This is a genomic window from Sulfitobacter aestuarii, assembly GCF_042685005.1.
Classification (GTDB): domain Bacteria; phylum Pseudomonadota; class Alphaproteobacteria; order Rhodobacterales; family Rhodobacteraceae; genus Sulfitobacter; species Sulfitobacter aestuarii.
This window is the reverse complement of sequence record NZ_JBHUMP010000007.1, coordinates 110,716-164,645: the sequence shown is the minus strand read 5'-3', so window position 1 is coordinate 164,645 and position 53,930 is coordinate 110,716. Positions and strand designations below refer to the sequence as shown.

The following is a 53,930-nucleotide window of genomic DNA, read 5'->3' as shown; positions in this document are numbered from 1 at the left end:
GATCGATCTGATCCGCAAGGGGCATTTCAGGAAGGATGAGCGCGTGGTGTTCCTGCATACCGGCGGCTCGGCGGCGCTGTTTGGCTATACCAAGGCTTTCGACTTCGCCGATCGCTGGACCGATCGCGCCTGATCCCATGGCCCCGGCCTGCCACGATGATCGCGGCGGGCCGGGGGATGATCCCTTCACGGGGTCGCGGCGCAGGGGCCGGTCCGGCGCGAACAGTGGAGCACGATGCCCCGCTGCCGGGCCCGGCGCGGCGCTAGGACGGGGTCTGCCGGAGGGGTTCGGCCCCGGCTGAAACGACGCAACCGGCGGTCCTGGTCGCGGGCAGGCCATGGGCCGTCACCTCGGCGCCTACATGTTCGAAGAATGCGCGCAGGATGGCGGATTGGGCGGCAACCTGCTTGGTGGCAAGGCCCAGCGTGACCGGGGCCACCGCCTCGCGTATCGGGCGAATGGCCAGCGGCTGCCCGTCGGGGGCAAAGGCGATGTCGGTGCCGATGTTGAGCAGGCTGTAGCCGAAGCCGTTCGCCACCAGACTGCGCACCTCGGAAAGGTCATGGGCCCGATCGGCGATGGTGGGCGTGACGCCGAGGCTGCGGAAGGTCGACAGGAAATACTCGCGGCTCAGCGGCAGGTCGAGCAGCACGAGCGGCTCCCCGGCGATCTCGCGCAGGGACACGTCATCCTGCCGCGCCATCGGATGCTCCGGATGCAGCATCACCCAAGGGGGGAGCGACACGAGCCCCTCGAAATGGATATCCTGTGCAATCTCCATGTCATAGGTGATCGCGACATCGATCTCGGCGCGGGCCAGCTTCTGGAACAGCGCGACCTGATTGCCGGAGAACAGCGTCACGTCCGCCATCGGATAGCTTTTCTCGAAGGATCTGCGAAACCGGGCGCTGAGCAGGGGCGCGATCGTCGACAGGGCGCCGACGGCCAGCGGGCCCCCGGGGCGCGTCGCGACGTCCTCGGAAATTGTGCTCAGCGCGGCCGCGTCGCCCATGATGCGCTTGGCTTCGTTGAAAACACGCCGTCCCCCGGGGGTGAGCGAAAGCCCCTGCGCGTGATGCCGCACGAACAGCTGGATGCCGAGCTGGGTCTCAAGCTGGGCGATCGCGGTAGAGATCGACGGGGACGAGACATTCAGCTGATGCGCGGCCTGCGCAATGGTTCCGGCATCGCCGACCGCGACGAGGTATTCCAGCTGGCGAAAGGTGAAACGTAGAGCCATGGAGTTCCATCGCCCGCCTTTGCGTCCAGATCAAGCCGTTCCATGCGCCTCGGCGTCCTGCCTTGCCAGCCAGATCAGAAAATCGCGGACTGTGCCTTCATAGTCATCCTCGGCCAGCGGCCCGCCCGTCGCATGGACGGACCCCAAGGCCGTCTGCATCGCTTCCAGCTTCTCGCGATCCTCTAGATTCACGCTTTCCCACAGGGCGATGCGTTGATCGATCGTGTCCCCGTCGAGGCTGCCGGGATAGGCCGACATGGTCCAGCGCACCTCAATGGAGGTAGCCGTCAGCGGCCGGATGCTCAGCGAGACCAGAAGCGAGGCCGCGACGCTGACCACCTGGCAGGGGAAGGCGGCAAAGAGCGTCGAGCGGTGCCGGGCCTCGGCATCGAGCCCCGGCGCACCCTCGCCGCGAGGCGGGATATTGTCGGGGTAATTGGCGAAATAGCTGGTGAAGCCCGCGCCATTCGGTCCTTTGCGGCTCAGACCCGTCGGCGTGTAGCCGTGCAGGGTCTGCGGATGGACGACGGAAAGGTGATACCCTTCCATGAAATTCTCGACCAGCGCCTTCCAGTTGCACTGCCATATCTCGCTGGCGCTGTGCACGATGTGATATTCTTCGGGCTCGTATCTGTCGATGACGTCTTTGAGTCCCGCCAGTTCCACGTCGATATCCGGCGCGTCCTGCGACAGGGAGACATAGACGAAGCCGAACCGCTGGACGCAGGGGAAGGTGGCGAGCCTGCAGTTCTTGGGATCGAAACCCTGGTTCTTCATGCGCGGCGCGCGCAGCAATGCCCCGTCCGTGCCATAGGTCCAGGCGTGATAGCGGCAGACGAAGCGTTTCGCATTGCCGTGCCCCGCCGCGAGCGGCATGCCGCGGTGACGGCATACGTTGGACAGGGCCTTTATCCCGTCGCCATCGCGGACCACGATCAACGGTTCACCCAGCAGGTTCAGCGTCAGGTAATCGCCCGGTTCGGCAAATTCATCGACGCGCCCGACGCAATGCCAGCCCCGGTGCAGGACGGTGTTGCTTTCATGCTCAAAAAAGGCCGGATCATTGTAGAAATGCCCCGGCAAACCGCGCGGCGCTTCGGCAGGAGCCGCGGCGCAATCCTCCAGGGCTTCGCGCATTTCGTCGACACGCGCAGCTTTGAAATGGGTCCGTGTAACCTGCTCGTTCATCTCTCGGAACTCCGTGCAATGGTGCTGCCTCGCGCCTTCTACGCGTGATGCACCGGGGCTTCAGGATGGGGTCTGTGGACGGATCCGGTGGCGTTACTCGCCGCCAGTCGAATTTCGTGCCGGTCGCACCGGATCGGCCCTGAGCAGGCGAACTTGCGGTGCCGGGATTGAGCCATGTCGCTCTCCTAGCCGTCGGGATTCTGAATGCGCCCGTTTATGTAATGGGCAAAATCGTAATTCGGCCGTTCCAGATGCGACAAATGTCCGGGTGTCGCGCCGTCGGAGGACAATCCCTTGTAGACCTTTTCGGTGCAGCCCCTGTCCTCGACATTCACGTCATCGAGCAAGGCCTTGAGCTCTTCGAAATTGGCCTGCGCATCCGGGTCACCGGCATAATCATCCGACATGCCGCCGCCAAATCCGATCTGCACATGATCGACCCCGTCAGGATGCAGCGTAAGGTACCAGAAATATCCTGGCGTGAGGGTGATCAGCAGGCTGGGGTAGATCGCCAGCAGATAGGTGGTGCGCCGCCGTTCGCCTTGCATCCGCGTATTGGACGGGTGGGCCATGGCGATGCGCAGGGATTCATCCTTCAGAATCGTGTGGTAGTTGAAGGCATCTTCGCCGGGCGGACAGATCATCTCGTTCAGTTTCGAAAGCCCGCCGATGGTGCCCGCATGACAGACCGGCAGATGATAGCTTTCCATGAAATTCTCGGCCAATACCTTCCAATTGGTGTTCCAGCGGTGGGTCTCGAAGAAGGTCTGGGTATAGGCGGACATGTTGTAATCGCCGACCAGCTCTTCGACCTTGGCCAATTGCACCGCGACATCGGGTGCCTGGGCGTTCAGCGTGACAAATACCCAGCCGAGCCATTCCTGGCAGCGGATGTCAGGCAATTGATAATCGGATTTGCAGAAACCGGCGTTGCGGGTCATCGCAGGTGCGCCGCGCAGGGAGCCGTCGAGGTTATAGGTCCAGGCATGATAGGGGCAGACGATGCTGCGCGTGTTGCCGCTGCCTTCCAGCAGGGTGGACATCCGGTGGCGGCAGACGTTGGACATCGCCTTGAGAGCACCGGCAGCATCCCGCAACACGATGATCGGCTGCCCGGCAAGCTCCAGCGTGACGTAATCGCCGGGCGCGGCCAGCGCACTCGCCCGCCCGACGCAAAACCAGTCCTTTGCGAAGATATTGTCCAGCTCGCGCCGGAGAAAATCCTCGGATGTATAGACGGAGGGCGGCATCGCGCGGGCCCGTTCAAAGGCCACTGCGACATTCTCCCTGAGTTCTGTTGCGGCGTCCTTCATGTTTGGGTTCCTTTCGGCTCATCTCGCGCAACCGAACTCTGTGGTCGATTCCCGATTGGGTAAAGTTCAGACTTCGGAAGGCATGATTTGATAGGGCCTAATCAGCGGGGCAGATGGCGTGGCCTTCGGCCCCAACGCCGACATCGACGCAATATGGCCACTGACGAAATGCGCGCCGGAAGCAGGCGCCTGAACGGATATTGGCTGAAGAGATGGTGCCCCCACACGGCGTCTAAGCCCTATATCTTGTTGTGCCAATGTGCCCCTTAACTTAGATAAAATACTGATTTTTATTGAAGTAGCCGTTCCACCGTACTTCACAACGCGCCATGGCATACCATATGTCGAGGGGGATAGAGAGGGGGATCGAAGTGAGCCGCGCGATAAACCGATTGAGTGCGTCCGCAGTGAAAAGCGCCAGCGTCGGCAAGTACGCGGATGGCGGTGGCCTTTGGCTGGTCAAGAGAGAAGATGGCGGCGCGCAATGGGTGCTGCGAATTACAACGCATGGCAGGCGGCGCGAGATGGGGCTTGGAGCTTATCCTGATCGAACCTTGAAAGAAGCGCGAGAGGTAGCGGACCATTGGCGGGCCGTGGCGCGACAGGGGTTGGACCCAATCAAAGAGCGTGAACGTCAGCGCCGGGAAGCTGCGCGCAACGTTCATATACTGGTAGACGTGGCGCAGGATGCGTTCGAAAGTCGCAAGGCGGAACTGAAGGGCGATGGAAAGGCGGGGCGCTGGTTCTCACCGCTTGAAATTCATATCCTACCTAAGCTCGGCAAAGTGCCGGTAGCCGAGATTGACCAAAAGGATATTCGCGACACCTTAGCCCCTATTTGGCACGACAAGGCGGATACTGCGCGCAAGGCAATCAACCGTCTGGGTATTGTGATGCGTCACGCGGCAGCGCTGGGTTTAGAGGTCGATTTACAGGCGACGGAGAAGGCCAAGGCGCTGTTGGGCAAGCAACGCCATACCGTTAGGAACGTGCCCGCGATGAACTGGCGCGATGTGCCTGCATTCTATCAATCGCTGGACAGCGGCAGCTTGACGGAATTGGCGCTGAGGCTGCTGATACTGACGGCGGTGCGGTCCTATCCCCTTAGGTTCATGCATCTCAACCAGATCGACGGCGACGTCTGGACCATTCCCGCAGCGGCGATGAAGGGCCGTTTGGGCGCGACCAGCGATTTCCGAGTGCCTCTATCGGCGGAGGCGCAAAACGTGATAGCAGAGGCGCGCAAATTTGCCCGTGACGGTTACCTGTTCCCCGGTGCAAAGCGTGGCGTGATTTCCGATATGACAATGACGGCATTCATGAACCGGCGCGGATTGTCCGAACGGCCGCACGGGTTTCGGTCCTCATTCCGCGACTGGACCGCAGAAGCAACAAACACGCCGCATGATGTAGCCGAAACCTGCCTAGGGCATACGACCGGCAGCGGCGTGGAGCGGGCGTATAGGCGGACCGATTTTTTGGAGCAAAGGAAGGTGGTAATGGACCGATGGGCCTCGCTATGTTTAAGGGACGCCAGAAATTTGGCTATCTTAAATGCCCAGTGAATTATCCGAACCGTTATCCGTAGACGATTGGAACGCACTCTATGAAGGGATTAGAACTTGTGGCCATGAACCAAGTTTCAAGCAAATTTGTAGACTAGCCGAAACCTCGCCTGCGCTCAGATTGGCGTTCTCGGAGGGAGAGCTTTGGGGTTTCGACGAGAAAGGCATGAAACAAGCCGAAACCTCGCCTGCGCTCAGATTGGCGTTCTCGGAGGGAGAGCTTTGGGGTTTCGACGAGAAAGGCATGAAACATGTGGTGGCGTTAGAGATTGAGCTCAGTCACGGTCTGAAACTACATTATCTCGAGAAAGATAAAATTGAGCGCCTCGACACCTATCGGGTAGTAAAAAGTGCCATTACCGCGGCTGAAGAATCGCTTATTTATTTCGACGCGCTGGTGATTGCTTGCGGCCGTATTCTCGACGCAGGCGTGCAGCTCCACCCTCAGCTCCAAAGTTGGTTGGTGAATTATCTACTAGGGCGGACCACTCCCCCACCACCCAAACGAGGCCCAGACCCCTATCCGAAATTGGAGAGGAACTTCCTGATTAATCATTTTCTATCCCATATGGAGATGCTGAACTACCCGATTACTGAAAACGAAGCTACGTTCAAAGACGCCAGCGCATGCCATGCGATACATGTCGCACTGGGTGCCGCCCTCGATATCCCATCAGTCAAGCGTCTCATGAATATCTGGTCCGAACGGCGTTCCCAAAGATAGTCGTGCCATCTTGGGTTCGCCCGTTCTGGAAAGGCGTGTGACAAGTGTCCCATGAAGCAGAATGAATCGTCGTTTTGCAGAATGGAGTATCAATATGCGTTATCTTTCCTTCCCTGACCTGCAAACGAAGATTGGCGGTCGCAGCCGGTCTTCCGTTTACCGCGATATCGAATCAGGCCGCCTGCCTCAGCCTATCAAATTCGGCGCTCGCCTTTACTGGATCGAATCCGATATTGACGCGGCTCTTGCTGAGGCCCGGAACTGAAAACACCCCCGCACTTGCGGATACGCAGGCGCTGGGGGTGCCGTCTTCAGTCTACGCAACTCAGACATACGCCCAGCGCCTTTCCTTTTCAACTGAAAGGCACGACCCTATGACCCAAAGCAAATTCTATTCCAGCGATAGTCAGGTGTTCTGGACCTGCAAAGCGCTGCTGAACGGGCGCACGATTAGCCACAAGACCGAGATTCGCGAGGTGCGCGGCTGGCGTTTGGGCGCAATCGTCCATCGCCTGCGCCACGATTACGGCTGGCCTATCCATACCGAATATCGAGGCCCGCAGAACGTTGCTCACTACTCCCTGAAAGCAGGCATTGACCGGGCCGCGTTGCGGTTTCCCAGATCGGCAAGTGCGCTGGGCAAGAGGGAGGGCGCGCAATGACTAACGCGCGTGTTCGTCGCTTGCGCCGTTTGTTCGGCCTTACCGAAACACAAGCCCGTCTGGTTGAGGCTTTGCATTATGGAGCTGCTCATGACTAAAGGCATTACCCGCGTTTCCCATACTAACGGCAGGTGGCAAATCATGGTCCGCAGAAGGGCGGAGGGGGCCGCAGACTCGGTGTGGTTATCCCTTGGCGGATGCCCCTGCCAGACCACTGCCATTCGCGTCTGGCTGGCCTGTCTGACGTTGGATAAGCGCTGATGGTTGGCAAGATATACAAACGGAAAAAAAGGGGGGCTGGGCGGTTCGTCCAGCTTCCCGAATGGGTGCAGGCGTCCGAGGCATGGGCGACTTTGCCCCCTGGCCCCCGTGCGCTGTACATCGAACTGAAACGCCGGTTTAACGGATCGAACAACGGTGCCATCTATCTCAGCCATAGGGACGCGGCTGCGGCAATGAACGTGCATCGCAATACCGTCGGTCCATGGTTCAGCAAACTTGAAGAGCGCGGCTTCATCTTCCTGACGCAGGCTCCGCATTTGGGGCCGTCGGGTATCGGACGCGCATCTGTATGGGGTTTGGCTGAGGAGGCGACACCGGACGGGCGACCTGCTCGAAAAACATTCATGAAATTCAAAATCCCCGCACAAATACTGTGCAAAGGTGACACAAAAAAGCGGACAGTTGCTGAAGATGGTTGAAGTGAGATGTGCTTGCCGTCCTGATTTCTGTGACGCCAAGGGAGGCTTCGAGCTTTCCCGCGTCACAGAAAGGAGGACATATCTACATCTAGCCATAGGCAGGGAGACCAAAGGGAGGGGGAGGCTCAAGGTCTGGGCCATGCTCTTTCCGGACCGATATGGGCAGAAGCATTCACCTATCCAAAATTCAGGGCTTCTGGGTCGAACTGCATCAGCGGTGCCGTTCTGGGCCTTGGCATGGATGACTGGCCGCAGAGAGGTTGGATCGAGCCGGGGGAGGTTCAATGTCTGAGCTGCTTCAGCACGGACCGGCGCGTTCAAGCGAATTTGGCTTCGTGCAGAACGGAGGCAATAAACCTAGGGTCGAATTGCTAAAAGTTCGCCATCTCAGTCGGAAACTTGCCTTATGATTTGGGTTAAAAGGAGTTGAGCCTTGGGCGGCATTGGCAGCGGTAGGCACTGGCGGCTAGGTACCCGCGCAACCGTCGAAGACATGATGGACCTGCGTATCGGTAAGCTTGCGCGTGATGGCTGGCTGCACTCTGGGCAAGTTTGTAGTTACCGTTGGACGCGGGTAGGGCGGTGTGTTGCCGAGATTCGAATAACCGCAGCGGCTGGTTATGTCAGCCTTAGCTACCGCTACCGTGAGGCTGAAGGCTGGCAGAACCGGAACTATCCTGTTCGGATCGACTGGACGCCATGTCACTTTGGCGGCGCGCGGGCGTGGTTTAAATGTCCCGTGCGAGGATGCGGAAAGCGCGTGGCCGTTCTTTACGGCGGACCGGTGTTCGCCTGCCGTAAATGTCACGGTCTGGCTTATCCATCTGAAAACGAAAATAGGCGCGATAGGGCTGTGCGTCGATTGGAGAGCCTTCGTCAGCGTTTGCGATGGCCTGAGAGTATACTTGAAGGCGCTGGCTGGGGCAGACCCAAACATATGCATGACGCAACATACCAGCGACTTGTCTCGGACTACGAGCACCGCGAAAGCAATGCGCTGTGCGCGCTGATGGAATGGAATAACCAGCTTGGCGAGAGCAAGTGCGACGGCTAATGAGGCGTCATGTCTGAAGCATCCGAACCTCTTCTTTTTTCACGGGGCGTAACAAGCGTTCAAGTCCGGTGCTGGTCGTGCGGTCATACAGTTGAATTGACTCCCGATAAGCTGCCAAGCGGCATCACGCAGCGTGATTTTGAGCGCAAGGCCAAGTGCAAGTGTGGCGTGGGATGGCCGCAGGTGAAGCAGTTGCCAAAGCTTCTAAGCCGCTGGTAGGGCAAGAGGACTTTCCCTTTCTCGCCCTGTTAGGGTCACCTTGACGTCGAAAAGTCCAGACATAGAATTGTGTCGTATTTTAGGCAGAAATTTTCAACAGAAGCGGCCCGCTGCGAAGTATGCAGCGGGCCTATTTCACATTCAAATTTAGCTACATTCTGAACCCAGACTAGATTGAGGCACCGATTAGCGGTCAGCGGGCGGACTAAATCTATGTGCCCGATATGTGGATACTTTGGCAGGTGCGTTCTGTACCGTCGCAATGCTAAGATGAAGCAGGCCGCACCGCAGCCCGAGAGGTGGATGGAGAGGGGGATTGAAGCCCAGGCAGTCCATCTAATAGTCTGATAAATCAGCGTAATATGGATCTTAGTGGTGCCCCCACACGGACTCGAACCGCGGACCTACTGATTACAAATCAGTTGCTCTACCAGCTGAGCTATAGGGGCACTTGGCGGTCATTTAAGCGATTGGCCGGGGCCGTGCAAGGGGGGAAATCGCCGTGGCTTTGCAGTTTTACACGACCTTCGCGAGAGGCTATTCATCGGCGGATCGATCTTGCGGAATGGGGTGACATGCAGCTGGTTTTGCACACGGGCGTTCATTACACCGAAGGGGAGCGGTTGGTCAGGAGCCTGCTGGCCAACAGCGAGGCGCTGCGCGAGCGCGGGGTGGTGATGTCGCGGCCCGGGACCTATCGCAGCCTGTTTCGCGACACGCTGAATGCCATGCACAAGACCCCGGCCTCTCCCGAGGCGCGCGAGGTGCTGCTTGATGCGGTGCTTGGCGAGACGCGGCCCGAGCGCGCGATCCTGTCGGATGCGAATTTCTTCCGCACCCCGGCGACGGCGGTGCGCGAAGGTGTGTTCTATCCGGCCGCAGGTGTGCGGATGGCACGGATGGCGCAGCTCTTTCCCGATGACGAACTGGAGATCTACATCTCGATCCGCAATCCCGCGACCTTGTTGCCGATCCTGCACAGGGTGGCGGGCGATCAGAGCGACGAGGGGTTCTGGGGCGACAGGACGCCACGCGACATGCGCTGGTCGCAGACCATCGCCACCCTGCGCGAGAAGGCGCCGGAGATCCCGATCACGCTCTGGTGCAACGAGGATTCGCCGCTGCTCTGGGAGCGGCTGCTGCGCGAGATGACCGGTGTCGGGCCGGATGTCCCCCTGGAGGGCACCTATGATCTTTTGGAAGCGATCATGTCGCCGGAGGGGATGGCGCGGTTTCGCAGCTATATCGCCGGGCGTCCCGGTCTTTCCGAAACGCAGCGCTGCCGGGTGATCGGCGCCTTTCTCGACAAGTTCGGACTCGAGGAGGAGATCGAGGAAGAGCTCGACATGCCGGGCTGGGACGAGGCGCTGGTGCAGGAGATGAGCGAAGCCTATGACGCCGACCTGCTGCTGATCGAGCAGATCCCCCGGGTGCGGCTGATCACGCCCTGAACCCGAGCGCGGATCACCCGCCGGTGGCAAGGCGCCGGGCCTGTTTCAGACCTTCGAGCAGCATCCGGTCATGATCGGCCAGAATGGCGGGAACGCCCTGACTCTCGAGCGCGGCGCGATAGGGCGCGCTGGCCTCGGAACTGCCGAGGATCGCAATATTCTGACCCAGCCAATAGGGTTTCGCCGCCGCCAGCTCGGCACCGATCAGGAGGCCGGAGAGCCGCGCCCGGGCGCGGGTCGGGTTGATCCCGTCGAGCTGTGCCTCGGCCTCGATCGACGCGAGCCCGGCGGCCAGTTTCTCGGGGCGTGACAGAATCTGCGCGAGGGCATCATCGAAGACAGATTGCTCCCAATCCCCGCCCTGCAGGGCTGCGCGCAGTCCGGGGCTCTGGGCGAGCAGGGCGATCATTTCGCCGGTCAGGAAGGATTGGAACGAGATTATCTCCCCGGCCGAGACCTGCACCCAGCGTGAACGCGCCCCGGGCAGGCAGATCACCCCGTCCCAATCGCCGTTGAGCGACAGGAAGCCGGCGATGGCGATCTCCGCGCCGCCGAGCAGGTCCGGCGGCTGCGTCTGACTGACGCCGGGGATCACGCGCAGCGCGCTGAACCGGCTGTGCGGGAGGGGTACCGGCACGGCGTCGAGCGGCTTGCAGGGCACGTTGCGCCGACCCGCCTCAAAAACCCCGCAGCCGAGGATCGGTGTCTCGGGCGGCAGGTTCCATGTGTCCAAGAGCGACCCCAGCGCGCTGTCGAAAGCCTGGGTTTCCCAGGGCGGTGGCGGGCTTGTACAGGCCACGACGGTATCAGGGCGTCCGTCCTTCATCGGCCAGATGCGCAGGGTTTCAGTGCCCAGGTGCAGGGCGATCCAGTCGGGAGCGGTAAAATCATTCATGGCCGATTGCTACAGGATCGGCGCGACGGGAGCCATATGCACGAGCGCCATGCGCCAGGAAAACTCGCCCCATACGGAAGATGCTTTAAGCTTAAAATATTTTCTTGATCGATATTTCAAATGCCCCTAGGCTTTCTGCAACGACATGGGAGGAAGAGAATGCGCGCGATCTGTCTGGGCGGCGGGCCTGCCGGGCTCTATTTTGCGATTTCCCTGAAGTTGCGGCAGCCAGACGCCGAGGTCACCGTGCTGGAGCGCAACCGGGCCGATGACACCTTCGGCTGGGGCGTGGTGCTGTCGGACGAGACGCTCGACAATCTGGAGGCCAATGACCCGGTATCGGCACGCGAGATCCGCAGTCACTTCGCCTATTGGGACGATATCGCGCTGCATCACAAAGGCCACACGATCCTCTCGACCGGCCACGGGTTTTGCGGCATCGGGCGCAAGAAACTACTGCTGATCCTGCAGGAGCGGGCGCGCGAGCTTGGCGTCTATCTGCAATTCGAGACCGAGGTGAAGGCCGCGTCGGATTACATGGGCGATTACGATCTGGTCGTGGCCGCCGACGGGTTGAACTCCAAGACGCGGCTGGAATTCGAGGATAGTTTCAAGCCTGACATCGACGTTCGCCGCTGTCCCTTCGTCTGGCTCGGCACGCATCAGAAATTCGACGATGCCTTCACCTTCATCTTCGAAAAGACCGACAAGGGCTGGGTCTGGGCCCATGCTTATCAGTTCGACAAGGACACCGCGACCTTCATCGTGGAATGTTCGCAGGACACTTTCGATGCCTACGGTTTCGGCGAGATGAGCCAGCAGGAGAGCATTGCGATCTGCGAGGAGATCTTCCGCGATCACCTCGATGGGCACGCCCTGATGAGCAATGCCAGCCACATCCGCGGCTCGGCCTGGATCAAGTTCCCCCGGGTGCTTTGTGAAAAATGGAGCCACGAGAACGTGGTGCTGCTCGGCGATGCTTCGGCCACCGCGCATTTCTCGATCGGGTCGGGAACCAAGCTGGCGCTGGAATCGGCGATCTCGCTGGCGCGGCATGTCAGCGAGGATCGCGATCTCGCCAGCGCTTTCGAGAAATACGAGGACGCCCGGCGGCTCGAGGTGCTGCGCCTGCAATCCGCGGCGCGCAACTCGGTGGAATGGTTCGAGGATGTGGAGCGCTATCTCGATCTCGACCCGGTGCAGCTCAACTACTCGATGCTCACGCGCAGCCAGCGGATCAGCCACGAGAACCTGCGCGAACGCGATGCGACATGGCTGGAGGGCGCGGAAAAGTGGTTCATGGAACAGGCGGGAGCCGGGTCCAACGGCCCGGTGCGCGCGCCGATGTTCGCACCCTTCAGGCTGCGCGAGATGGATCTGATCAACCGCATCGTCGTCTCGCCGATGGCGCAATACAAGGCGGTGGATGGCTGTCCGACCGACTGGCATTTCGTGCATTACGCCGAACGCGCCAAGGGCGGGGCCGGGCTGGTCTATACCGAGATGACCTGTGTGTCCCCCGAGGGGCGGATCACGCCGGGCTGTCCGGGGCTTTATGCGCCGGAACACCTTGCGGCCTGGACCCGGCTTACCGATTTCGTTCATGCCGAAACGCAGGCGAAGATCTGTTGCCAGATCGGTCATTCGGGGCGCAAGGGTTCGACACAGGTCGGCTGGGAAGAGATGGATGCGCCGCTGAATTCGGGCAATTGGCCAACCATTTCGGCCTCGGCGATTCCCTGGTCGGCGCAGAACGCGGTACCCCGGGAAATGGACCGCGCCGACATGGATGCGGTCCGCGATCAATTTGTCGCGGCGGCAGAGATGGCGGAGGCGGCACATTTCGACATGATCGAACTGCATGCGGCCCATGGGTATCTGATCTCGTCGTTCATCTCGCCGCTGTCGAATATCCGCCGCGATGAATATGGCGGCAGCCTGGAAAACCGGATGCGCTATCCGCTTGAGGTCTTCGCCGCGATGCGGGCGGTCTGGCCGGCGCACAAGCCGATGTCGGTGCGGATCTCGGCCAGCGACTGGGTCGAGGAAGACGGCGTGACGCCCGAGGAAGCGGTGGAAATCGCGCGGATGTTCAGCGCCGCGGGCGCCGATATCATCGACGTCTCGGCGGGGCAGACCTCGACCGAGGCCAAGCCGGTCTACGGCCGGATGTTCCAGACCCCGTTTTCGGACCGGATTCGCAACGACGGCGGAATCAAGACCATGGCGGTGGGCAATATCTATGAGGCCGATCACGTCAATTCGATCCTGATGGCCGGGCGGGCCGATCTGGTCTGTCTGGCGCGGCCGCATCTGGCCGACCCCTATTGGACGCTGCACCAGGGGGCGGCGATCGGCGACCGTCATGCCAATTGGCCGCTGCCCTATCAGGCCGGGCGCGATCAGGCCTGGCGGCTGGCCGACCGGGCGGCGGAGGTGGAAAAGGTATGAGCCATGTGATCGTGACAGGCGGCGGGAGCGGGGTCGGGGCCGAGATCGCCAGGGCGGTGGCTGCCTCCGGGGCCGCGGTGACGATCATGGGGCGGCGCGAGACGCCCTTACAGGAACAGGATCTGCCCTATCAACTCTGCGACGTGACCGATGCGGAAGCGGTGGCGGAGGCTTTCGCCGCTGCCCGCGCGGCACAGGGGCCGATCACCGGCGTGATCGCCAATGCCGGGGCGGCCCATTCCGCCCCCTTCGAGAAGATCAGCGCCGAGGAGATGGCGGCGATGCTCGCGGTCAATGTCACCGGCGTGTTCAACGTCTGGCAGCAGGGGCTGGCCGATATGAAGGCGGCCGGGACCGGGCGGCTGATCGTCGTGGCCTCCACCGCCGGGCTCAAGGGCTACCCTTACGTGGCGGGCTATGTCGCGGCGAAACATGGGGTTGTCGGGCTGACCCGGGCGCTGGCGCTGGAAGTGGCCCGCAGCGGCATCACGGTCAACGCGATCTGCCCCGGGTTCATCGACACGCCATTGCTCACACGCAGCGTGAAGAACATCACGCAAACTACCGGAAAGACGGAAGAAGAATCGCGTGAGATCCTGAAGCGCGCGAGCCCGCAGAACCGGTTTGTGACGGTAAACGAGGTCGCGCAGGCGGCGCTTTACCTGCTCTCGGACGGTGCCGCCTCGGTCAATGGCCATGCCTTGAGCCTGTCGGGGGGCGAGATATGAGCGATCACGCACCCGCCAAGGAGAGGCTGCGGCTCTGGCTGCAATTGCTGAAACTGACACGGCAGGTCGATGCGCATCTGCGCGAGCGGCTGCGGGCGCAATTCGCCACCACGCTGCCGCGTTTCGACCTGATGGCGGCATTGTCGCGCCATCCCGAGGGGCTGAAGATGAGCCAGCTCAGCGGCGTGCTGCGGGTCTCCAACGGCAATGTCACCGGCATCGCCGACCGGCTCGCCGAGGAGGGGCTGGTGGTGCGGGTGCCGGTGCCGGGCGACCGCCGGGCGATGACGCTGCGCCTGACTCCGGCGGGAGAGACGGAATTCCTGCGCCAGGCGGGAGAGCACGAGGCCTGGATCGACGAGATGCTGGCCGGGGTGAACGCTGCCGACGCCAGGCTGATGGCGGAGAAATTATCGGCCATCGCGGCCGCTGCTGAACAGAAGGAAGATTATCATGCGCAGTGACGTGCAGCATTTCATCTGCGAGATCGACGGGCGCATCGCGCGGCTGCGGCTCGACCGGCCGGAGCGCAAGAACCCGCTGACCTTCGACAGCTATGCCGAGCTGCGCGACTGGTTCCGCGATCTGGTCTATGCCGATGACATCGACGCAGTGGTCTTCGCCTCCAACGGTGGCAATTTCAGCTCCGGGGGCGATGTGCATGACATCATCGGGCCGCTGACCCGGATGAGCATGAAGGAGCTGCTGCGTTTCACGCGTATGACCGGCGATCTGGTCAAGGCGATCGTCAATTGCGGCAAGCCGGTGATCGCGGCGGTGGACGGGATCTGCGTCGGAGCCGGGGCGATCATCGCCATGGCGTCGGATCTGCGGCTGGCAACCCCGGAGGCCCGGACCGCCTTCCTGTTCACCCGGGTCGGGCTGGCGGGCTGCGACATGGGCGCCTGCGCGATCCTGCCGCGGATCATCGGCCAGAGCCGCGCCGCCGAGCTGCTCTACACCGGGCGCTCGATGTCGGCCGAGGAGGGCGAGCGTTGGGGGTTTTACAGCCGCCTCGTCGAAGCGGAGGCGCTGGAGGGCGAGGCGATGGGGCTGGCCCAGCAGATCGCGCGGGGGCCGAACTTTGCCCATATGATGACCAAGACGATGCTGGCGCAGGAATGGGCGATGTCGATCGAGCAGGCGATCGAGGCCGAGGCCCAGGCCCAGGCGATCTGCATGCAGACCGGCGATTTCGAGCGCGCCTATAACGCCTTCGTCGCGAAAGAGCGGCCTGTGTTCGAGGGGGATTGATGATGGCGACGGGCGTGCAGGCGGGGACAGGACCGGGGGCCGGCCCCCGGACCCCCGAGGTATTTTCAGTCCGGAGAAACGAGAGGCTGGCGCATGGCTGATCTCTCCTTTCTGGACTGGCCGTTTTTTGAAGAGCGGCATCGCGAGCTGGCCGGGGCGCTGGAGGAATGGGCCGCAACGACGCTGCCGGGGCTTGATCATTCCGATGTCGATGCGGCCTGTCGCGCGCTGGTTGCGCAGCTTGGTGAGGGGGGCTGGCTGCGCCATTCCGGTGCGCCTGCGGGGGAGCGGCTCGATGTGCGCGCGCTCTGCCTGATCCGCGAGACGTTGGCGCGGCATGACGGGCTGGCGGATTTCGCCTTTGCGATGCAGGGTCTGGGAACCGGGGCGATTTCGCTCTTCGGCTCCGAGGCGCAACAGGCGAAATACCTGCCGCTCAGCCGGTCGGGGAAGGCGATCGCCGCCTTCGCGCTGACCGAGCCGCAATCGGGGTCGGATGTGGCGGCGTCAACGATGACGGCGGAGCCTGATGGCGATCACTACATTCTGAACGGCGAGAAGACCTGGATTTCCAATGGCGGGATCGCCGATTTCTACACGTTATTCGCCCGCACCGGGGAGGCGCCGGGGGCGCGGGGCCTGTCGGCCTTCGTGATCGATGCCGGTTCGCCGGGGTTCGAGGTGGTGGAGCGGTTGCAGGTCATGGCACCGCATCCACTGGCGCGGCTGCGGTTCAGCGATTGCCGCGTGCCGCGCTCGGCGCTGATCGGGAGGCCGGGCAAGGGTTTCGGCATCGCCATGTCGGTGCTCGACGTGTTCCGTGCCACGGTGGCGGCGGCGGCATTGGGCTTTGCCCGGCGCGCCCTTGACGAGGCACTGACCCGGGTCGGTGCGCGCCGGGTGCAGGGGGCGCCGTTGAGTGTTTTGCAGATGGTGCAGGGGCATATTGCCGACATGGCGCTCGATGTGGATGCCAGCGCGCTGCTGGTCTATCGCGCCGCCTGGACCAAGGACAGCGGCGCGGCGCGGGTGACGCGGGAGGCGGCGATGGCCAAGCTCTTTGCCACCGACCAGGCGCAGAAGGTGATCGACGGGGCGGTGCAGCTGCATGGCGGCGACGGGGTGCGCAGCGGCGAGACGGTCGAGCGGCTTTATCGCGAGATCCGGGCGCTGCGGATTTACGAGGGAGCGTCGGATGTGCAGCGCGTGGTGATCGCGCGACAGGTGCTGGGCGCGCATGAGGGAGGGCTGTGATGCTGTCACGATCGGGACATGAGGATACGTTTTCACGGGACAATCTGCCCGATCAGGGCCTCTGGCCGGACCTGCTGCTGGACGGTTTCGATTATCCCGAGCGGTTCAATGTCGGGGTCGAGCTGACCGATGCGATGGTCGCCAAAGGGTTTGGCGATCACACCGCGCTGATCGGCAACGGGCGGCGGCGCACCTACAAGGAGCTGGCGGACTGGACCAACCGGCTGGCCGCCGCGATGGTCGAGGACCTCGGTTTGCGGCCCGGCAACCGGGTGCTGATCCGCTCGGCCAACAATCCGGCGATGGTGGCCTGCTGGCTGGCGGCGACCAAGGCCGGGGCGGTGGTGGTCAATACCATGCCGATGCTGCGCGCCAAGGAGCTGGCGGCGGTGGTCGACAAGGCCGAGATCAGCCATGCGCTCTGCGACACGCGGCTGATGGACGAGATGGCGATCTGTGCCAAGGGGTCGAAATTTCTCAAGGCCGTTGTGGGGTTTGACGGCACTTCCAACCACGATGCCGAGCTTGACCGGCTGGCGCTGGAAAAACCGGTGCTTTTCGACGCGGTGGACACGGCGCAGGATGATGTGGCGCTGCTCGGCTTCACCTCCGGGACAACCGGCAGTCCCAAGGCCACCATGCATTTCCACCGCGATCTGCTGATCATCGCCGATGGCTATGCGCGCGAGGTTCTGGGCGTGACGCCGGATGATGTCTTCGTCGGCTCTCCGCCGCTGGCCTTTACCTTCGGGCTCGGCGGGCTGGCGGTGTTTCCGCTGCGTTTCGGTGCTGCCGCGACGCTGCTGGAGACCGCGAGCCCGCCTAACATGATCGAGATCATCGAGAAATACAAAGCCACCGTCTGTTTCACCGCGCCGACCGCCTATCGCGCCATGTTGCAGGCGATGGAGGAGGGCGCGGATCTGAGCAGCCTGCGCGCCGCCGTCTCGGCCGGAGAGACTTTGCCCGCGCCGGTCTATCACGATTGGCAGAAGAAGACCGGCAAGCCGATGCTCGACGGGATCGGCGCGACGGAGATGCTGCATATCTTCATCTCCAACCGTTTCGACGATCACCGCGCGGCCTGTACCGGCAAGCCGGTGGGTGGCTATGAGGCCAGGGTGATCGGCGAGGATGGCGCGGAGCTGCCGCGTGGCGAGGTCGGGCGGCTGGCGGTGCGCGGGCCGACCGGGTGTCGCTATCTCGCGGATGACCGGCAGAAGGCTTACGTGCAGGACGGCTGGAACATCACCGGCGACAGTTTCACCATGGATCCGGACGGCTATCTGCATTTCGCCGCGCGCAACGATGATATGATCATCTCCTCGGGCTACAACATCGCCGGGCCGGAGGTCGAGGCGGCGCTGCTCAGCCATCCCTTGGTCAGCGAATGTGCGGTGGTGGGCAAGCCCGACGACGGGCGTGGCGAGATTGTGCAGGCACATGTGGTCCTCATCGAGGGAACGGCGCAGGATGCCAGCTTGATCAAAGACTTGCAGGATCATGTTAAGGCAGAAATCGCGCCCTACAAATATCCGCGCGAGATCCGTTTCGTCGCTGCCCTGCCGAAGACGGCAACCGGGAAGATCCAGCGTTTCGCCCTGCGGGAGGGATCATGAGCGATTTTGGCAAGGCCTCGGAAGGGGCGAAGATGAGCTTCGCGGATGCGATGTCCTATGGCGATTATCTCGGGCTCGACGCGATCCTGACGGCGCAGCATCCGCTGTCGCAGGCGCATGACGAGATGTTGTTCATCATCCAGCATCAGACCAGCGAATTATGGATGCGCCTCGCGATCCATGAATTGCAGGCGGCGCGGGAGGTGATGCTGACCGACAATCTGCAACCGGCCTTCAAGATGCTGTCCCGGGTGGCACGGATCTTCGAGCAGCTCAACAATGCCTGGGACGTGCTGCGCACCATGACGCCGAGCGAATATACCGCGTTTCGGCCCTCCCTGGGCAGCTCCTCGGGGTTCCAGTCGCATCAATACCGGCTGATCGAATATCTGCTTGGCAACCGCAACAAAGCGCTGTTGCAGCTGCATGAGCACAAGAGCGAGGCCCATGGAGCGCTCAGCGACGAGCTGGCGCGCGCCAGTCTTTATCAGGTGGCGATCGATCTGCTGTGCCGGCGGCTTGGCACGGCGGAGCTTGCCGGAGAGCCGGGGCAGGAGGCCTGGGCGGCGCGGCCCGAGGTGCAGGACCTGTGGCAGCGGGTCTACGAGGCGCCGGGTGCGCATTGGGAGCTTTACGAGCTTGCCGAAAAGCTGGTCGATCTGGAGGATTACTTCCGGCGCTGGCGCTTCAATCACGTGACGACCGTGGAGCGGATCATCGGTTTCAAACGCGGCACCGGCGGCACGAATGGCGTTGCCTATCTGCGCAAGATGCTTGAAGTGGAGCTGTTTCCGGAATTGTGGCATGTCAGGGGGGCCTTGTAAGTGGCTGGGATATTGAGAAAAGACGCGTTCAGCCTGCCCGAGGGGATGATCTATCTCGACGGCAATTCGCTGGGTCCGCTGCCGAAGGCAGTCGGCCCGCGATTGCAGGAGATGATCGCCGATGAATGGGGCGAAATGCTGATCACCGGCTGGAACAGGGCCGGGTGGATGGAGCAGCCCGCGCGGGTCGGCAACATGGTGGCACGGATCGTCGGCGCGCCCGAGGGTTCGGTGGTGATGGGCGACACGCTGTCGATCAAGGTGTTTCAGGCGCTGGCGGCGGCGCTGAAGATGCGCCCGGAACGCCGGGTGATCCTGTCGGACAACGGCAATTTCCCGTCCGATCTCTACATGGCCGAAGGGCTGGTGGGGCTGCTCGAGCAGGGTTATGAACTGCGCACCAAATCGCCCGAAGACGTGGCCGAAGCGATCACCGAGGATGTCGCGGTGGTGATGCTCACGCAGGTCGATTACCGCAGCGGCAGGCTGCATGACATGCAGGCGATCACCGAGAAGGCCCATGCGGCGGGCGCGGTGATGCTCTGGGATCTGGCCCATTCCGCCGGGGCGCTGCCGGTCGATCTGGCAGGCTGCAAATGTGAATTCGCGGTTGGCTGCACCTATAAATACCTCAATGGCGGGCCGGGCGCGCCGGGGTTCATCTATGTCCGGCCCGATCTGGCCGATGAAGCGGAACCTGCGCTGAGCGGCTGGCTGGGGCATCGTCAGCCGTTTGAGTTCGATCTAAACTACACGCCCGGCAAGGGGATCGAGCGGATGCGCGTCGGCACACCGCCGGTCATCGCGCTGACCGCGCTTGAAGCGGCGATGGAGCTTTGGACGGACGTTGACATGCAGGCGCTGCGCCGTGCCTCTATCGCGCTGCAGGAGCAGTTCATCGAGGAGGTCGAGCGCGACGTGCCGCAGCTCACGCTGGCCAGCCCGCGCGATCCGCAGGAGCGGGGCTCGCAGGTTTCGTTCCGGTTCGAGGAAGGGTACGCGGCGATGCAGGCGCTGATCGCGCGCGGGGTGATCGGCGATTTCCGCGCGCCCGACATCATGCGCTTCGGCTTCACGCCGCTCTATATCGCCAGCGCTGACGTGAGCGCGGCGGTGCGTATCCTGCGCGAGGTCATGGGCCAGCGGCTCTGGGATGACGAGAAATACCGCATCCGCGCCCGCGTGACCTGATGCAAGTGCTTGACGGGGCAGGGGATCCTGCCCCTGATGGGAATGGTCGAATGGGCCCGATGAAAGAGGCCCGCCATATCAAGGGAGAGAGTATATGAAATTGAGATCCATGCTTCTGGCGGCTTCGGTCGCGGCACTTGGCGCGCAGGGCGCGCTGGCCGAGGGCAAGGTCAAGGTCGGGATGATCACAACGCTGTCGGGCGGCGGTGCCGGGCTCGGCATCGACGTGCGCGACGGGTTCATGCTGGCCACCAAGATGGCGGGCAACGCCGATCTGGAGCTGGTGGTCGAGGATGACCAGCGCAAGCCCGACATCGCCGTGCAGCTTGCCGACAAGATGATCCAGTCCGAAAAGGTCGATGTGCTGACCGGGATCATCTGGTCGAACCTCGCCATGGCGGTGGTGCCGGCCGCGACCGCGCAGGGCAAATTCTACCTCAGCCCCAATGCCGGTCCGTCGGCGCTGGCGGGCAAGGGCTGCAACAAGCTCTATTTCAACATCGCCTGGCAGAACGACAACCTGCACGAGGCCGCCGGGGCCTATGCCAATGACGCGGGCTACAGGAACAGCTTCATCCTCGCGCCCAATTACCCTGCGGGCAAGGACGCGCTGACCGGCTACAAGCGCATGTATGAGGGCGAGCTGGCCGGTGAGGTCTATACCGAGCTCGGCCAGACCGATTACGCCGCCGAGATCGCGCAGATCCGTGCTTCCGGGGCTGACAGCGTGTTCTTCTTCCTGCCCGGCGGCATGGGGATCTCCTTCCTCAAGCAATATGCCAATTCCGGCGTCGAGCTCCCGGTCGTCGGCCCGGCCTTCAGCTTCGATCAGGGCATCCTGCAGGCAGTGGGCGAGGCCGCGCTCGGCATCAAGAACACCAGCCAGTGGAGCAAGGATATCGACAACGAGGCCAACCAGACCTTTGTCGAGGAATTCCAGGCCGAATACGGCCGTCTGCCCTCGCTCTACGCCAGCCAGGGCTATGACACCGCCAACCTGCTGCTGAGCGCGATGGAAAAGGCCGACGTGAGCGATCAGGAGGCCTTTCAGAAGGCGCTGGAAGCGGCCGAGTTCGACAGTGTGCGCGGCAAGTTCAAGTTCGGCGCCAACCATCATCCGGTGCAGGATTACTACGTCCGTGAAGTGGTCAAGGAGGGCGATGTCTTCACCAACAAGATCGTCGCCACCTCGCTGACCGACCATGCCGACGCCTATGTCTCCGAGTGCAAGATGTAAACGCAGACACCCCGCGCCCCGGCCCGCAGCCGGGGTGCGATCCATCCCAGATGAAAGCGACTGAATGACCCCGATCCTGCTCATAGAACAGGTGCTCAATGGCCTGCAATCCGGCGTCATGCTGTTTCTGATGGCGGCCGGTCTGACGCTGATCTTCGGTGTCATGGGGCTGATCAATCTCGCGCATGGCTCGCTCTACATGGTCGGCGCCTTCGCTGCGGCGGCGGTGTCGGCGGTGACCGGGTCGTTCCTGCTGGCGCTGATCGCCGCGCTGGCGGCGGCGGCGGCGGCGGGGGCCGTGATCGAGGTGGCGGTGATCCGCAGGCTCTATGACCGCGACCATCTCGATCAGGTGCTGGCGACCTTTGCGCTGATCCTGATTTTTTCGGAAGGCACGCGTTACCTCTTCGGCTCCTTCCCGCTGTTTCTCGACATTCCCAAGGCGCTGGCCGGTCCGGTCAGCCTGCCCGGCGGCATTCAATATCCGCTCTACCGGCTGGTGATCATCCTTGCCGGGCTGCTGATCGCGCTCGGGCTGTTTGCGCTGATCGCGCGCACCCGCATCGGCATCCAGATCCGCGCCGGGGCGGCGGACCGGGAGATGATCGCGGCGCTCGGTATCGACATCAGCCGCCTCTATACGCTGATCTTCGCGCTCGGCGCGGCGCTGGCCGGGGTGGCCGGGGCGCTGGTCGGGGCGATCCAGTCGGTGCAGGTCGGCATGGGCGAGCCGGTGCTGATCCTCGCCTTCGTGGTGATCGTGATCGGCGGCATCGGCTCGATCAAAGGGGCCTTCGTCGGGGCGCTGCTGGTCGGGCTCACCGACACACTCGGCTCGGTTTTGTTGCCGATGTTCTTTGCCGGGTTCATGGAGCCTGCGGCGGCGACCTCGGTAGGGGCTTCGCTGTCCTCGATGTTGATCTATATTCTGATGGCGGGGGTCTTGCTGTTCAAGCCCACCGGCCTCTTCGGGGAGGCCTGACATGCGCCGCGAAACCCTGCTCAATATCGCGCTCTTCGCGCTGCTGCCGGTCACGGCACTGGCGGCGCTGCTGCTCGACGAGCCCTTCATCATCACGCTGGCGACCAAGGCGGCGATCCTGGCGCTGGCCGGGGTTGGCCTCAACATCGCGCTCGGCCTCGGCGGGCTGGTGAGCCTTGGCCATGCGGCGTTCTTCGGACTCGGCGGCTATGCCATGGGCATCCTCGCCGCCCATGCCCAGAGCTACACGCCGCTCCTGGAAAGCCCCTTTCTCATTGAGGGAACCAAATCCATGCCGGTGATCTGGCTGGTGGCGATCATCGTCTCTGCCCTGGCGGCGCTGGCGATCGGCGCGCTCTCGCTGCGCACCTCGGGCGTCTATTTCATCATGATCACCCTCGCATTCGGGCAGATGCTGTTCTATTTCGCGATCTCCTGGCCCGCCTATGGCGGCGAGGACGGGTTGTCGATCTATGTGCGCAACGGCTTTCCCGGTCTCAACACGCTCGATCCGATCCAGTTCTTCGCCATTGCCTTCGCGGTGCTGGCGCTGGCGCTGTTCCTCGCCGGGCGGCTGGCGAAATCGCCCTTCGGCCTGGCGCTGTCGGCGGCGCGCCAGAACCCCGAGCGGGTCGAGACGGTGGGCCTCGCGCCCTACCGGCTGCGGCTGGTGGCCTTCGTGATCTCCGGCGCGGTGACCGGGCTCGCCGGGGCGCTCTTTGCCGATCTCAACCGTTTCGTCAGCCCGGTGATGTTCTCCTGGCAGACCTCGGGCGAGATCATGATCTTCGTGATCCTCGGCGGCGTCGGGCGGCTCTACGGACCGGTGGCCGGGGCGGCGCTGTTCATCCTGCTCGAACATGTGCTCGGCGGCTTGAGCGAATATTGGCATGTCTATCTCGGCCTGCTTTTACTGCTCGTGGTGCTCTTCGCACGCGGCGGGCTGATCGGCACGCTTGCCGGGCGGGAGGTGGCGCATGACTGAGCCGATCCTCGAAATCCGCAATCTCTGCAAGAGCTTCGGCGCGCTGAAGGCCACCGATGACGTCTCGCTCAGCCTGCGACCGGGAGAGATCCACGCGCTGATCGGACCAAACGGCGCGGGCAAATCAACGCTGATCAAGCAGATCGCCGGTGGGCTGCGCAGCAATTCCGGCAGCATTCACTTCGCCGGGCATGACGTGACGCCACTCAGCACCGTGCAGCGCGCGCGCGCCGGGCTCGGGCGGACCTTCCAGATCTCCTCGCTGGCAATGGAATATACCGCGCTGCAAAACGCTATGCTCGGGGCGCTCGGGCGTGAGGGCAGGGTGATGCGCTTTTTCGCACCGGTGATGGGCCAGCGAAATCTATGCGACGCAGCGCTGGCGGCGCTGGCGCGGGTTGGCCTGTCGGATCATGCCACCATCCGTACCGCCGAGCTCAGCCATGGCCAGCGCCGGCTGCTTGAGGTCGCAGTGGCGCTGACGCTGGCGCCCAAGGTTTTCCTGATGGATGAACCGATGGCGGGGCTCGGCGCCGAGGGCTCCAAACAACTGACAGGGTTTCTCGACGAGCTGCGCCATGAGGCACCGATATTGCTGGTCGAACATGACATGGATGCGGTCTTTGCGCTGGCCGACCGGATCTCTGTGCTGGTCTACGGAAAGGTCATCGCCAGCGGCAGCGCTGACGAAATCCGCGCCGATCCGATGGTGCGCGAAGCCTATCTCGGCGCGGAGGAGCTGGCATGAACCTGCTGGAACTGCGCGGTATCAACGCCGCCTATGGCCCGTCGCAGGCGCTGTTCGGCGTCGATCTGGCGCTCAAACAGGGCGAGGTCTGCGCGCTGATGGGGCGTAACGGCATGGGTAAATCGACCACGATCAAGGTGATCTGCCGGATGCTGCGCCATTCGGGCGGCGAAGTCCGTTTCGACGGGCGCGAGATCTCGGCCCTGCCAAGCCACCGCGCCGCCCGGCTCGGAATCGGGCTGGTGCCGGAGGGGCGGCGCTGTTTCGCCCCTCTCACCGTGCACGAGAACCTGATCGCGGCTGCGCGCCCCGGTCCCTGGGATTTCGCCGCTGTCTGCGAGCTGTTTCCGCGACTTGGCGAGCGGCGCGGCCAGCAGGCGGCGCTGCTCTCGGGCGGGGAACAGCAGATGCTGGCGATCGGCCGGGCGCTGATGACCAACCCGACGCTGCTGCTGCTCGACGAGGCGACCGAGGGGCTCGCCCCGGTGGTGCGCCAGGAGATCTGGGCCGCGGTCGCCAAGCTCAAGCGGGACAGCGGCATGGCGCTGATCGTGGTGGATAAATCGCTGGCCGAGCTGCGCGGCATCGCCGATCACGCGGTGATCCTGGAACGCGGCGCCTCGGTCTGGTCCGGCTCCATGACAGCGCTCGACCGGCAGGTCGCGGATCAATTTCTGGGGGTCTGACCCCCGTGCTTGCAGAAGGAAATTCACATGGCACATCGTATCATTCAGCCCGACGGCTGGGTTCCCGCCAAGGGCTATGCCAACGGCATGATGAGCGCGGATGGACATCTGTTCATCGGCGGGCAGATCGGCTGGACCGGCGCGCAGATCTTCGAGGCAAAGGAATTCATCGGCCAGATGAAACAGGCGCTGCGCAATGTCCGCGACATCGTCGAAGCGGCGGGCGGGCGGGTCGAGGACATCACCCGCATGACCTGGTATGTCACCGACAAGAAGGAATATCTCGCCGCGCAGGGCGATGTCGGCCGGGCCTACCGCGAGGTGCTGGGGCGGCATTTTCCCGCCATGGCGATGGTCGTGGTCGCCGATCTGATCGAGGATGAAGCCAAGATCGAGATCGAGGCCGACGCGGTGATCCAGCCGCGCTGAGCCTCAGCCCCGGCGCCGCAGTAGCGGCGCCACCCCGCTGCTCAGGATAAACAGGATCGCGGCACAGGTCACGATGCTCGGCCCGGTCGGCGTGTCATAGCGCCACGAGGCGGCGAGCCCGCCCAGTGCCGCGATACCGCCCATCAGCACCGCCCAGAGCGCCATCGCCTCCGGGTTGCGCGCGAAGGGCCGCGCCGCGGCCGCCGGAATGACCAGCATCGCCGCGATCAGCAGGGCGCCCACCACCTTCAGCGCCACCGCCACGGTCAGCGCCAGCGCCAGCGTCAGGATCAGCTGCTCGCGGCGCGGATGACCGCCCGAGGCCTGCGCCAGATCCGGGCTCAGCGTCGCCGCCAGCAGCGCCGACCAGCGCCAGACCAGCAAGGCCAGCACCGCCAGCGCCCCGCCCCAGATCAGCGCCACATCGCGCCAGCTCACGGCGAGGATCTCTCCGAACAGGTAGGACGACAGGTCAACCCGCTGCCCCGGCAGCAGCGACACCGCGACCAGCCCCAAAGCCAGCGCCGCATGGGCCAGCACGCCGAGCAACGCATCGGCGCTGATCTGACGTCCCGACAGGCCGCTGACCAGCAGCGCCATGGCCAGCGCCACCAGCAGCACGCCGGCAAGGACCGGCAGATCCGTGGCCAGCGCCAGCGCCACGCCGAGCAGGGCGGCATGGCTGGTGGCATCGCCGAAATAGGCCATCCGCCGCCAGACCACGAAACAGCCAAGTGGTGCGGCGGCCAGGGCGACGCCGAGCCCGGCAAGGGCGGCGCGCAGCAGGAAGTCGTCGAGCATCAATGAGGTCCGTTCCCGCTGTGATCGTGGCCGTGATCATGCGCATGGCCATGATCATGCGAATGGTGGTGCTCATGCCGGTAAAGCGCCAGCGCCCCCTTGGTGCCGGTGCCGAACAGCGCGCGATATTCCGGCGCGTCGGCCACGACCTCGGGCGTGCCCTCGCAGCAGATATGACCGTTGAGACAGAGCACGCGGTCCGAGGCCGCCATCACCACATGCAGATCATGACTGACCATCAGCACCGCCAGGCCCATCTCGCGGCGCACTTCCTCGATCTGGCGATAAAAGGCAGCGCTGCCGGGCTGGTCGAGCCCCTGTGTCGCCTCATCGAGGATCAGGATATCGGGCCTGCCGAGCAGCGCGCGCGCCAGCAGCACCCGCTGGAACTGCCCGCCCGAGAGCCCGGTCATCTGCCGCTCGATCAGGTCCGGCGCCCCGGCACGGAGCAGCGCCGCCTGCAGGATGTCGCGGCTCTGGCGCTGCGGCAGGTTGAGAAACCGCCGCACGGTCAGCGGCAGGGTGGCGTCGATATGCAGCTTCTGCGGCACGTAGCCGATGCGCAGCCCCGGGGCGCGGGTGATCTCGCCACTCGCAGGGGGCAGCGCCCCGATCAGCGCACGCAGCAGCGAGGATTTGCCCGAGCCGTTGGGCCCGACAATGGTGACGATCTCGCCGCGCTCGATGGTGAAATTGACATCCCGCAGCACCTCCTGCCCGTGATGGCGCAGCGCCAGCCCGCGCGTCTCGATCAGGCTCATCGGGCGGTTTCCTGACAGGTCGGACAGAGCCCTTCGGCCTCCACCACCGTGCGCTCGATCCGAAACCCCGCCCGACGCGCCATGGCGCCGAGGCGGCCCTGTTGGGGCGCGGTCTCGGTCTCCGACACCGACAGGCAGGCACGGCAGATGAGAAAGGCAGGCGCGTGATCGGCGCCCAGATGCGCGCAGGCGATATAGGCGTTGAGCGCCTCGATCTTGTGGGCAAACCCGGCCTTCACGAGAAAATCGAGTGCCCGGTAGGCCACCGGCGGCTGGCTGCCGAGCCCGGCTTCGGACAAATGCGCCAGCAGGTCATAGGCCCCGAGCGCACGGTGTTCGGCCATTAGGATTTCCAACGCCTTGCGCCGCACCGGCGTCAGCCGCAACCCGGCCTCGGCGCAATGCGCCTCGGCCTTGGCGAGGGTGGAGCGCATGCAGGCGGCATGGTCATGCTTCTGAAATCCGAGGGCGGACATGGCGGGCCTTTCCGATTTTGCCTATTGATATGTTATAACATCGGCGCTAGCAAGCGTGATAATATAACATCAAGAGGCCTGCCATGTTCACCCTTTCAAAAATACTCACTGGCGCGACCGCGCTGACCCTGCTCAGTGTCAAGGCAGAGGCGCAGGTGCCGCAGGTGGCTACCGATATCGCCCCGGTGCAGTCGCTGGTGGCGCAGGTGATGGGGGAGCTCGGCACCCCCGATCTGGTGATCCCGGCCAACGCTTCGCCGCATGGCTACGCGATGCGCCCCTCCGAGGCGCGCAGCCTGGCCGGAGCGGATCTGGTGGTCTGGATCGGGCCGGAGCTGACGCCCTGGCTGGCCGAACCGATCGACACGCTGGCCGGGGAGGCGGCGCAGCTGGGCCTGATGGCGCAGCCCGGTACGCAGGTGCTGACATTCCGTGACGGCGCGGGATTCGGCGCGCATGCGGCGCATGGTGTGACGGTGCCGGAGGCGCAGAATGAGGCTGGACATGACGAAGAAGAGCATGACGTGGCACATGATCACGACGGGCACGGTCACGACGGTATCGACCCGCATGGCTGGCTCGATCCGCGGAACGCGGCGCTCTGGCTCGGAGTGATCGCCGACGAGCTGTCGCGGCTCGATCCCGACAACAGCGAAACCTACCGCGGCAATGCCGCGGCGGCGCAGGAGGCGCTCGCGGTGCTCGAAGCCGAGATCGCTGCCGACCTGGCGCCCCATGGCTCGGTGCCCTTCGTGGTGTTCCACGACGGTTATCATTACTTCGAGGATCGTTTCGGTCTTCAGCCGCTCGCCGCGATCACCGCCGGGGATGCGGCGCGCCCGGGGGCAGCGCGGATCAGCGCGCTGCGCGCCGAGATCGCCGCGGCGGCGCCGCGCTGCGCCTTTTCCGAACCGCAGATGAATAGCGCGCTGCTGGAAACGGTGGTGGCGGGGCAGGCGGTGAACATCGGTAAGCTCGATCCGCTCGGGGCGCGGCTGACCCCGGGGGCGGCGCTCTATCCCGAATTGCTGCGCGCCATGGCGGCGGCGATGGCCGAGTGCCTGTCGGACTAGGCCGGGCGGCGAAAGCCGGTGATCAGCTGGCGCAGGCCGAGCGCCGCGCCGGCAAAGATCGCCGCCAGGGTCAGCGGCGCGCTGTAGGCCAGTGTCGAGGCGGCGGAGATGCCTTGCCCGATGGTGCAGCCCATGGCGATCACCGCACCCATGCCCATCAGCGCCGCACCGAAGATCTGCCGGCGCAGCTCGCGCGGATCTTCGCAGGCTTCCCAGCGAAAATGCCCCTGCCAGAGCGAACCGATGAAGGCCCCGACCCAGACCCCGGCCACCGAGCCGATGCCGAAGCTCAGGGGGCGCACCGAACCCTGCATCGCATAGAGCAGGCTCTCGCCCACCGGAGCGGAATAGCTGTGTGACAGGATCGTCTGCGGTGCGAAACCGACGCGCGACAGATAGGAGGTGGCGGCCCAGCCGGAGATGATCGCGAGGCCGACGACGCAGGACCAGGACAGCGCGCGCAGATCGCGGCGCAGGGCTGCCGAGCGCAGCATCAGCGCGCAGATCAGCGCGCCGGATCCAAGCCCGATGACCGTGAGCGGCAATCCGGTGACCCCGGCGAGCAGATGGGCGATCCCGTCAGGGGTGCCGGTCTGTGAGACACGCGGGAACAGCAGGGCACGCACGGGTGCGGCCGGACCAGTGAGCGTGGCATAGGCCGCCAGCCCCATCACCAGCACGATCACGAAGGCGCGCAGATCCCCGCCGCCGAGCCGCGCGATGGCGCCATATCCACAGGTGCCGGTGAGCGCCATGCCATAGCCAAAACTCAGCCCGCCAAAGATCGCCGCCGGGGCCGAGAAGGCGACGGCGAGGTAGAGGCTTTGTCCGAGGTCGAGCCAGCCCAGAGCCGCGAGCGCGAAGGTGCCGAGCATCGCCACGCCGATCGCCAGCCCCCACATCCGCAACCGCAGATCAGAACCGCCATAGAGCGCGTCCTCGATCGCGCCGAGGGTGCAGAGCCGTCCGAGCCGCGCGGCGAGACCGAACAGGACACCGCCGCAACCGCCCAGAAGCGCGGCACTCAGCGGCTGTCCCAGAAGCTCAATCATCCTTGCAGAACAGCTCGTAGACGGTTTCGAGCATCTTGCGCGGACGCTCGTCGGCGAGGCGGTAATAGATCGTCTTGCCTTCGCGGCGCGGCACCACCAGCCCTTCGAGCCGCAACCGCGACAATTGCTGGGAGACCGCCGCCTGGCGCGCCGACATCAGGGCTTCGAGCTCGGTCACCGATTTTTCCCCCGACACCAGATGGCAGAGGATCATCAGCCGCCCCTCATGGCTGATCGCCTTAAGGAAATTCGCCGCCGTGACCGCGTTTTCGAGCATCCGGTCCATGTCGGCATCGGAGATGTCCGGGGTGATGATGGGCAGGGAGGTCATCAGGTCTTTCCGTTCAGAAGGCAATGTCATTGGCGATGGCGGCGATCCCGGCTTCGGCGCAGGCGTCATCGGCGCTCGGGCTCGGAGCACCGGAGACGCCGATCCCGGCCACCGTGGCGCCCTCGCCATCCTGCACCAGCAGGCCACCGCCCAAGGGCAGCGCTTCGCTCAGGGCGCGTATCCCGAAGGAGGCGGCGCCGGGCTGGGTCGCCGCATCGAGATCGGTGGTGGAGGAGCGGAAGCTCACTGCCGTCCAGGCCTTGCGGCGGGACGTCTCATAGACATGCGCCCCGGCGAAACGGTCGCGCAGAAAGACCTGCGGCACGCCCATCCGGTCGACGACCGTGACCCCGACCTGAAACCCGGCCTCGCGGCAGCTTTCCAGCGCCGCCTGCGCCATCTGGAGCGCATATTCGGGCTTCAGGCTGCGAAACTCCACAAAGGCGTCATCCGGCCCGGCGCTGGCAGTGCCGGTGAAGGTGGCGCAGCTCAGGGCCAAAGCCAGTCTGATCGCGGCGTTGCTCATGAGCTTTCTCCCGTATAATCCGTCACCTCGCGCAGCATCTCGTCAAGCAATGGCCAGAAGAATTCCGCGCCCGGATAGCCTTCGATGCGGGCCAGTTCGGCATCCTCCTCGACCAGCAGGAATGTCGGGGTGAAGATCACCCGGCGCTGCAACGCCACGTCATCCGCCACGTCACCGATATCTACGCGCCGCAGTGGCGCGAAACGGCCTTCGGCTGTCTTGGGATATCCCGGCGCGATCTCCGCATCCCAGCGTTCGCAATAGATGCAGCCCTTCTGCTCGACCATCACCAGCTCGGCCGCGACTGCAGGCAGTGCAGCGAGGGCGGTGGCGGCGGCAAGGCAAAGAGCAGCGATTTGGCGCATGAAAGGGAAGTCCGATTGACGTTCGCGTGACACTCAACGTAATTTGAATATGTGAATTGATCAAGGTCGGGGCCGCAATGTTCGATATTAGTTTCGCCGGGGCGCTGCTCGCGGGTTTGCTGAGTTTCTTCACGCCCTGCATCCTGCCGATGGTGCCGTTCTACCTGTCCTACATGGGCGGGCTGAGCGTGAGCGAATTGCGCGCCGACGGGGCGATTGCAATGGGGGCGCAGCGTCGTCTGGTGGCCTCGGCCGTACTCTTTGCGCTGGGGGTCAGCAGCATCTTCGTGCTGCTCGGCATGGGCGCGACCGCGCTCGGGCAGGTCTTCGCGCAATATCTGGAGCCGTTGTCCTGGGTCGCGGCGGCGCTGCTGACGCTGTTCGGCCTGCATTTTCTGGGGGTCATCCGGGTGCCCTTGCTCTATCGTGAGGCGCGATTGGAGGACGGCGGCGCGCCCGGCTCGGTCTGGGGGGCCTATCTGATGGGGCTCGCCTTCGGCTTTGGCTGGACGCCCTGCGTCGGCCCGGCACTGGCCTCGATCCTGATGATCGCCAGCGGCATGGGCGACATCTGGCGCGGTGGCGCGTTGCTGCTGGTCTACGGGCTCGGCATGACCGCGCCCTTCGTGCTGGCGGCGGCGTTTGCCGGGCCGTTCCTCGACTGGGCGGCGCGCAATCGGGCGCTTGTGGTCTGGGTGGAGAAGGCGATGGGGGTGATGTTGATCCTTTTCGCGATATTGATCGTGACGGGGGGTGTGCAGCTCATCGCGGATGCGATGATCCGCTGGTTCCCGTCCTTCACCACGCTGGGATGACCGGCATAGGCGAATACGAAAGCTTTGGGAGGCTGTGATGAGAAGATTTGCAACGATAGGCGCGGCGATTGTCGCGGCAATGCTGGCGCTGCCCACCGCGGCGGCGGAGCTGGGCGACGACGGGCTGCACAAGGCGCCCTGGATGCGCGACACTTTCAAGGATCTGCCCGAGGATCTGGCCGAGGCCAATGACGAGGGCAAGCGCCTGCTGATCATGTTCGAGCAGCGCGGCTGTATCTACTGCACCAAGATGCACGAGGAGGTCTTCCCGCGCCCGGAGGTCGGCGGCTATATCGAGGACAATTACTTCGTGGTGCAGCTCAACCTGCATGGCGATGTCGAAGTGACCGATTTCGACGGCGAGACGCTGAGCGAGAAGCAGATGGCGCGCAAATGGGGGATTCTGTTCACCCCGACGATGATGTTCCTGCCCGAAGAGGTCGAAGAGGGCGTGACCGCGCCGCAGGCGGCGGTGGCGGTGATGCCCGGCGCCTTCGGCCCTGGCACCACGATCGACATGTTGACCTGGGTCAACGAAAAGCGTTACGCGCTTGACGGCGAAGAGGATTTCCAGCGCTATCACGCGCGGCGCATCCAAGAGCGGGACAACGGCCGGACCGATTGAGCCGGGGCGGCGCGGGAACTATTCAATTTCGTGAATTTGTTGTTGCGCGGCCTTGCCCGGCTGTTTTAGGGTCAGATCAACAGAGTGTCACAGGCGAATGTGGCCCTGAACGGGAGGAAATCTGCGATGAAGAGATGGGTTCTGGGGGGCGCTCTGGTCGGGATCGCCGCTATGGCAGGCGCGGAGACGGTCGCGCCCGTGGATGTGGCCTATGACGAATATGGCGCTGTCGAGACCTCGCTGACCGGCGCGCCGGGCGATGCGGAGAGCGGCGCCGCCATTGCCGGGGACAAGAAGCGCGGCAATTGCGTGGCCTGTCACCAGATCGGCGCCCTCGCGGACGTGCCGTTCCATGGCGAGATCGGCCCGATGCTCGACGGGGCCGGCGAGCGCTGGAGCGAGGCGGAGCTGCGCGGCATCGTCGCCAACTCCAAGAAGACCTTCGAAGGATCGATGATGCCGTCCTATTACAAGACCGAGGGCTATGTCCGCCCCGGCGACGGCTTTACCGGCAAGGCGGGCGAGGAACCGCTGCCGCCGCTGTTGGACGCGCAGCAGATCGAGGATGTCGTGGCATTTCTTGCCACGCTGAAGGAGTAGAGGGCGTTTGGCGCCACGCCGGGGGAGCAGGGCGCTTTCGCCCTGCGGGACAAGGTGTCGCGACGGGAAAAGAACCCGTGAGTCAGGGGTCAAAAACCGACGTTGCGGGATCAGCGTCTTTCGGCATACCGCAGGAATTGGCGCGGCGACGCGCCGAGACAGTCAAAGGAGACAGAGAATGGAATTCTCAAGACGTGAGACATTGGGCCTCGGGCTCGGCGCGCTGGCGCTGAGCGTGCTGCCCGTCGGGGCCTCGGCCGCGACGGTCGATGAGCTGATCGCCGAATTCACCGGCGGCGCGGAAATGGCCGATACCGGCGTGACCCTGACCGCGCCGGAGATTGCCGAGAACGGCAATACCGTGCCGATCGAAGTATCGGCCGAGAATGCCGCGGCGATCATGGTGCTGGCCACCGGCAACCCGACCCCGCCGGTCGGCACCTTTGCCTTCGGCCCGCTGGCCGGTGCGCGCAATGCCTCGACAAGGATCCGGCTCGCCAAGAGCCAGGAGGTCATCGCCATCGCCAGGCTCGAAGACGGCACCTTCGCCCGTACCAGCGCCGAGGTCAAAGTCACCATCGGGGGCTGCGGCGGCTGAGCGCCCCGCGTCCCAAACATCAGGAGTATCGAACCATGGCAGACGGTGTAACCCCGCGCGTCAAAGTCCCGAAATCAGCCGAAGCCGGTGAGGTCATCACCATCAAGACGCTGATCAGCCACCCGATGGAATCGGGCCAGCGCAAGGACGACGACGGCAATGTCATCCCGCGCTCGATCATCAACCGCTTCACCTGCGACTTCAACGGCGAGAATGTCATCGACGTGAAGATGGAACCGGCGATGTCGACCAATCCGTATTTCGAATTCGAGGCGAAAGTGCCCGAGGCCGGGGATTTTACCTTCAAATGGTATGACGACGACGGCTCGGTCTACGAGGAAACAAAATCGGTCGCGATCGGCTGAACCGGCGCGCCTTCGGGCGCGTCTCGCCAGCTGCAAGGACGATCGGAACAGGGAGAGAATGCTATGAAATTCAAGGCAATGACAGCAATGGCTGCGCTGCTGGTATCGGCGCCCTTGATGGGACTGGCCGATGAAGAGGCTGAGCTGGTTGTCAACGAAGAGATCGAGATGGTCACCAAAACCGAACCGCCCGCGCATCTCGAAGGCGTACTGCCCGAGCTGCTTTCGGGCTGGCGGTTCCGTTCGGACGAGACGCAGCAGTTGCAGATGGACGATTTCGACAATCCGGCGATGATCTTCGTCGATCAGGCGATAGAGACCTGGCAGAATGTCGAAGGCAGCGAGGGCAAATCCTGTGCTTCCTGTCACGAGGACGTGGCGGAGAGCATGAAGGGCGTGCGCGCCACCTATCCGAAATGGAACGAGCAGGCCGGGGAGGTGCGCACCCTGGCGATGCAGATCAACGATTGCCGTGAAACCCAGATGGGTGCCGAGCCGTGGAATTACACCGGCAACGAGATGGTGAGCATGGAATCGCTGGTCTCGGTCCAGTCGCGCGGCATGCCGGTCGATGTGGCGATCGACGGTCCGGCCCAGTCGATGTGGGAGCAGGGCAAGGAGATGTATTACACCCGCTATGGCCAGCTCGAATTGTCCTGCGCCAATTGTCACGAGGACAATTACGGGAACATGATCCGTGCCGATCACCTGAGCCAGGGGCAGATCAACGGCTTTCCCGTGTATCGCCTGAAGAACGCCAAGCTCAACGCCAGCCACGCGCGTTTCAAGGGCTGTATCCGCGACACACGCGCCGAGACGTTCAAGCCCGGCAGCGAGGAATTTGTCGCGCTCGAGCTCTACGTCGCCAGCCGCGGCAACGGCCTGTCGGTGGAGGCACCCTCGGTCCGTAATTGACGCCCGACGGGCGTCACCCGGCCCGACCGGGGGCTCCAGCTCCAAACACCACACCCCCGGCCCCGACCGGCGCCCCTGAAAACACCTAACGCCCCGGTCCCGCGCCGGGGCCGATCCCTGCCTGCCCGAAGGAGCCTCTCCCATGCTGTCCCGCCGTGATTTTCTGCAAATGTCCATGGCCGCCGCCTCGATCTACGGCGGTTCGGGTTTCGGCAATTGGGCCCGGCTCGCGGCGCAGGACAAGTTCGATCAGGATACGCTGCTCGAGTTCGAGACATTCGGCAATGTCACGCTGATGCATGTCACCGACATTCATGCGCAGCTGAAACCGATCTATTTCCGCGAGCCCTCGGTCAACATCGGCGTGGGCGACAACCGCGGCAAGGTGCCCCATATCACCGGCGAGGAGTTCCGCGTCCGCTACGGCATCGGCGGCGGCACACCGCTTGATTACGCGCTGACCTATGATGATTTTGTCGCGCAGGCGCAGGCCTATGGCAAGGTCGGCGGCCTTGATCGGGTCTCGACCGTGCTCAACGCCATTCGCGCCGACCGGCCCGACGCGCTGCTGCTCGACGGCGGCGATACCTGGCATGGTTCGATGACTTGCCTGAAGACCGAAGGTCAGGACATGGTCAACGTGATGAATGCGTTGAAACCCGACGCGATGACCTTTCACTGGGAATTCACGCTGGGCTCCGAACGCGTGCAGGAGATCGTCGAAGGGCTGCCGTTTGCAGCGCTTGGCCAGAACATCTTTGACGCGGAATGGGACGAGCCCGCCGAACTGTTCAAGCCCTATGAATTCTTCGAGCGCGGCGGCGTGAAGATCGCCGTGATTGGTCAGGCTTTCCCCTATATGCCGATCGCCAACCCCGGCTGGATGTTCCCGGAATACAGCTTCGGCATCCGCGATGAGCATATGCAGCAGATGGTGGATGAAGTCCGCGCGGCGGGGGCAGAGCTGGTCGTCTGCCTGAGCCACAATGGCTTTGATGTGGACAAGAAGATGGCCGGGATCGTCAATGGCATCGACGTGATCCTGTCCGGCCACACCCATGACGCGTTGCCCGAGCCGGTGCTGGTCGGTCAGACCCATATCATCGCCTCGGGCTCGAACGGCAAATTCGTCTCTCGCGTGGATCTGGACGTGCGCGATGGCAAGATGATGGGCATTCGCCACAAGCTGATCCCGATCTTCTCCGACCTGATCACGCCGGATGCGGAGATTACCAAGCTGATCGACGCACAGCGCGCGCCCTATCTGGACGAGTTGACCCATGTGGTCGGCAAGTCCGACGCGTTGCTCTATCGCCGTGGTAACTTCAACGGCACATGGGACGATCTGATCTGCGACGCGCTGCTCAGCGAGCGCGAAGCCGAGATCGCGCTGAGCCCCGGTGTTCGGTGGGGGCCGTCGATCCTGCCGGGGCAGGACATCACCCGCGAGGATATCTTCAACGTCACGGCGATGACCTATCCCAATGCCTACCGCACGGAAATGACGGGGGAATTCCTGAAAGTCGTGCTGGAGGACGTCGGCGACAACCTGTTCAACCCCGACCCCTATTACCAGCAGGGCGGCGACATGGTGCGGGTCGGCGGCATGGGCTTCAAGATGGACATCGCCAAGCCGCAGGGCCAGCGGATCAGCGACATGACCCTGCTGAGTTCCGGCGAGCCGATCGACCCGCAGCGCAGCTATGTGGTTGCCGGTTGGGCCTCTGTCAACGAGGGCACCGAAGGGCCGCCGATCTGGGATGTGGTGGAGAGCCATATCGCCAAGATGGGGAGCGTTTCACAAGGCGCCGCCACCCCGGTGAAAGTCGTTCTGCCCGAGTAGATTTCGTCAGAATGGGGGTTCTCACCTGCATTTAAATTCAATAAACTGAATTTGAATATGTGAGGGGGAATCCCATGGCAGAGAACAACGATAAACACCCGTCGCGCCGTGCCTTTCTGGCCGGGGCGGCGGCAGTCGGAACCCTGGCGACGCAGAGCCGTGCGCAGAGCGATCCGGCAATCTCGGTGCAGCCCTGGATGCAGGAGCTCGGCGACGGGGTTGACGCCGCGCCCTATGGCGTACCCTCGCCCTTCGAGGCCGATGTGAAACGGCGCAATGTCGAGTGGCTGACCGCCGATCCGGTTTCCTCCGTCAACTTTACCCCCTTGCACGACCTTGATGGGATCATCACCCCCAACGGGCTCTGTTTCGAGCGTCATCACAGCGGTGTCGCCCGGGTCGATCCGGCGCAGCACCGGCTGATGATCCATGGCCTCGTCGAGCGGCCGCTGGTCTTTACCATGGAAGACCTCAAACGCTTCCCGCGAGAGAACCATGTCTATTCCCTCGAATGCGCGGCCAATTCCGGCATGGAATGGCGCGGCGCGCAGCTCAACGGCTGTCAGTTCACCCATGGGATGATCCACAACGTCATGTACACCGGCATCCCGCTACGGCTGCTGCTGGAGGAGGCCGGGGTCGGGACCGAGGGCAAATGGCTGCTCGCCGAAGGTGCCGACGCGGCGGCGATGACCCGGTCGATCCCGATGGAGAAGGCGCTCGACGATTGCCTTGTCGCCTTCAAGATGAACGGCGAGGCTTTGCGCCCCGAACAGGGGTATCCGCTGCGGCTGGTGGTGCCGGGCTGGGAAGGTAACATGTGGGTCAAGTGGCTGCGCCGCCTCGAAGTGGGCGATCAGCCCTGGCATCACCGCGAGGAAACCAGCAAATATACCGACCTGCTGGAGGACGGCACGGCGCGGCGCTTCACCTGGGAGATGGACGCGAAATCGGTGATCACCAACCCGAGTCCGCAGGCGCCGATCACCCATGGGCCGGGACCAACGGTGCTGACCGGGCTGGCGTGGTCGGGGCGCGGCACGATCCCGCGGGTCGATGTGACACTTGATGGCGGCAAGAACTGGCAAGAGGCGCGGATCGACGGGCCGAGCCTGCCGAAATCACTGCACCGCTTCTATTTCGAATTTGACTGGGACGGCAGTCCGCTGCTGCTGCAGAGCCGCGCCCATGACAGCACCGGCTATGTGCAGCCCACCAAGGCAGAGCTGCGCGCCTTCCGGGGCGTCAATTCGATCTATCACAATAACGGCATCCAGACCTGGGCCGTGGCAGCAGACGGGAGTGCCGAAAATGTCGAGATTTCTTGAAGCCGCGCTGATCGCCACGTTCCTTGCCGGACCGCTTGCCGCCGAGCCGCTGGGGCTGGGGCGCGCCGCGACGCTTGAGGAGATCGCCCTTTGGGACATCGACATCCGCCCGGATGGGCAGGGCCTTTCGGAGGGGCGCGGCGACGTGATGACGGGCGAGAAGATTTTCACCGCGCAATGCGCCTTCTGTCATGGCGATTTCGGTGAGGGCCGGGGCCGCTGGCCGGTGCTGGCGGGCGGGCAGGGCAGTCTGACCAATGCCCGGCCGGTCAAGACGATCGGCAGCTATTGGCCCTATCTCTCGACGGTTTACGACTATGTGAACCGGGCCATGCCCTTCGGCAATGCGCAATCGCTGAACGCTGACGAGGTCTATGCGATCACCGCCTATCTGATGTATCTCAATGACGAGGTCGACGAGGATTTCGAGCTTACTTCGGAGAATTTCACCGCGCACCGCCTGCCAAACGAGGACGGGTTCATCGCTGACGACCGGCCCGCAACCGAGCTGGTGGCATTTCGCACCGAACCCTGCATGAGCGAGTGCAAGGAGAGTGTCAAAATCACCATGCGCGCCGCGGTGCTGGATGTGACGCCTGAGGAGACCGCCGCCAAGTCGGAGGTTGAGGAACAGACTCGAGCGGCCACCGAGAGCCCGGAAACCGAAGCGCCCGAAGAGACTGCAGACGTCGCGGCAACTCCGAAACCCGAGCTGATCGAGGCGGGGGCGAAGGTGTTCCGCAAGTGCAAATCCTGCCACCAGATCGGCGAGGATGCCGCCAACAAGGTCGGGCCGATCCTGACCGGTATCGTCGATGCGCCTGCGGGCCATGTCGAAGGCTTCAGCTATTCCAAGGCGATGCAGAAGGCCGCCGCCAACGGGCTGATCTGGAACCGGGTTGAACTGTCGGCTTTCCTCGCCAAGCCGAAAGCCTATCTGAGCGGCACCAAGATGGCCTTTGCCGGGGTGAAGAAGCCCGAGGATATCGACGCGCTGATCGCCTATCTGGAAAGCGCAAGCGAATAAACTGACGCCCGCGGGGCCGACAGAGGCGTCGGCCCCCCTTGAACCCCAAAACCTGCGCGACTAATCTCTGGGTAAGGGTTTTGCGGGTATGGTCCTGCGAACATGAATACAGGCAGGCACCGATGAACGATCCTCTTGATACCTATATGAATACGCTTGTCCCGATGGTGGTCGAACAGACCAGCCGCGGGGAGCGGGCCTATGACATTTTCTCGCGGCTGCTGAAGGAACGGATCATCTTCCTCAACGGCCCGGTGCATGACGGCATGTCCTCGCTGATCGTGGCGCAGCTGCTGCACCTCGAGGCGGAGAACCCGTCCAAGGAAATCTCCATGTATATCAACAGCCCCGGCGGTGTCGTGACCTCCGGTCTGTCGATCTACGACACGATGCAGTACATCAAGCCCAAGGTCAGCACGCTGGTCATCGGGCAGGCGGCGTCGATGGGCTCGCTGCTGCTCACCGCCGGCGCGCCCGGCATGCGCTTCTCGCTGCCCAACAGCCGCGTCATGGTGCACCAGCCTTCGGGTGGCTATCAGGGGCAGGCGACGGATATCATGATTCACGCCCAGGAAACCCAGAAGCTCAAGACGCGGCTGAACGAGATCTATGTCAAGCATACCGGCCAGACCCTGAAGAAGGTCGAGGATGCGCTGGAGCGCGACAATTTCATGTCGCCCGAGGAAGCCCGCGAATGGGGTCTCATCGACGAGATCGTCGAGAGCCGTGGCAAGGCCGAGGATCCCGAGACTTCCGGCGACGGCAAGGACAAGTGATCCGCGATCCCGGCGCGACGATTTTGCGATTGTAGCGCCGGGGGCACTGGCCTAAGCTTGAGGCCGATCAGAACTGTCCCGCAGCCGGGGCGGGACAGGAAACGACAGACCTGAAAGGGTTGAGATGGCGAATAATTCCAGCACCGACAGCAAGAACACGCTCTATTGCAGCTTCTGCGGCAAGAGCCAGCATGAGGTGCGCAAGCTCATCGCGGGGCCGACCGTGTTCATCTGCGATGAATGTGTCGAGCTGTGCATGGACATCATCCGCGAAGAGACCAAGACCAGCGGGCTGAAGGCCACCGACGGTGTGCCGACCCCGAAGGACATCTGCGACGTGCTCGACGATTACGTGATCGGACAGGCGATGGCCAAGCGGGTGCTCTCGGTGGCGGTGCACAACCATTACAAGCGCCTGAACCATGCCCAGAAGGGCGGCGACATCGAGCTGGCGAAATCCAACATCCTGCTGATCGGCCCTACCGGCTGCGGCAAGACGCTGCTGGCGCAGACGCTGGCGCGGATCCTCGATGTGCCCTTCACCATGGCCGATGCGACGACGCTGACCGAAGCCGGTTACGTGGGCGAGGATGTGGAGAACATCATCCTCAAGCTGCTGCAAAGCTCGGAGTACAACGTCGAACGCGCGCAGCGCGGAATCGTCTATATCGACGAGGTCGACAAGATCACCCGCAAGAGCGAGAACCCCAGCATCACCCGCGACGTCTCCGGCGAGGGTGTGCAACAGGCGCTCTTGAAGCTGATGGAAGGCACCGTGGCAAGCGTGCCGCCGCAGGGCGGGCGCAAGCATCCGCAGCAGGAATTCCTGCAGGTGGACACGACCAATATCCTTTTCATCTGCGGCGGCGCCTTTGCCGGGCTTGACAAGATCATCGCGGCGCGCGGCAAGGGGTCTGCCATGGGCTTCGGCGCGGATGTGCGCGACAATGACAGCCGCGGCATCGGCGAGATCTTCACCGATCTCGAACCGGAGGACCTGCTGAAATTCGGCCTTATCCCGGAATTCGTCGGCCGTCTGCCGGTGCTGGCGACGCTGGAGGATCTCGACGAGGACGCGCTGGTCACCATCCTGACCCAGCCCAAGAACGCGCTGGTCAAGCAATACCAGCGGCTCTTCGAGCTCGAGGATACCCAGCTTACCTTCACCGACGACGCGCTGACCGCCATTGCCAAACGCGCCATCCAGCGCAAGACCGGCGCACGCGGGCTGCGCTCCATCCTCGAGGATATCCTGCTCGACACGATGTTCGAACTACCGGGGCTGGAGACGGTGACCGAGGTCGTGGTCAATGACGAGGCGGTGACATCGGATGCCGCACCGTTGATGATCCACGCCGATTCGGAAAAGGAACCGGCCACCGCGGGCTGAGGTCCGGGGCGGCAAGCAAGCAATCAAGAATGAGGTGGGCCGTTGCGGTCCACCTCTTTTTTCGTGAAACAGTGACTGACGGGCGGTGATCATGCCGCCGTGACATGCGCCGGAACGGCGTCGGAGGAGATGAGGGCAAATGATCAAGCGGATCAGGTCTGGCAGCGAGTTTGAAACGACCATCGGCTATTGCCGCGCTGTCGTGGCGGGCGGTTTCGTGCATGTGGCCGGCACGGTGGGGCAGGGCGAGGGCGTGGAGGCACAATGCCGTGCCGCGCTCGACACGATCGCCGGTGCGCTCGAAAAGGCCGGTTGCGGCTTGGAACATGTGGTGCGCGTCACCTATATGCTGCCCGACCGTCGGGAATTCGAGGCCTGCCATGCGCTTCTCGCCGAAACCTTCGGCGCGCATCCCCCGGCGGCGACGATGATCGAATGTGGCCTGATCGATCCGAAATACCGGATCGAGATCGAGGTCACCGCGGTCCTGCCGACCTAGCGCCGCTGCGTCCGCCGCACTGGACCTTGCAGTGCGGTTGGTGCATATATCGGCCAACAGAAACGGAGACCTTGATGGGCATTTTGAACACCCTGCTGCGCGCCGTCACCTGGTGGAACGGCCAGACGCTGAACACGCAGTTTTTCACCTGGCGCAAAGGCAACAAGGTGGGCGAGGATGCGCAGGGCAACATCTATTACCGCAACGCGGATGACAGCCGCCGCTGGGTGATCTTCAACGGCGAGGCCGAGGCGAGCCGCGTCAGCCCGGAATGGCATGGCTGGTTGCACCGCACCTGGGACGAACCGCCGACCGAACGGCCGCTGGCGCACAAGCCCTGGGAGAAGCCGCATCTGGAAAACCTCACCGGCACCGCCATGGCCTATGCCCCTGCCGGGTCGATCCGGCAATCGCGCCCGGCGGATCGCCGCGATTACGAGGCCTGGAGCCCCAAGTAACATGCGTGAGGATGCAGCCGAGATCCTGGTGGGCGGAGTGGTTCTGGCCGCGGCCATCGGCTTTGCGGTCTTCGCCGCACAGGCCGCGGGCATCACGCGCAGCAGCGCGACCTATCCCTTGCACGCGAGTTTCCGCAGTCTCGAAGGCGTCGGGCTCGGCAGCGATCTGCGTCTGGCCGGGGTGCGGATCGGGGAGGTCAGCGCGATTGCGCTGAACCCCGAGACCTACCGGGTCGAGACGACGCTCAGCGTGCAACGCGGCATCGAGATCCCCGACGACAGCGCGGTGGTTGTCTCCTCCGAAGGGTTGCTCGGCGGCAATTTCGTCGAGATCCGCCCCGGCGGCTCGCCCGAAGCCTTCGAGCCGGGGGCCGATATCACCGATACGCAGGGCGCGGTCAGCCTGATCTCGTTGCTGATGAAATTCGTCACCGGACGCGGAGAAGAATGATGCGCAAATTCCTGATCGCCCTGTCCCTGCTTGCCGCGCCCCTGTCGCTGCAGGCCCAGGAACAGATCGCCTCGGCGCCCGCCGGGCTGCTGCGGGCGCTCGACAAGACCTCGGGTCATACGGTCGATCTGGAGGTGACCACCGGACAGGCGGTCAGTCTCGGCACGCTCAGCATCCGCATGAGCGATTGCCGCTACCCGGCGGGCAATCCGGCGGGCAATGCCTATGCCGCGCTGCAGATTTCCGAACAGGGCAATGAAAATCCGATCTTTTCGGGCTGGATGATCGCCTCCGCCCCGGCGCTCAACGCGCTTGAACATCAGCGTTACGACGTCTGGGTGATGCGCTGCACGACGTCCTGAAGGCTCAATGCCTCGGGCGCGGTGAAGGAGGCCCTGCGGGGCAGAGCCTGTTCGAGCTGTCGGTGATAGCTTGCCCGTGAAATCTCGATCCCGCCGAGGGAGGCGAGATGCTCGGTCAGGAACTGCGTGTCGAACAGCGTGAAACCGCCGCGTCGCAACCTTTCGATAAGCACCGCCAGCGCCATTTTCGATGCATTGCTGCGCCGCGAGAACATGCTTTCGCCGAAGAAGGCTCCGCCGAGGCTGACGCCATAGACCCCGCCCACCAGCGCCGGACCTTCCCAGATCTCCAGCGAATGGGCATGTCCAAGGGCGTGCAGCCGTCCGTAAAGCGTCGCGATCTCGTCATTGATCCAGGTATCCTGACGATCCGCGCAGCCCGCCACCACCGCGTCGAAGGCAGTGTTGACGCCGATGTTGAACGGGGCGCGGAGCATCGCGCGGCGCAGGGAGCGGGAGACGTGGAACCCGTCGAGCGGGATCACCCCTCGGCGTCGCGGATCGACCCAGAAGATTTCCGGGTCGTCGCGATGTTCGGCCATCGGGAAGATCCCGATCGAATAGCCGTGTAACAGAAGCTCCGGCGTCAGCTCCGTCATGATCCGCGGTCAGCTGTCGCCGAGATTGGTTTCCAGCCAGCGTTCGAGCCAGTGGATGTTGTAATTGCCGGACTGGATGTCGGGCTCCTGCAGCAGCGCGTGGAACAGCGGCACCGTGGTATCGACCCCGTCCACGATCAGTTCGCCAAGCGCGCGGTTGAGCCGCGCCAGCGCCTCGGCCCGGTCGCGGCCATGTACGATCAGCTTGCCGATCAGGCTGTCATAGAAGGGCGGGATCGAATAGCCGTCATAGAGCGCGGAATCCATCCGAACGCCAAGCCCGCCGGGCGTGTGATACTGGGTGATCCGGCCCGGGCAGGGCGCAAAATTCGGCAGCTTCTCGGCGTTGATGCGTACTTCGATGGCATGGCCGTTGATGTCGAGATCGTCCTGGGTGAAGGACATCGGCATGCCCTCGGCGACGCGGATCTGCTCGCGCACCAGATCGACGCCGAAGATCGCCTCGGTGATGGGATGTTCGACCTGCAGGCGGGTGTTCATCTCGATGAAATAGAACTCGCCGTTCTCGTACAGGAACTCGATCGTCCCGGCACCGATGTAATTGATCCGCGCCAGCGCGTCGGCGCAGACCTTGCCGATCCGGGCGCGTTCCTCGGCGGAGATGCTGGGGCCGGGGGCTTCCTCGAAAACCTTCTGGTGGCGGCGCTGCAGCGAACAATCGCGCTCCCCGAGATGCACCGCGTTGCCCTTGCCGTCGCCGAACATCTGGATCTCGATATGGCGCGGCGTGGTAAGGTATTTCTCGATATAGACTTCGTCATTGCCGAAGTTCGACTGGCCCTCGGCCCGCGCGGTCTTGAATGCCTTTTCCATCTCCTTGGCATTCTGCGCGACCTTCATCCCCTTGCCGCCGCCGCCGGAGGTGGCCTTGACGATCACCGGGTAGCCGAATTCCTCACCGATGCGTTTGGCCTCTTCGAGGGTCGGGACGCCGCCGTCGGAACCGGGCACGCAGGGCACGCCGAGCTTCCTCATCGTGTCCTTGGCGGTGATCTTGTCGCCCATGATACGGATATGTTCGGCGGTCGGGCCGATGAAGGTCAGCCCGTGATCCTCCACCACCTGAACGAAACCGGCGTTTTCGGAGAGGAATCCGTAGCCGGGATGGATCGCCTCGGCGCCGGTGATCTCGCAGGCGGCGATGATTGCCGGGATCGAGAGATAGGATTGGCTCGCCGATGGCGGGCCGATGCAGACCGATTCGTCGGCCATGCGCACATGCATCGCGTCGCTGTCGGCGGTGGAATGCACCGCGACCGACTGGATGCCCATTTCACGGGCCGCGCGGATGACGCGCAGGGCGATCTCGCCTCGGTTGGCGACAAGGATTTTGTTGAACATGACTGGCGCCTTATTCCAGGATCACCAGCGGCGCGCCGAATTCCACGGCATCGCCGTCGGCCACCAGGATACGCTTGATCGTGCCCGCGCGCGGTGCCGGGATGTGGTTCATCGTCTTCATCGCCTCGACGATCAGCAGCGTATCGCCCTCGGCGACCGAAGCGCCGACGCTGATGAAGGCGGGGGCACCGGGCTCACCTTGCAGATAGACGGTGCCGACCATCGGCGAGGTCACGGCGCCGGGGTGATCGGCGGGGTCCGAGGCCTGCTCGGCGGCCGGCGCGGCGGCTGCGGGCGCGGCGGCGGCGGGCGCCGGGGCGGCGGCGGCCATCGGCGCGGCGCTCGCGTGCATCTGCTGGGGCGCCATGATCTGCTGCGGCGGCTTGCGGCTCACGCGCACGTTCAGGCTGTCGTCCTCGGCATAGTCACGCTTGACCTGAAGCTCGGTCAGATCGTTCTCGTTCAGCAGCTCGGCGAGTGCCTGGATGAAGGCAACGTCGGCATCATGGGTGTTTTTTGTCATATTGTCCTCGACCGTTTCCGGGTGTCAGGCAGACCTCGCGCCGTCCTGGTGCTCGCCTGCTTATAGGACAAGGGCTTTGCCATGGAAAGCCGGTGCTGTGAAGGGGCGCGGGGGCGGTCCGGGCGGGAAAAACCGCGCCTGCCGGGCCGGATCAGGTCAGCAGGTGGTTCCGCGGCTGCATCAGCGGCGGCGGGGTCTCCCCGAGCGCCTCGGCGACGGAAACCTCGATGATCCGGCACATGGCGTCGAGCGGCAGGCCGTTCTGCACATTGGCGAAGGGATGTTCGAGCTCGTTGGTTACCGCCTGCAGGCCGAAGAAGACATAGGCCACCACGGCGGTAAAAAGCGGGGCGAACCAGCCGGTGGTCTCGATCAGCGCGAAGGGCAGCAGGAAGCAGTATAGATAGGTCGTGCGCCGCACCAGCAGCGAATAGACGAAGGGCAGCGGCGTGCTGCGCACCCTCTCGCAGCCTGCCTGGGTCAGTGCCAATTGGCCGAGACGATCGCTCAGCGCCACCCGGGCATAGGCGTCGATGCGGCCCGCCCTTGCCATTTCGCCGACCAGCGCCGCCATCCTGTGCAGCACCGCGTCGGCAGGGTTGAGCCTCGCGGCGATCCGCTCGGCCTCTTCCGGGTCGATGAAACGGGCGGCATCGGCGCGCGTATCGGCGCCGCGCAAATGACCGCGATGCAGATGCGCGAAGGCGACGGCGAGATGCAGCATCCGGCGACAATCTTCGCGGTTCTCGCTGAAGGCCGCCATCTGTTGTCCGAGGCTGCGGATATCGGCGATGATCCCGCCCCAGAGCTTGCGCGCCTCCCACCAGCGTTCATAGGCGGCGTTGTTGCGAAAGCCGAGGAACAGCGACAGGGCGACACCGAAGACGCTGAGCGCCGCCATCGAGACATGCGGCAGCAGCGTGACCTCGGCATCCACCAGCAGCACCAGCGCCGTCAGCAGCGCCACTGCGCCGATCTTGCCGAGGATTCGCGGCAGGACCGAACCCTGCATGACGAAGAACAGGCGAAAGGCGGACGGGTTGTCGCGGATGATCATGGCGGCTCTCCTCAGGACTTGGCGCAGCCCTAGGGGGGAGCCGGAGGCGAATCAAATGCGAATCCGACCTTTGCGGCGCGGAATCGGAAGACCGCGGTCTTTCCGCGCGGAATGTCACAGCGTTTCCCGCGCGGACCGACTGCTTCAGATCGCCAGATATTCGGCGCGCAGATCGGCATTGTCGAGCACATCGGCCGCGCTGCCGTCAAACACCACGCCGCCGGTATCGAGGATCACCGCCCGGTCGGCAAGCTTGAGCGCCCGCACCGCGTTCTGCTCGACCAGCACGGTGGTGATGCCCTGCGATTTGATCAGGGCGAGGGTCTTTTCGATCTCATCGACGATCACCGGCGCCAGCCCCTCATAGGGTTCATCGAGCAGCAGCACCTTGATGTCACGCGCCAGAGCCCGGGCGATCGCCAGCATCTGCTGCTCGCCGCCCGACAGGGTCACGCCCTCCTGATTGCGCCGCTCGCCGAGACGCGGAAAGAGTTCATAGAGCCGTTCCAGCGACCAGCCGATCGGCGGCGCGATCTGCGCCAGCTTGAGGTTCTCCTCGACCGTGAGCCCGGCGATGATCCGGCGGTCCTCGGGCACCAGCGCCAGACCGGCGGCGGAGGCCTGATGGCTGGCCATGTTGTGCAGCGGCTGGTGATCGAGCCAGACCTCGCCGCGGCGCAGCTCGGGATCGGACAGCCGCGCGATGGCCCGCAGGGTCGAGGTCTTGCCCGCGCCGTTGCGCCCCAGCAGCGCCAGGATCTCGCCCTCATGGACGTTGAAGCTGACGCCCTGCACGATGTAGCTCTCGCCGTAATAGGCATGGATGTCCCAGACGGAGAGGAAGGCAGGGCCGGTGGCAGCGCGGCCGGGCATGTCGGGTTGGACGTTCATTGCAAAGTCTCCGTCTTCATGTGTGGCGGGGAAAGCTTGGGGCGAGGGCGGTGGTCTCGGGCTCAAGCGGCATCCTGGGTCTCCCCGAGATAGGCTTCCTTGACCTTGGGATGACCCTTGATCCGGTCCGGCGTATCCTCGACCAGCGGCGTGCCCTGGGCGAGCACGGTAATCCGCTCGGCCAATGAGAACACCACATGCATGTCGTGTTCGATGATCGCGATGGTGATGTCGCGCTCCTCCTTGATCTGTTTCAGCAGGTCGATGGTGTTGTTGGTATCGGCCCGCGCCATGCCGGCAGTCGGCTCGTCGAGCAGCAGCAGCCGCGGGTTCTGCGCGAGGCACATGGCAATCTCCAGCCGCCGCTTGTCGCCGCGCGACAGGGAGGCGGCATGCATGTGGCGCTTGTCGATCATGTTCATGTCGCGCAGCATGTGCTCGGCGTGATCGATCACCTCGCGCTGCCCGACCACCCGGCTCAGCGCGTTGAGCTGGAAGGCCCCGTCGCGTTTGGCGAAACAGGGGATCAGCATGTTCTCCATCACCGTCAGATCGCCGAAGATCTCCGGGGTCTGGAACACCCGCGAAATCCCCATCTGGTTGATCTCGTAGGGTTTGCGCCCGAGCACCGACTGCCCGTCGAACATCACGCTGCCGGTGTCGGGGATGAGCTTGCCGACGAGGCAGTTGAGCAGCGTCGACTTGCCTGCGCCGTTCGGCCCGATGATCGCATGGACGGTATTTTCCGCCACGCTGAGGTTCACATTGCTGAGCGCCTGCAGCCCGCCGAAGCGCTTGCCGACATTCTTGACATCGAGAATGGCCATGGTCTCTCTCCTATTCCGCGGCGGGTTTGCGTTGTTCGGCGGCGTCGGCCTCGACCGGTCCGGCATTGGCGTCGCGGCGGCGGAATATCCGCCCGATCCGCTGACCGCCCTCGACCAGCCCGCCGGGCAGGAAGATCACCACCAGCATGAACAGCAGCCCGAGTGTCAGGTGCCAGCCCTTGCCGACGAAGGGATGCACCAGCGCCACCAGCAGATCCTCGGCCCCGTCGGGCATGAAGGCGAACCAGCCATGCAGGACGTTGTCGTTGATCTTGGCGAAGATGTTTTCGAAGTACTTGATGAACCCCGCGCCGAGCACCGGCCCGATCAGCGTCCCGGCACCGCCGAGGATGGTCATCAGCACCACTTCGCCCGAGGCGGTCCATTGCATCCGTTCGGCCCCGGCCAGCGGATCCATCGCCGCCAGCAACCCGCCCGCGAGCCCGGCATACATGCCCGAGATCACGAAGGCCGCCAGCGTGTAGGGCCGCGTGTTGAGCCCGGTGTAGTTCATCCGCTGCTGGTTCGATTTCACCGCCCGCAGCATCATCCCGAAAGGCGAGCGGAAGATCCGGATCGACAGGTAGAAGGCCAGCACCATGATGAAGGCCGACAGGTAATAGCCGACCGAGAAGGTGAAAGACCAGGGCCCGAAGAACAGCGTTGTGGCCTCATTCATCTGGGCGCCGAAGAGGTTGGGATAGCGCGCCGCGTCGGCGCCGTCGAGGATGCGCGGATCGCTCAGGGTGATCTGCAGCCCGGTCTCGCCGTTGGTGATCGGTGTCAGCACCGAATAGGCGAGGTTGAAGGACATCTGCGCGAAGGCCAGCGTCAGGATCGAGAAATAGATCCCCGAGCGGCGCAGCGAGATGAAGCCGATCAGTAGCGAGAACAGCCCGGCCACGATCACGCTCAGGATGATCGCGGGGATCACGTTCATGGTCAGCAGCTTCATCATCCAGACCGCCGAGTAGGATCCGACCCCGAGAAAGGCCGCGTGGCCGAAGCTCAGATAGCCGGTGAGGCCGAAGAGGATGTTGAAGCCGATGGCGAAGATCCCGAAGATCACGAAACGCTGCATGAGGTCGGGATAGCCCGCGTTGAACTGCGCCAGCGCCGAATTGGCCGGGAAGGGGTTGAGGATGAAGGGGGCGAAGAGTGTCAGGATCACCACGATGATCAGCAGGGTGGTGTCGCGTCTGTTCAATCCGAGCATGTCCTATTCCTCCATCACGCCTTTGCGCCCCATCAGCCCGCGGGGCCGAGTGAGCAGGATCACGATCGCCACCACGTAGATGATGATCTGGTCGATGCCGTAGATCACATCCTTGATCTCGTTCATCGAGGCGATGCTTTCGAGTATGCCGAGCAGGAAGCCGGCCAGCACGGCGCCGGGCAGGGAGCCCATGCCGCCGACCACCACGACCACGAAGCTCAGCACAAGGAAATCCATCCCCATATGGTAATTCGGCGAATTGATCGGCGCGTACATCACCCCGGCCAGCCCCGCGACCGCGGCGGCGATGCCGAACATCACGGTGAAGCGGCGGTCGATGTCGATGCCGAGCAGCCCGACGGTCTCGCGATCCGCCATGCCCGCGCGCACCACCATGCCGAAGGTAGTGAATTGCAGGAAGGCGAAGACCGCGCCGATGATCAGCGTCGAGAAGCCGAAATAGACCAGCCGCCAGTAGGGATAGGCCAGCGAGGTATCGAGCCCGAGCAACGGGCCGAAGTCGAAACTGCCCTTGAAGGCGGCGGGCGCCGGGGTGGGGATCGGGTTGGCGCCGTAGAAATACTTGACCACCTCCTGCAGCACGATGGCGAGGCCGAAGGTCACGAGGATCTGGTCCGCATGGGGGCGTTTGTAGAAATGCTTGATCAGCCCGCGTTCCATGACGAAGCCGATCACCAGCATCACCGGGATCGCGAAGAGGATCGCCAGCGGCACCGACCAGTCGATGATCGCGGCGCCGACCTCGGGGCCGAACCAGCTTTCGACATATGGGGTTTCCACCTTCAGCGGGTTACCGAGAAAGTCCTTTTGCGTCTCCGACAGCGAGACGGTGCTCAGCGTCAGGATGCGCTGCAGCGTCACCGAGCAGAAGGCGCCGATCATGAACAGGGCGCCATGGGCGAAGTTGACGACCCCCAGCGTGCCGAAGATCAACGTCAGCCCCAGCGCGATCAGCGCATAGGCCGAGCCCTTGTCCAGGCCGTTGAGGAATTGAAGTAGCAATGCGTCCATTGTTCCCACCCATGGGTTGAGGCAGGCCACGGATCACGCGGCCTGCGAAGCTGTTCAGGGGGTCGGCTGCGCGGGGGCGCGCAGCCCTTGCCCGATCACGCGCCGGGGTTGCACTTTCCGAGCTGGCCACCGGCGAACATCGGATGATCCGGGGCATATTCGACCTGCGCCCGCGGGGTCACTTCGACGATCTCCAGCGTGTCGTATTCGCTCTGCGGATTCTCCTTGCCCCGCATCACCAGCACGTCCTTGAAACACTGGTGGTCGTCCGCGCGATAGAGCGTCGGACCGTTGCCCATGCCGTCGAACTCGAACCCTTCCAGCGCCTCGACCACGGCGCAGGGGTTGAAGGTCCCGGCGCGTTCGCAGGCATCGGCATAGAGCATGGTCTGCACGTAGCAGGTATGTGCCGAATTGGAGGGCGGGCGGCCGTATTTCTCGCCGAAGGACTTGGTGAAGGCCTTGGAGCCCTCGTCCTGCAGCTGCCAGTTCCAGTTCATCGAGCCGATCACGCCTTCCACGTTGGCGCCCGCACCGGCGGCCATCAGCTCGGAATAGAGCGGCACGACGATCTCGAATTTCTTGCCGTTCACTTCCTTGTCGAGCAGCCCGAACTGCACCGCGTTGGTCAGCGAATTGACCATGTTGCCGCCGTAATGGTTGAGCACCAGCACATCCGCCCCGGAATTCAGCACCGGCGCGATATAGGAGGAGAAATCGGTGCTCGCCAGCGGCGTCAGCACGTTGTTCACGGTCTCCCAGCCGATCGCCTCGGTGGCGGCGGCGATGGATTCCTGCTGTGTCCAGCCCCAGTTGTAATCCGCCGTCAGGTGATAGGCGCGGCGTTCGGCGCCATAGGCGTTCTTGAGCACAGGGGCGAGCGCGGCAGCCGACATATAGGCGTTGAAGAAATGCCGGAAGCCGTTCGCCCTGCGGTCCTTGCCGGTGGTGTCATTGGCGTGGGTCAGCCCGGCCATGAAGATGACGCCCGCGGATTGGCAGAGATCCTGCACCGCCACGGCCACGCCCGAGGACGAGCCGCCGTTGATCATCACCGCGCCGTCTTTTTCGATCATCGACTTGGCGCTGGCGCGGGCCGCATCGGATTTGGTCTGGGTATCGCCGGTGACATATTCCACCTTCTTGCCCAGGATGCCGTTCCCCTGGAGCGCCTTGGAGCTGAAGGTGTTCAACATGCCGCCGTCGCCCTCACCGTTGAGATGCTGGACGGCGAGCTCCTGCGCGCGCAGCTCGTCAAGCCCTTCCTCGGCATAGGGGCCGGTCTGGGGCACGTTGAACCCGAGGGTCACGGTGCTGCCGCCGGGGGCATTGGTATAGCCCGAATGCATATCGGCGCGTAGATAGGTCGGCAGCGCCAGACCCGCCCCGGCAGCCGCACTGGTGCGGATCAGCCCGCGCCGCGTCAATCTTGTGAAAGCCATGTATTCCTCCCGTTTTATGAAACCCCCGAACCGGGTCCTCCTCCCGGTTCAGCGGCACGCTTTACGCAGGTAAATAATGGCGCAGTTCCTGAAAACCGATCAATAAGGCACTCTGCTGACTTGACAATTTTGTAAACAAATTCTCAAATCAGCGGTAAGTTCGGTAAATTACGTCACATTGCAGCGCAGAAGACCGTTGAATCTGCGGCATATTTCATCGGGGAGGGCGCGATGCGCGAGGCCTTGACCGGCAGCCGGATCCGCGAGCGGCGCATCATGGCCGGGCTGAAACAGGCGGAGCTGGCGCGCCAGATCGGCATTTCGGCGAGCTATCTCAACCTCATTGAACACAACCGGCGCAGGATCGGCGGCAAGCTGCTGCTCGACATTGCCGCGGCGCTCGGGGTCGAGGCGCAGGCGCTGAGCGAGGGGGCCGGGGCGGCGCTGATCGCCGGGCTGCGCGAGGCGGCGCTCGATGCCCGGCTGTCGGAAGCGGAGGTGGCGCGGGCCGATGAATTCGCCGGACGGTTCCCCGGCTGGGCCGAGGCGCTGATCGCCGCGCAGCGCCGCATTGCCGCGCTGGAACGCACGGTCGAGGCGCTGGGCGACCGGCTGGCGCATGATCCGCATCTGGCCGCCGCGATGCACGAGCTGTTGAGCACCGCGACCGCGATCCGCTCCACCGCCGCGATCCTGGCGGAGACCGATACGCTCGAGGTCGAATGGCAGGGCCGGTTTCACGCAAATCTCGACGAGGATTCCCACCGTCTCGCCGAATCCGCCCGGGCGCTGCTGAGCTATTTCGACGCCGATCCGCAGGCCAGCGACAGCGCCGGTTCGCCGCGCGACGAGGTCGAAGCCTTTTTCGCCGACTATGATTTCCATTTCGAGGCGCTAGAGGATGCGGTCGATCCCGAGGGGTGTATCGCCGAATTGCTGTCGTCGGGCGGGCTGAACTCGCGCGCGGCGCGTCAGATCGCGGCGCCGATGCTGCGCCAGATCGCGGCGGATGCGGCGGCCCTGCCGATGCGCGTGCTCGACGCGGCGCTGCCCCTGCATGGCCCGGACCCGGCGGCCCTGGCCGAAGCGCTGGGTCAACCGGTGGCGCGGCTGATGCGCCGTCTCGCCGCGCGCGTGGATCTCGATGCCGGGCTGGTGATCTGCGACGCCTCCGGCACGTTGATCTTCCGCAAGCCGATTGCCGGGTTCTCGCTGCCCCGGCTCGCTGCCTGCTGCCCGCTCTGGCCGCTTTACGCGGTGCTCGGCCATCCCGGTCTGGTCCTGTCCCAGCGCCTGCGTCAGATCGGTCGCAATGAGAGCCGGTTCGACAGTTTCGCCACCTGCGAAGCGCAGGGCGCGGCCCGTTACAATTGCCCGCCGCTCACCCACGCGCTGATGCTGATCCTGCCCGCCACCGGCCCGGACGGTGATCCGGCACAGGAGGTCGGCACCACCTGCCGCGTCTGCCCGCGTCAGGGCTGCCCGGCGCGCCGCGACCCTTCGATCCTCAGCGAAGGCCGCTGAAGACAGGCCCCGGTCCCGCAACATTTTTTGACAGCCTGTCATTTCACATGCATCCTTGCAGCGCGGCCGGGGCCATCCCGCGACAGACGGGAAAACCGGGCCGCGTTTCGGGGGAAACAGGGGGAGGGGCCGCATGGGCAAACGCGTGGTGCTGGTCGAGGACGAGATGAACATCGCCGAGGCGATCCGCTTCCTGCTCAGCCGCGAGGGCTGGCGGGTCGAGATGCTGGCCAACGGCAGCACCGCCGTCGAGGTGATCCGCAAGGCGGTGCCCGATCTGGTGCTGCTCGACGTGATGCTGCCGGGCAAGTCCGGTTTCGACATCCTGCGCGAATTGCGCGCCGATCCGGCGTTCGCGACATTGCCGATCCTGATGCTCACCGCCCGGGGCCAGAGCCGCGACCGCGAAATGGCCGAGCAGGCCGGGGTCAGCCGGTTCATGACCAAGCCGTTTTCCAACAGCGAGATGCTGGCGGCGGTGCGCGAGCTCACCGCGCCATGACCGGGGGCTGACGGATGGATCGCGGGCCGCTGTTCCTGGAACGACGCAGCTACCGGCGGCGCCGGATGCTCGACGCGCTGCGTTTCCTGCCGTTTCTCGGGCTCGGCCTGTGGATGC

At 63.9% G+C, this 53,930-nt stretch carries 60 protein-coding genes and 1 tRNA gene (2 of these 61 only partly in view); 40 read left to right on the top strand and 21 right to left on the bottom strand.

Annotated elements, in window-relative coordinates:
• Window positions 1-133, top strand: partial view of a D-cysteine desulfhydrase gene (locus ACFSUD_RS10345; protein WP_386374079.1) — the final stretch only. It extends 890 nt beyond the left edge of the window; the window shows 133 of its 1,023 coding nt (coding positions 891-1,023); the start codon falls outside the window, past its left edge; the stop codon is at window positions 131-133.
• 130 nt (window positions 134-263) lie between these two features.
• Here ACFSUD_RS10345 and ACFSUD_RS10340 read toward each other — a convergent pair whose 3' ends face one another.
• From ACFSUD_RS10340 to ACFSUD_RS10330, 3 genes are all read right to left on the bottom strand, one after another.
• Window positions 264-1,241: a LysR substrate-binding domain-containing protein gene (locus tag ACFSUD_RS10340; RefSeq protein ID WP_386374077.1), complete on the bottom strand. Its 978-nt coding sequence runs from the start codon at window positions 1,239-1,241 to the stop codon at window positions 264-266.
• Window positions 1,242-1,271: 30 nt separating this feature from the next.
• The gene (locus ACFSUD_RS10335; RefSeq protein ID WP_386374075.1) at window positions 1,272-2,429 is read right to left on the bottom strand and encodes an aromatic ring-hydroxylating oxygenase subunit alpha; all 1,158 of its coding nucleotides are present in this window, start codon (window positions 2,427-2,429) and stop codon (window positions 1,272-1,274) included.
• A 185-nt stretch (window positions 2,430-2,614) separates the two neighbouring features.
• Entirely contained in the window at window positions 2,615-3,742 is a 1,128-nt protein-coding gene (locus ACFSUD_RS10330; protein WP_386374073.1) for an aromatic ring-hydroxylating oxygenase subunit alpha, read from the bottom strand.
• A gap of 371 nt (window positions 3,743-4,113) precedes the next feature.
• Here ACFSUD_RS10330 and ACFSUD_RS10325 point away from each other — a divergent pair, with 371 nt between their 5' ends.
• From ACFSUD_RS10325 to ACFSUD_RS10305, 5 genes are all read left to right on the top strand, one after another.
• The gene (locus ACFSUD_RS10325) at window positions 4,114-5,307 is read left to right on the top strand and encodes a tyrosine-type recombinase/integrase (RefSeq protein WP_386374071.1); all 1,194 of its coding nucleotides are present in this window, start codon (window positions 4,114-4,116) and stop codon (window positions 5,305-5,307) included.
• Window positions 5,308-5,473: 166 nt separating this feature from the next.
• Entirely contained in the window at window positions 5,474-6,031 is a 558-nt protein-coding gene (locus ACFSUD_RS10320) for a hypothetical protein (protein ID WP_386374069.1), read from the top strand.
• A 94-nt stretch (window positions 6,032-6,125) separates the two neighbouring features.
• Complete coding sequence (locus tag ACFSUD_RS10315; RefSeq protein ID WP_386374067.1) at window positions 6,126-6,296, top strand: helix-turn-helix transcriptional regulator; 171 nt, start codon at window positions 6,126-6,128, stop codon at window positions 6,294-6,296.
• A 109-nt stretch (window positions 6,297-6,405) separates the two neighbouring features.
• Entirely contained in the window at window positions 6,406-6,693 is a 288-nt protein-coding gene (locus ACFSUD_RS10310; protein WP_386374065.1) for a hypothetical protein, read from the top strand.
• Window positions 6,694-6,953: 260 nt separating this feature from the next.
• Window positions 6,954-7,394: a hypothetical protein gene (locus ACFSUD_RS10305; protein WP_386374063.1), complete on the top strand. Its 441-nt coding sequence runs from the start codon at window positions 6,954-6,956 to the stop codon at window positions 7,392-7,394.
• Window positions 7,395-9,040: 1,646 nt separating this feature from the next.
• Here the strand turns inward: ACFSUD_RS10305 and ACFSUD_RS10300 are convergent.
• Window positions 9,041-9,116: transfer RNA gene (locus ACFSUD_RS10300), tRNA-Thr, on the bottom strand.
• Window positions 9,117-9,242: 126 nt separating this feature from the next.
• Here ACFSUD_RS10300 and ACFSUD_RS10295 point away from each other — a divergent pair.
• Window positions 9,243-10,118 (top strand): hypothetical protein, encoded by an 876-nt coding sequence (locus ACFSUD_RS10295; protein WP_386374061.1) that lies wholly within the window; start codon window positions 9,243-9,245, stop codon window positions 10,116-10,118.
• Window positions 10,119-10,131: 13 nt separating this feature from the next.
• Here the strand turns inward: ACFSUD_RS10295 and ACFSUD_RS10290 are convergent, their stop codons facing one another.
• Window positions 10,132-11,013 (bottom strand): 2-dehydro-3-deoxygalactonokinase, encoded by an 882-nt coding sequence (locus tag ACFSUD_RS10290; RefSeq protein WP_386374059.1) that lies wholly within the window; start codon window positions 11,011-11,013, stop codon window positions 10,132-10,134.
• A 159-nt stretch (window positions 11,014-11,172) separates the two neighbouring features.
• On the opposite strand from ACFSUD_RS10290, the gene ACFSUD_RS10285 reads away from it, so the two are divergent.
• The 14 genes from ACFSUD_RS10285 to ACFSUD_RS10220 all read left to right on the top strand — a co-directional run bounded on the left by ACFSUD_RS10285 (window position 11,173) and on the right by ACFSUD_RS10220 (window position 25,401).
• The gene (locus ACFSUD_RS10285) at window positions 11,173-13,464 is read left to right on the top strand and encodes a bifunctional salicylyl-CoA 5-hydroxylase/oxidoreductase (RefSeq protein ID WP_386374057.1); all 2,292 of its coding nucleotides are present in this window, start codon (window positions 11,173-11,175) and stop codon (window positions 13,462-13,464) included.
• A complete protein-coding gene (locus ACFSUD_RS10280; RefSeq protein ID WP_386374055.1) occupies window positions 13,461-14,192 on the top strand; it encodes an SDR family NAD(P)-dependent oxidoreductase in 732 nt (243 codons plus the stop codon). The genes ACFSUD_RS10285 and ACFSUD_RS10280 overlap by 4 nt, the downstream gene beginning before the upstream one ends.
• Window positions 14,189-14,656: a MarR family winged helix-turn-helix transcriptional regulator gene (locus ACFSUD_RS10275; RefSeq protein WP_386374054.1), complete on the top strand. Its 468-nt coding sequence runs from the start codon at window positions 14,189-14,191 to the stop codon at window positions 14,654-14,656. The genes ACFSUD_RS10280 and ACFSUD_RS10275 overlap by 4 nt, the downstream gene beginning before the upstream one ends.
• Window positions 14,646-15,446, top strand: coding sequence for an enoyl-CoA hydratase family protein (locus tag ACFSUD_RS10270; protein ID WP_386374052.1), 801 nt, complete (start codon window positions 14,646-14,648; stop codon window positions 15,444-15,446). The genes ACFSUD_RS10275 and ACFSUD_RS10270 overlap by 11 nt, the downstream gene beginning before the upstream one ends.
• 93 nt (window positions 15,447-15,539) lie before the next feature.
• Window positions 15,540-16,700 carry an acyl-CoA dehydrogenase family protein gene (locus tag ACFSUD_RS10265; RefSeq protein ID WP_386374050.1) on the top strand — a complete coding sequence of 387 codons (1,161 nt, stop codon included), beginning with the start codon at window positions 15,540-15,542 and terminating at the stop codon, window positions 16,698-16,700.
• Window positions 16,700-18,319: an AMP-binding protein gene (locus tag ACFSUD_RS10260; RefSeq protein WP_386374049.1), complete on the top strand. Its 1,620-nt coding sequence runs from the start codon at window positions 16,700-16,702 to the stop codon at window positions 18,317-18,319. The genes ACFSUD_RS10265 and ACFSUD_RS10260 overlap by 1 nt, the downstream gene beginning before the upstream one ends.
• Complete coding sequence (locus tag ACFSUD_RS10255) at window positions 18,316-19,143, top strand: tryptophan 2,3-dioxygenase (RefSeq protein ID WP_386374047.1); 828 nt, start codon at window positions 18,316-18,318, stop codon at window positions 19,141-19,143. Before ACFSUD_RS10260 ends, ACFSUD_RS10255 begins: the two co-directional genes overlap by 4 nt.
• Window positions 19,144-19,155: 12 nt before the next feature.
• Entirely contained in the window at window positions 19,156-20,334 is a 1,179-nt protein-coding gene (gene kynU, locus ACFSUD_RS10250) for a kynureninase (protein WP_386374045.1), read from the top strand.
• Between the two features lie 94 nt (window positions 20,335-20,428).
• A complete protein-coding gene (locus ACFSUD_RS10245) occupies window positions 20,429-21,571 on the top strand; it encodes an ABC transporter substrate-binding protein (protein ID WP_386374043.1) in 1,143 nt (380 codons plus the stop codon).
• 64 nt (window positions 21,572-21,635) lie between these two features.
• Entirely contained in the window at window positions 21,636-22,553 is a 918-nt protein-coding gene (locus ACFSUD_RS10240) for a branched-chain amino acid ABC transporter permease (protein WP_386374041.1), read from the top strand.
• 1 nt (window position 22,554) lies between these two features.
• Window positions 22,555-23,538, top strand: a complete 984-nt coding sequence (locus ACFSUD_RS10235) for a branched-chain amino acid ABC transporter permease (RefSeq protein ID WP_386374039.1) — start codon at window positions 22,555-22,557, stop codon at window positions 23,536-23,538.
• Window positions 23,531-24,286 carry an ABC transporter ATP-binding protein gene (locus ACFSUD_RS10230; protein ID WP_386374037.1) on the top strand — a complete coding sequence of 252 codons (756 nt, stop codon included), beginning with the start codon at window positions 23,531-23,533 and terminating at the stop codon, window positions 24,284-24,286. The genes ACFSUD_RS10235 and ACFSUD_RS10230 overlap by 8 nt, the downstream gene beginning before the upstream one ends.
• Entirely contained in the window at window positions 24,283-24,972 is a 690-nt protein-coding gene (locus ACFSUD_RS10225; RefSeq protein ID WP_386374035.1) for an ABC transporter ATP-binding protein, read from the top strand. The genes ACFSUD_RS10230 and ACFSUD_RS10225 overlap by 4 nt, the downstream gene beginning before the upstream one ends.
• 27 nt (window positions 24,973-24,999) lie before the next feature.
• The gene (locus ACFSUD_RS10220; protein ID WP_386374033.1) at window positions 25,000-25,401 is read left to right on the top strand and encodes a RidA family protein; all 402 of its coding nucleotides are present in this window, start codon (window positions 25,000-25,002) and stop codon (window positions 25,399-25,401) included.
• 3 nt (window positions 25,402-25,404) lie between these two features.
• Here the strand turns inward: ACFSUD_RS10220 and ACFSUD_RS10215 are convergent, their stop codons facing one another.
• The 3 genes from ACFSUD_RS10215 to ACFSUD_RS10205 are packed head-to-tail and all read right to left on the bottom strand — an operon-like array spanning window position 25,405 to window position 27,439.
• Complete coding sequence (locus ACFSUD_RS10215) at window positions 25,405-26,202, bottom strand: metal ABC transporter permease (protein ID WP_386374031.1); 798 nt, start codon at window positions 26,200-26,202, stop codon at window positions 25,405-25,407.
• Window positions 26,202-26,963, bottom strand: coding sequence for a metal ABC transporter ATP-binding protein (locus ACFSUD_RS10210; RefSeq protein WP_386374029.1), 762 nt, complete (start codon window positions 26,961-26,963; stop codon window positions 26,202-26,204). Before ACFSUD_RS10210 ends, ACFSUD_RS10215 begins: the two co-directional genes overlap by 1 nt.
• On the bottom strand, window positions 26,960-27,439 hold the full coding sequence (locus ACFSUD_RS10205; RefSeq protein WP_386374027.1) for a transcriptional repressor: 480 nt from the start codon (window positions 27,437-27,439) through the stop codon (window positions 26,960-26,962). Before ACFSUD_RS10205 ends, ACFSUD_RS10210 begins: the two co-directional genes overlap by 4 nt.
• Before the next feature lie 83 nt (window positions 27,440-27,522).
• On the opposite strand from ACFSUD_RS10205, the gene ACFSUD_RS10200 reads away from it, so the two are divergent.
• Window positions 27,523-28,512 (top strand): zinc ABC transporter substrate-binding protein, encoded by a 990-nt coding sequence (locus tag ACFSUD_RS10200; protein WP_386374025.1) that lies wholly within the window; start codon window positions 27,523-27,525, stop codon window positions 28,510-28,512.
• Here ACFSUD_RS10200 and ACFSUD_RS10195 read toward each other — a convergent pair.
• From ACFSUD_RS10195 to ACFSUD_RS10180, 4 genes are read right to left on the bottom strand one after another with little or no spacing between them, the layout of a single operon-like run.
• Window positions 28,509-29,564, bottom strand: coding sequence for a YeeE/YedE family protein (locus ACFSUD_RS10195; protein WP_386374023.1), 1,056 nt, complete (start codon window positions 29,562-29,564; stop codon window positions 28,509-28,511). The two genes, ACFSUD_RS10200 and ACFSUD_RS10195, sit on opposite strands and share 4 nt — an antisense overlap.
• Window positions 29,557-29,895, bottom strand: a complete 339-nt coding sequence (locus ACFSUD_RS10190; RefSeq protein ID WP_386374021.1) for an ArsR/SmtB family transcription factor — start codon at window positions 29,893-29,895, stop codon at window positions 29,557-29,559. The genes ACFSUD_RS10195 and ACFSUD_RS10190 overlap by 8 nt, the downstream gene beginning before the upstream one ends.
• 13 nt (window positions 29,896-29,908) lie before the next feature.
• Complete coding sequence (locus tag ACFSUD_RS10185) at window positions 29,909-30,421, bottom strand: GlcG/HbpS family heme-binding protein (RefSeq protein WP_386374019.1); 513 nt, start codon at window positions 30,419-30,421, stop codon at window positions 29,909-29,911.
• A complete protein-coding gene (locus ACFSUD_RS10180) occupies window positions 30,418-30,786 on the bottom strand; it encodes a hypothetical protein (protein WP_386374018.1) in 369 nt (122 codons plus the stop codon). Before ACFSUD_RS10180 ends, ACFSUD_RS10185 begins: the two co-directional genes overlap by 4 nt.
• A gap of 77 nt (window positions 30,787-30,863) precedes the next feature.
• On the opposite strand from ACFSUD_RS10180, the gene ACFSUD_RS10175 reads away from it, so the two are divergent.
• From ACFSUD_RS10175 to ACFSUD_RS10105, 15 genes are all read left to right on the top strand, one after another.
• Entirely contained in the window at window positions 30,864-31,601 is a 738-nt protein-coding gene (locus ACFSUD_RS10175) for a cytochrome c biogenesis CcdA family protein (RefSeq protein WP_386374016.1), read from the top strand.
• 37 nt (window positions 31,602-31,638) lie between these two features.
• On the top strand, window positions 31,639-32,226 hold the full coding sequence (locus tag ACFSUD_RS10170; RefSeq protein ID WP_386374014.1) for a thioredoxin family protein: 588 nt from the start codon (window positions 31,639-31,641) through the stop codon (window positions 32,224-32,226).
• Between the two features lie 126 nt (window positions 32,227-32,352).
• Entirely contained in the window at window positions 32,353-32,826 is a 474-nt protein-coding gene (gene soxX / locus ACFSUD_RS10165) for a sulfur oxidation c-type cytochrome SoxX (protein WP_386374012.1), read from the top strand.
• Between the two features lie 178 nt (window positions 32,827-33,004).
• Window positions 33,005-33,424 carry a thiosulfate oxidation carrier protein SoxY gene (gene soxY / locus ACFSUD_RS10160; protein ID WP_386374010.1) on the top strand — a complete coding sequence of 140 codons (420 nt, stop codon included), beginning with the start codon at window positions 33,005-33,007 and terminating at the stop codon, window positions 33,422-33,424.
• A gap of 35 nt (window positions 33,425-33,459) precedes the next feature.
• Window positions 33,460-33,789, top strand: a complete 330-nt coding sequence (gene soxZ, locus ACFSUD_RS10155; protein ID WP_386374008.1) for a thiosulfate oxidation carrier complex protein SoxZ — start codon at window positions 33,460-33,462, stop codon at window positions 33,787-33,789.
• 63 nt (window positions 33,790-33,852) lie between these two features.
• The gene (soxA, locus tag ACFSUD_RS10150; protein WP_386374006.1) at window positions 33,853-34,704 is read left to right on the top strand and encodes a sulfur oxidation c-type cytochrome SoxA; all 852 of its coding nucleotides are present in this window, start codon (window positions 33,853-33,855) and stop codon (window positions 34,702-34,704) included.
• A 142-nt stretch (window positions 34,705-34,846) separates the two neighbouring features.
• On the top strand, window positions 34,847-36,547 hold the full coding sequence (gene soxB / locus ACFSUD_RS10145; protein ID WP_386374004.1) for a thiosulfohydrolase SoxB: 1,701 nt from the start codon (window positions 34,847-34,849) through the stop codon (window positions 36,545-36,547).
• Window positions 36,548-36,621: 74 nt separating this feature from the next.
• Complete coding sequence (gene soxC, locus ACFSUD_RS10140; protein ID WP_386374002.1) at window positions 36,622-37,875, top strand: sulfite dehydrogenase; 1,254 nt, start codon at window positions 36,622-36,624, stop codon at window positions 37,873-37,875.
• A complete protein-coding gene (locus tag ACFSUD_RS10135) occupies window positions 37,859-38,902 on the top strand; it encodes a c-type cytochrome (protein ID WP_386374000.1) in 1,044 nt (347 codons plus the stop codon). The genes soxC and ACFSUD_RS10135 overlap by 17 nt, the downstream gene beginning before the upstream one ends.
• A gap of 122 nt (window positions 38,903-39,024) precedes the next feature.
• Window positions 39,025-39,678, top strand: a complete 654-nt coding sequence (locus ACFSUD_RS10130) for an ATP-dependent Clp protease proteolytic subunit (RefSeq protein WP_386373998.1) — start codon at window positions 39,025-39,027, stop codon at window positions 39,676-39,678.
• Between the two features lie 124 nt (window positions 39,679-39,802).
• Window positions 39,803-41,068 carry an ATP-dependent Clp protease ATP-binding subunit ClpX gene (clpX, locus tag ACFSUD_RS10125; RefSeq protein WP_386373996.1) on the top strand — a complete coding sequence of 422 codons (1,266 nt, stop codon included), beginning with the start codon at window positions 39,803-39,805 and terminating at the stop codon, window positions 41,066-41,068.
• A 139-nt stretch (window positions 41,069-41,207) separates the two neighbouring features.
• On the top strand, window positions 41,208-41,567 hold the full coding sequence (locus ACFSUD_RS10120) for a RidA family protein (RefSeq protein ID WP_386373994.1): 360 nt from the start codon (window positions 41,208-41,210) through the stop codon (window positions 41,565-41,567).
• Between the two features lie 74 nt (window positions 41,568-41,641).
• Window positions 41,642-42,025, top strand: a complete 384-nt coding sequence (locus tag ACFSUD_RS10115; protein WP_386373992.1) for an NADH:ubiquinone oxidoreductase subunit NDUFA12 — start codon at window positions 41,642-41,644, stop codon at window positions 42,023-42,025.
• 1 nt (window position 42,026) lies between these two features.
• Window positions 42,027-42,476 (top strand): outer membrane lipid asymmetry maintenance protein MlaD, encoded by a 450-nt coding sequence (gene mlaD / locus ACFSUD_RS10110; protein ID WP_386373990.1) that lies wholly within the window; start codon window positions 42,027-42,029, stop codon window positions 42,474-42,476.
• Window positions 42,476-42,838 (top strand): DUF2155 domain-containing protein, encoded by a 363-nt coding sequence (locus tag ACFSUD_RS10105; RefSeq protein ID WP_386373988.1) that lies wholly within the window; start codon window positions 42,476-42,478, stop codon window positions 42,836-42,838. Before mlaD ends, ACFSUD_RS10105 begins: the two co-directional genes overlap by 1 nt.
• Here the strand turns inward: ACFSUD_RS10105 and aat are convergent.
• The 9 genes from aat to ACFSUD_RS10060 all read right to left on the bottom strand — a co-directional run bounded on the left by aat (window position 42,802) and on the right by ACFSUD_RS10060 (window position 51,787).
• The gene (aat, locus tag ACFSUD_RS10100) at window positions 42,802-43,437 is read right to left on the bottom strand and encodes a leucyl/phenylalanyl-tRNA--protein transferase (RefSeq protein WP_386373986.1); all 636 of its coding nucleotides are present in this window, start codon (window positions 43,435-43,437) and stop codon (window positions 42,802-42,804) included. The genes ACFSUD_RS10105 and aat overlap by 37 nt on opposite strands.
• A 9-nt stretch (window positions 43,438-43,446) precedes the next feature.
• Window positions 43,447-44,799 (bottom strand): acetyl-CoA carboxylase biotin carboxylase subunit, encoded by a 1,353-nt coding sequence (gene accC / locus ACFSUD_RS10095; protein WP_386373984.1) that lies wholly within the window; start codon window positions 44,797-44,799, stop codon window positions 43,447-43,449.
• Window positions 44,800-44,809: 10 nt separating this feature from the next.
• Complete coding sequence (accB, locus tag ACFSUD_RS10090; protein ID WP_386373982.1) at window positions 44,810-45,322, bottom strand: acetyl-CoA carboxylase biotin carboxyl carrier protein; 513 nt, start codon at window positions 45,320-45,322, stop codon at window positions 44,810-44,812.
• Between the two features lie 151 nt (window positions 45,323-45,473).
• Window positions 45,474-46,379, bottom strand: coding sequence for a bestrophin family protein (locus ACFSUD_RS10085; RefSeq protein ID WP_386373980.1), 906 nt, complete (start codon window positions 46,377-46,379; stop codon window positions 45,474-45,476).
• Between the two features lie 144 nt (window positions 46,380-46,523).
• A complete protein-coding gene (locus tag ACFSUD_RS10080; protein ID WP_386373978.1) occupies window positions 46,524-47,270 on the bottom strand; it encodes an ABC transporter ATP-binding protein in 747 nt (248 codons plus the stop codon).
• Window positions 47,271-47,332: 62 nt separating this feature from the next.
• Entirely contained in the window at window positions 47,333-48,097 is a 765-nt protein-coding gene (locus ACFSUD_RS10075) for an ABC transporter ATP-binding protein (RefSeq protein ID WP_386373976.1), read from the bottom strand.
• Window positions 48,098-48,107: 10 nt separating this feature from the next.
• Window positions 48,108-49,313: a branched-chain amino acid ABC transporter permease gene (locus tag ACFSUD_RS10070; RefSeq protein ID WP_386373974.1), complete on the bottom strand. Its 1,206-nt coding sequence runs from the start codon at window positions 49,311-49,313 to the stop codon at window positions 48,108-48,110.
• Window positions 49,314-49,316: 3 nt separating this feature from the next.
• Entirely contained in the window at window positions 49,317-50,345 is a 1,029-nt protein-coding gene (locus tag ACFSUD_RS10065) for a branched-chain amino acid ABC transporter permease (RefSeq protein ID WP_386373972.1), read from the bottom strand.
• Window positions 50,346-50,440: 95 nt separating this feature from the next.
• The gene (locus ACFSUD_RS10060) at window positions 50,441-51,787 is read right to left on the bottom strand and encodes a substrate-binding protein (protein WP_386373970.1); all 1,347 of its coding nucleotides are present in this window, start codon (window positions 51,785-51,787) and stop codon (window positions 50,441-50,443) included.
• Window positions 51,788-52,018: 231 nt separating this feature from the next.
• Between ACFSUD_RS10060 and ACFSUD_RS10055 the strand changes: the two genes are divergently transcribed.
• The 3 genes from ACFSUD_RS10055 to ACFSUD_RS10045 all read left to right on the top strand — a co-directional run.
• Window positions 52,019-53,311 carry a helix-turn-helix domain-containing protein gene (locus ACFSUD_RS10055; protein ID WP_386373968.1) on the top strand — a complete coding sequence of 431 codons (1,293 nt, stop codon included), beginning with the start codon at window positions 52,019-52,021 and terminating at the stop codon, window positions 53,309-53,311.
• A 133-nt stretch (window positions 53,312-53,444) separates the two neighbouring features.
• Window positions 53,445-53,813 carry a response regulator transcription factor gene (locus ACFSUD_RS10050; protein WP_386373967.1) on the top strand — a complete coding sequence of 123 codons (369 nt, stop codon included), beginning with the start codon at window positions 53,445-53,447 and terminating at the stop codon, window positions 53,811-53,813.
• 14 nt (window positions 53,814-53,827) lie between these two features.
• Window positions 53,828-53,930: the beginning of a hypothetical protein gene (locus ACFSUD_RS10045; RefSeq protein ID WP_386373965.1), read on the top strand. The gene runs 200 nt beyond the window's last position; only the first 103 of its 303 coding nucleotides appear in the window; its start codon is at window positions 53,828-53,830; its stop codon lies off the right edge, out of view.

Excerpts from the sequence above, each read along its gene's own strand:
- ACFSUD_RS10340 (WP_386374077.1), bottom strand. The coding sequence starts at position 1,241 with ATGGCTCTACGTTTCACCTTTCGCCAGCTGGAATACCTCGTCGCGGTC.
- ACFSUD_RS10335 (WP_386374075.1), bottom strand. The coding sequence starts at position 2,429 with ATGAACGAGCAGGTTACACGGACCCATTTCAAAGCTGCGCGTGTCGAC.
- ACFSUD_RS10330 (WP_386374073.1), bottom strand. The coding sequence starts at position 3,742 with ATGAAGGACGCCGCAACAGAACTCAGGGAGAATGTCGCAGTGGCCTTT.
- ACFSUD_RS10320 (WP_386374069.1), top strand. The coding sequence starts at position 5,474 with ATGAAACAAGCCGAAACCTCGCCTGCGCTCAGATTGGCGTTCTCGGAG.
- ACFSUD_RS10315 (WP_386374067.1), top strand. The coding sequence starts at position 6,126 with ATGCGTTATCTTTCCTTCCCTGACCTGCAAACGAAGATTGGCGGTCGC.
- ACFSUD_RS10310 (WP_386374065.1), top strand. The coding sequence starts at position 6,406 with ATGACCCAAAGCAAATTCTATTCCAGCGATAGTCAGGTGTTCTGGACC.
- ACFSUD_RS10305 (WP_386374063.1), top strand. The coding sequence starts at position 6,954 with ATGGTTGGCAAGATATACAAACGGAAAAAAAGGGGGGCTGGGCGGTTC.
- ACFSUD_RS10295 (WP_386374061.1), top strand. The coding sequence starts at position 9,243 with ATGCAGCTGGTTTTGCACACGGGCGTTCATTACACCGAAGGGGAGCGG.
- ACFSUD_RS10290 (WP_386374059.1), bottom strand. The coding sequence starts at position 11,013 with ATGAATGATTTTACCGCTCCCGACTGGATCGCCCTGCACCTGGGCACT.
- ACFSUD_RS10285 (WP_386374057.1), top strand. The coding sequence starts at position 11,173 with ATGCGCGCGATCTGTCTGGGCGGCGGGCCTGCCGGGCTCTATTTTGCG.
- ACFSUD_RS10280 (WP_386374055.1), top strand. The coding sequence starts at position 13,461 with ATGAGCCATGTGATCGTGACAGGCGGCGGGAGCGGGGTCGGGGCCGAG.
- ACFSUD_RS10275 (WP_386374054.1), top strand. The coding sequence starts at position 14,189 with ATGAGCGATCACGCACCCGCCAAGGAGAGGCTGCGGCTCTGGCTGCAA.
- ACFSUD_RS10270 (WP_386374052.1), top strand. The coding sequence starts at position 14,646 with ATGCGCAGTGACGTGCAGCATTTCATCTGCGAGATCGACGGGCGCATC.
- ACFSUD_RS10265 (WP_386374050.1), top strand. The coding sequence starts at position 15,540 with ATGGCTGATCTCTCCTTTCTGGACTGGCCGTTTTTTGAAGAGCGGCAT.
- ACFSUD_RS10260 (WP_386374049.1), top strand. The coding sequence starts at position 16,700 with ATGCTGTCACGATCGGGACATGAGGATACGTTTTCACGGGACAATCTG.
- ACFSUD_RS10255 (WP_386374047.1), top strand. The coding sequence starts at position 18,316 with ATGAGCGATTTTGGCAAGGCCTCGGAAGGGGCGAAGATGAGCTTCGCG.
- ACFSUD_RS10245 (WP_386374043.1), top strand. The coding sequence starts at position 20,429 with ATGAAATTGAGATCCATGCTTCTGGCGGCTTCGGTCGCGGCACTTGGC.
- ACFSUD_RS10240 (WP_386374041.1), top strand. The coding sequence starts at position 21,636 with ATGACCCCGATCCTGCTCATAGAACAGGTGCTCAATGGCCTGCAATCC.
- ACFSUD_RS10235 (WP_386374039.1), top strand. The coding sequence starts at position 22,555 with ATGCGCCGCGAAACCCTGCTCAATATCGCGCTCTTCGCGCTGCTGCCG.
- ACFSUD_RS10230 (WP_386374037.1), top strand. The coding sequence starts at position 23,531 with ATGACTGAGCCGATCCTCGAAATCCGCAATCTCTGCAAGAGCTTCGGC.
- ACFSUD_RS10225 (WP_386374035.1), top strand. The coding sequence starts at position 24,283 with ATGAACCTGCTGGAACTGCGCGGTATCAACGCCGCCTATGGCCCGTCG.
- ACFSUD_RS10220 (WP_386374033.1), top strand. The coding sequence starts at position 25,000 with ATGGCACATCGTATCATTCAGCCCGACGGCTGGGTTCCCGCCAAGGGC.
- ACFSUD_RS10215 (WP_386374031.1), bottom strand. The coding sequence starts at position 26,202 with ATGCTCGACGACTTCCTGCTGCGCGCCGCCCTTGCCGGGCTCGGCGTC.
- ACFSUD_RS10210 (WP_386374029.1), bottom strand. The coding sequence starts at position 26,963 with ATGAGCCTGATCGAGACGCGCGGGCTGGCGCTGCGCCATCACGGGCAG.
- ACFSUD_RS10205 (WP_386374027.1), bottom strand. The coding sequence starts at position 27,439 with ATGTCCGCCCTCGGATTTCAGAAGCATGACCATGCCGCCTGCATGCGC.
- ACFSUD_RS10200 (WP_386374025.1), top strand. The coding sequence starts at position 27,523 with ATGTTCACCCTTTCAAAAATACTCACTGGCGCGACCGCGCTGACCCTG.
- ACFSUD_RS10195 (WP_386374023.1), bottom strand. The coding sequence starts at position 29,564 with ATGATTGAGCTTCTGGGACAGCCGCTGAGTGCCGCGCTTCTGGGCGGT.
- ACFSUD_RS10190 (WP_386374021.1), bottom strand. The coding sequence starts at position 29,895 with ATGACCTCCCTGCCCATCATCACCCCGGACATCTCCGATGCCGACATG.
- ACFSUD_RS10185 (WP_386374019.1), bottom strand. The coding sequence starts at position 30,421 with ATGAGCAACGCCGCGATCAGACTGGCTTTGGCCCTGAGCTGCGCCACC.
- ACFSUD_RS10180 (WP_386374018.1), bottom strand. The coding sequence starts at position 30,786 with ATGCGCCAAATCGCTGCTCTTTGCCTTGCCGCCGCCACCGCCCTCGCT.
- ACFSUD_RS10175 (WP_386374016.1), top strand. The coding sequence starts at position 30,864 with ATGTTCGATATTAGTTTCGCCGGGGCGCTGCTCGCGGGTTTGCTGAGT.
- ACFSUD_RS10170 (WP_386374014.1), top strand. The coding sequence starts at position 31,639 with ATGAGAAGATTTGCAACGATAGGCGCGGCGATTGTCGCGGCAATGCTG.
- soxX (WP_386374012.1), top strand. The coding sequence starts at position 32,353 with ATGAAGAGATGGGTTCTGGGGGGCGCTCTGGTCGGGATCGCCGCTATG.
- soxY (WP_386374010.1), top strand. The coding sequence starts at position 33,005 with ATGGAATTCTCAAGACGTGAGACATTGGGCCTCGGGCTCGGCGCGCTG.
- soxZ (WP_386374008.1), top strand. The coding sequence starts at position 33,460 with ATGGCAGACGGTGTAACCCCGCGCGTCAAAGTCCCGAAATCAGCCGAA.
- soxA (WP_386374006.1), top strand. The coding sequence starts at position 33,853 with ATGAAATTCAAGGCAATGACAGCAATGGCTGCGCTGCTGGTATCGGCG.
- soxB (WP_386374004.1), top strand. The coding sequence starts at position 34,847 with ATGCTGTCCCGCCGTGATTTTCTGCAAATGTCCATGGCCGCCGCCTCG.
- soxC (WP_386374002.1), top strand. The coding sequence starts at position 36,622 with ATGGCAGAGAACAACGATAAACACCCGTCGCGCCGTGCCTTTCTGGCC.
- ACFSUD_RS10135 (WP_386374000.1), top strand. The coding sequence starts at position 37,859 with ATGTCGAGATTTCTTGAAGCCGCGCTGATCGCCACGTTCCTTGCCGGA.
- ACFSUD_RS10130 (WP_386373998.1), top strand. The coding sequence starts at position 39,025 with ATGAACGATCCTCTTGATACCTATATGAATACGCTTGTCCCGATGGTG.
- clpX (WP_386373996.1), top strand. The coding sequence starts at position 39,803 with ATGGCGAATAATTCCAGCACCGACAGCAAGAACACGCTCTATTGCAGC.
- ACFSUD_RS10120 (WP_386373994.1), top strand. The coding sequence starts at position 41,208 with ATGATCAAGCGGATCAGGTCTGGCAGCGAGTTTGAAACGACCATCGGC.
- ACFSUD_RS10115 (WP_386373992.1), top strand. The coding sequence starts at position 41,642 with ATGGGCATTTTGAACACCCTGCTGCGCGCCGTCACCTGGTGGAACGGC.
- mlaD (WP_386373990.1), top strand. The coding sequence starts at position 42,027 with ATGCGTGAGGATGCAGCCGAGATCCTGGTGGGCGGAGTGGTTCTGGCC.
- ACFSUD_RS10105 (WP_386373988.1), top strand. The coding sequence starts at position 42,476 with ATGCGCAAATTCCTGATCGCCCTGTCCCTGCTTGCCGCGCCCCTGTCG.
- aat (WP_386373986.1), bottom strand. The coding sequence starts at position 43,437 with ATGACGGAGCTGACGCCGGAGCTTCTGTTACACGGCTATTCGATCGGG.
- accC (WP_386373984.1), bottom strand. The coding sequence starts at position 44,799 with ATGTTCAACAAAATCCTTGTCGCCAACCGAGGCGAGATCGCCCTGCGC.
- accB (WP_386373982.1), bottom strand. The coding sequence starts at position 45,322 with ATGACAAAAAACACCCATGATGCCGACGTTGCCTTCATCCAGGCACTC.
- ACFSUD_RS10085 (WP_386373980.1), bottom strand. The coding sequence starts at position 46,379 with ATGATCATCCGCGACAACCCGTCCGCCTTTCGCCTGTTCTTCGTCATG.
- ACFSUD_RS10080 (WP_386373978.1), bottom strand. The coding sequence starts at position 47,270 with ATGAACGTCCAACCCGACATGCCCGGCCGCGCTGCCACCGGCCCTGCC.
- ACFSUD_RS10075 (WP_386373976.1), bottom strand. The coding sequence starts at position 48,097 with ATGGCCATTCTCGATGTCAAGAATGTCGGCAAGCGCTTCGGCGGGCTG.
- ACFSUD_RS10070 (WP_386373974.1), bottom strand. The coding sequence starts at position 49,313 with ATGCTCGGATTGAACAGACGCGACACCACCCTGCTGATCATCGTGGTG.
- ACFSUD_RS10065 (WP_386373972.1), bottom strand. The coding sequence starts at position 50,345 with ATGGACGCATTGCTACTTCAATTCCTCAACGGCCTGGACAAGGGCTCG.
- ACFSUD_RS10060 (WP_386373970.1), bottom strand. The coding sequence starts at position 51,787 with ATGGCTTTCACAAGATTGACGCGGCGCGGGCTGATCCGCACCAGTGCG.
- ACFSUD_RS10055 (WP_386373968.1), top strand. The coding sequence starts at position 52,019 with ATGCGCGAGGCCTTGACCGGCAGCCGGATCCGCGAGCGGCGCATCATG.
- ACFSUD_RS10050 (WP_386373967.1), top strand. The coding sequence starts at position 53,445 with ATGGGCAAACGCGTGGTGCTGGTCGAGGACGAGATGAACATCGCCGAG.